General features: G+C 47.8%; 55 protein-coding genes and 1 pseudogene (1 of these 56 running past the window's edge). 37 read left to right on the top strand and 19 right to left on the bottom strand.

Annotated elements, in window-relative coordinates; translation table 11 throughout:
- The 4 genes from ABEW32_RS05540 to ABEW32_RS05525 form a co-directional block, all read left to right on the top strand.
- Positions 1-490, top strand: the 3' portion of a protein-coding gene (locus tag ABEW32_RS05540; RefSeq protein ID WP_430185471.1) for an SDR family NAD(P)-dependent oxidoreductase. The gene continues 290 nt to the left of window position 1, outside the view; only the last 490 of its 780 coding nucleotides appear in the window; its start codon lies beyond the left edge, outside the window; the stop codon is at positions 488-490.
- A gap of 121 nt (positions 491-611) precedes the next feature.
- Positions 612-2,003 (top strand): DEAD/DEAH box helicase, encoded by a 1,392-nt coding sequence (locus ABEW32_RS05535; protein ID WP_430185469.1) that lies wholly within the window; start codon positions 612-614, stop codon positions 2,001-2,003.
- 18 nt (positions 2,004-2,021) lie between these two features.
- Positions 2,022-2,768: an ABC transporter ATP-binding protein gene (locus ABEW32_RS05530; RefSeq protein ID WP_430185467.1), complete on the top strand. Its 747-nt coding sequence runs from the start codon at positions 2,022-2,024 to the stop codon at positions 2,766-2,768.
- A gap of 2 nt (positions 2,769-2,770) precedes the next feature.
- The gene (locus ABEW32_RS05525; RefSeq protein ID WP_430185733.1) at positions 2,771-3,994 is read left to right on the top strand and encodes an ABC transporter permease; all 1,224 of its coding nucleotides are present in this window, start codon (positions 2,771-2,773) and stop codon (positions 3,992-3,994) included.
- A gap of 121 nt (positions 3,995-4,115) precedes the next feature.
- On the opposite strand, the gene ABEW32_RS05520 is transcribed toward ABEW32_RS05525, so the two are convergent.
- Entirely contained in the window at positions 4,116-4,232 is a 117-nt protein-coding gene (locus ABEW32_RS05520; RefSeq protein ID WP_023990126.1) for a hypothetical protein, read from the bottom strand.
- Positions 4,233-4,438: 206 nt separating this feature from the next.
- On the opposite strand from ABEW32_RS05520, the gene ABEW32_RS05515 reads away from it, so the two are divergent.
- Positions 4,439-5,716 carry an ATP-binding protein gene (locus ABEW32_RS05515; RefSeq protein ID WP_430185730.1) on the top strand — a complete coding sequence of 426 codons (1,278 nt, stop codon included), beginning with the start codon at positions 4,439-4,441 and terminating at the stop codon, positions 5,714-5,716.
- 97 nt (positions 5,717-5,813) lie between these two features.
- Here the strand turns inward: ABEW32_RS05515 and ABEW32_RS05510 are convergent, their stop codons facing one another.
- Positions 5,814-7,112 carry an aminotransferase class I/II-fold pyridoxal phosphate-dependent enzyme gene (locus ABEW32_RS05510; RefSeq protein WP_430185465.1) on the bottom strand — a complete coding sequence of 433 codons (1,299 nt, stop codon included), beginning with the start codon at positions 7,110-7,112 and terminating at the stop codon, positions 5,814-5,816.
- Between the two features lie 179 nt (positions 7,113-7,291).
- Here ABEW32_RS05510 and ABEW32_RS05505 point away from each other — a divergent pair, with 179 nt between their 5' ends.
- Positions 7,292-8,077 (top strand): helix-turn-helix domain-containing protein, encoded by a 786-nt coding sequence (locus tag ABEW32_RS05505; RefSeq protein WP_430185463.1) that lies wholly within the window; start codon positions 7,292-7,294, stop codon positions 8,075-8,077.
- 134 nt (positions 8,078-8,211) lie between these two features.
- Here ABEW32_RS05505 and asd read toward each other — a convergent pair whose 3' ends face one another.
- Positions 8,212-9,012, bottom strand: coding sequence for an archaetidylserine decarboxylase (asd, locus tag ABEW32_RS05500; RefSeq protein WP_430185461.1), 801 nt, complete (start codon positions 9,010-9,012; stop codon positions 8,212-8,214).
- Between the two features lie 115 nt (positions 9,013-9,127).
- Positions 9,128-10,228, bottom strand: coding sequence for a YheC/YheD family endospore coat-associated protein (locus ABEW32_RS05495; protein WP_430185459.1), 1,101 nt, complete (start codon positions 10,226-10,228; stop codon positions 9,128-9,130).
- A 208-nt stretch (positions 10,229-10,436) separates the two neighbouring features.
- Here ABEW32_RS05495 and ABEW32_RS05490 point away from each other — a divergent pair, with 208 nt between their 5' ends.
- Positions 10,437-11,600 carry a glycosyltransferase family 4 protein gene (locus ABEW32_RS05490; RefSeq protein ID WP_430185457.1) on the top strand — a complete coding sequence of 388 codons (1,164 nt, stop codon included), beginning with the start codon at positions 10,437-10,439 and terminating at the stop codon, positions 11,598-11,600.
- A 114-nt stretch (positions 11,601-11,714) separates the two neighbouring features.
- A complete protein-coding gene (locus ABEW32_RS05485) occupies positions 11,715-12,491 on the top strand; it encodes a WIAG-tail domain (RefSeq protein WP_430185455.1) in 777 nt (258 codons plus the stop codon).
- Between the two features lie 134 nt (positions 12,492-12,625).
- Here ABEW32_RS05485 and ABEW32_RS05480 read toward each other — a convergent pair whose 3' ends face one another.
- Positions 12,626-14,428, bottom strand: coding sequence for a M4 family metallopeptidase (locus tag ABEW32_RS05480; protein ID WP_430185453.1), 1,803 nt, complete (start codon positions 14,426-14,428; stop codon positions 12,626-12,628).
- A gap of 463 nt (positions 14,429-14,891) precedes the next feature.
- On the bottom strand, positions 14,892-16,670 hold the full coding sequence (locus tag ABEW32_RS05475; protein ID WP_430185451.1) for a M4 family metallopeptidase: 1,779 nt from the start codon (positions 16,668-16,670) through the stop codon (positions 14,892-14,894).
- 554 nt (positions 16,671-17,224) lie between these two features.
- On the opposite strand from ABEW32_RS05475, the gene ABEW32_RS05470 reads away from it, so the two are divergent.
- From ABEW32_RS05470 to ABEW32_RS05385, 18 genes are all read left to right on the top strand, one after another.
- Positions 17,225-18,163, top strand: coding sequence for a glycosyltransferase family 2 protein (locus tag ABEW32_RS05470; RefSeq protein WP_430185449.1), 939 nt, complete (start codon positions 17,225-17,227; stop codon positions 18,161-18,163).
- Entirely contained in the window at positions 18,160-19,107 is a 948-nt protein-coding gene (locus ABEW32_RS05465; protein ID WP_430185447.1) for a glycosyltransferase family 2 protein, read from the top strand. The genes ABEW32_RS05470 and ABEW32_RS05465 overlap by 4 nt, the downstream gene beginning before the upstream one ends.
- The gene (locus ABEW32_RS05460; protein WP_430185445.1) at positions 19,104-19,904 is read left to right on the top strand and encodes a glycosyltransferase family 2 protein; all 801 of its coding nucleotides are present in this window, start codon (positions 19,104-19,106) and stop codon (positions 19,902-19,904) included. The genes ABEW32_RS05465 and ABEW32_RS05460 overlap by 4 nt, the downstream gene beginning before the upstream one ends.
- On the top strand, positions 19,901-20,632 hold the full coding sequence (locus ABEW32_RS05455; protein ID WP_430185442.1) for a sugar phosphate nucleotidyltransferase: 732 nt from the start codon (positions 19,901-19,903) through the stop codon (positions 20,630-20,632). Before ABEW32_RS05460 ends, ABEW32_RS05455 begins: the two co-directional genes overlap by 4 nt.
- Positions 20,633-20,704: 72 nt before the next feature.
- A complete protein-coding gene (locus ABEW32_RS05450) occupies positions 20,705-22,168 on the top strand; it encodes a glycosyltransferase family 2 protein (RefSeq protein ID WP_430185440.1) in 1,464 nt (487 codons plus the stop codon).
- Between the two features lie 118 nt (positions 22,169-22,286).
- Positions 22,287-22,574 (top strand): nucleoside-diphosphate sugar epimerase, encoded by a 288-nt coding sequence (locus ABEW32_RS05445; protein WP_107734686.1) that lies wholly within the window; start codon positions 22,287-22,289, stop codon positions 22,572-22,574.
- Positions 22,575-22,603: 29 nt separating this feature from the next.
- A complete protein-coding gene (locus ABEW32_RS05440) occupies positions 22,604-22,936 on the top strand; it encodes an alpha-helical endospore appendage domain-containing protein (RefSeq protein ID WP_430185437.1) in 333 nt (110 codons plus the stop codon).
- A 5-nt stretch (positions 22,937-22,941) separates the two neighbouring features.
- Positions 22,942-23,286 (top strand): hypothetical protein, encoded by a 345-nt coding sequence (locus ABEW32_RS05435; protein ID WP_430185435.1) that lies wholly within the window; start codon positions 22,942-22,944, stop codon positions 23,284-23,286.
- Positions 23,234-23,593, top strand: coding sequence for a FliH/SctL family protein (locus ABEW32_RS05430; RefSeq protein WP_430185433.1), 360 nt, complete (start codon positions 23,234-23,236; stop codon positions 23,591-23,593). The genes ABEW32_RS05435 and ABEW32_RS05430 overlap by 53 nt, the downstream gene beginning before the upstream one ends.
- A gap of 181 nt (positions 23,594-23,774) precedes the next feature.
- A complete protein-coding gene (locus tag ABEW32_RS05425) occupies positions 23,775-24,866 on the top strand; it encodes a CgeB family protein (protein ID WP_430185431.1) in 1,092 nt (363 codons plus the stop codon).
- 32 nt (positions 24,867-24,898) lie between these two features.
- Entirely contained in the window at positions 24,899-26,032 is a 1,134-nt protein-coding gene (locus tag ABEW32_RS05420) for a CgeB family protein (RefSeq protein ID WP_430185429.1), read from the top strand.
- 60 nt (positions 26,033-26,092) lie between these two features.
- Positions 26,093-27,742 (top strand): glycosyltransferase, encoded by a 1,650-nt coding sequence (locus tag ABEW32_RS05415; protein WP_430185427.1) that lies wholly within the window; start codon positions 26,093-26,095, stop codon positions 27,740-27,742.
- A gap of 122 nt (positions 27,743-27,864) precedes the next feature.
- Positions 27,865-28,956: a non-hydrolyzing UDP-N-acetylglucosamine 2-epimerase gene (wecB, locus tag ABEW32_RS05410; RefSeq protein WP_430185425.1), complete on the top strand. Its 1,092-nt coding sequence runs from the start codon at positions 27,865-27,867 to the stop codon at positions 28,954-28,956.
- Entirely contained in the window at positions 28,949-29,935 is a 987-nt protein-coding gene (locus tag ABEW32_RS05405) for a polysaccharide biosynthesis protein (protein ID WP_430185423.1), read from the top strand. The genes wecB and ABEW32_RS05405 overlap by 8 nt, the downstream gene beginning before the upstream one ends.
- A complete protein-coding gene (locus tag ABEW32_RS05400) occupies positions 29,932-30,786 on the top strand; it encodes a dTDP-4-dehydrorhamnose reductase family protein (protein ID WP_430185421.1) in 855 nt (284 codons plus the stop codon). Before ABEW32_RS05405 ends, ABEW32_RS05400 begins: the two co-directional genes overlap by 4 nt.
- A complete protein-coding gene (locus ABEW32_RS05395) occupies positions 30,747-31,745 on the top strand; it encodes an SDR family oxidoreductase (RefSeq protein ID WP_430185418.1) in 999 nt (332 codons plus the stop codon). Before ABEW32_RS05400 ends, ABEW32_RS05395 begins: the two co-directional genes overlap by 40 nt.
- Entirely contained in the window at positions 31,742-32,458 is a 717-nt protein-coding gene (locus ABEW32_RS05390; protein ID WP_430185416.1) for a glycosyltransferase, read from the top strand. The genes ABEW32_RS05395 and ABEW32_RS05390 overlap by 4 nt, the downstream gene beginning before the upstream one ends.
- A 27-nt stretch (positions 32,459-32,485) precedes the next feature.
- Positions 32,486-33,685, top strand: a complete 1,200-nt coding sequence (locus ABEW32_RS05385; RefSeq protein WP_430185414.1) for a glycosyltransferase — start codon at positions 32,486-32,488, stop codon at positions 33,683-33,685.
- On the opposite strand, the gene ABEW32_RS05380 is transcribed toward ABEW32_RS05385, so the two are convergent.
- Complete coding sequence (locus ABEW32_RS05380) at positions 33,682-34,068, bottom strand: hypothetical protein (protein WP_430185412.1); 387 nt, start codon at positions 34,066-34,068, stop codon at positions 33,682-33,684. The genes ABEW32_RS05385 and ABEW32_RS05380 overlap by 4 nt on opposite strands.
- Positions 34,069-34,143: 75 nt before the next feature.
- On the opposite strand from ABEW32_RS05380, the gene ABEW32_RS05375 reads away from it, so the two are divergent.
- Genes ABEW32_RS05375 through ABEW32_RS05360 form a run of 4 tightly spaced genes read left to right on the top strand, consistent with a single transcriptional unit; the run spans position 34,144 to position 38,148 of the window.
- On the top strand, positions 34,144-35,472 hold the full coding sequence (locus ABEW32_RS05375; protein WP_430185728.1) for a sialidase family protein: 1,329 nt from the start codon (positions 34,144-34,146) through the stop codon (positions 35,470-35,472).
- On the top strand, positions 35,472-36,698 hold the full coding sequence (locus ABEW32_RS05370) for a sialidase family protein (protein WP_430185409.1): 1,227 nt from the start codon (positions 35,472-35,474) through the stop codon (positions 36,696-36,698). The genes ABEW32_RS05375 and ABEW32_RS05370 overlap by 1 nt, the downstream gene beginning before the upstream one ends.
- A gap of 33 nt (positions 36,699-36,731) precedes the next feature.
- Positions 36,732-37,952: a glycosyltransferase family 4 protein gene (locus ABEW32_RS05365; protein WP_430185407.1), complete on the top strand. Its 1,221-nt coding sequence runs from the start codon at positions 36,732-36,734 to the stop codon at positions 37,950-37,952.
- Between the two features lie 22 nt (positions 37,953-37,974).
- Positions 37,975-38,148 carry a hypothetical protein gene (locus ABEW32_RS05360; protein ID WP_430185405.1) on the top strand — a complete coding sequence of 58 codons (174 nt, stop codon included), beginning with the start codon at positions 37,975-37,977 and terminating at the stop codon, positions 38,146-38,148.
- Positions 38,149-38,215: 67 nt separating this feature from the next.
- On the opposite strand, the gene ABEW32_RS05355 is transcribed toward ABEW32_RS05360, so the two are convergent.
- Together ABEW32_RS05355 and ABEW32_RS05350 are read right to left on the bottom strand one after the other, a co-directional pair.
- Positions 38,216-38,641 (bottom strand): hypothetical protein, encoded by a 426-nt coding sequence (locus tag ABEW32_RS05355; RefSeq protein ID WP_430185403.1) that lies wholly within the window; start codon positions 38,639-38,641, stop codon positions 38,216-38,218.
- A gap of 25 nt (positions 38,642-38,666) precedes the next feature.
- Complete coding sequence (locus ABEW32_RS05350; RefSeq protein ID WP_430185400.1) at positions 38,667-39,014, bottom strand: hypothetical protein; 348 nt, start codon at positions 39,012-39,014, stop codon at positions 38,667-38,669.
- A 228-nt stretch (positions 39,015-39,242) separates the two neighbouring features.
- On the opposite strand from ABEW32_RS05350, the gene ABEW32_RS05345 reads away from it, so the two are divergent.
- The 3 genes from ABEW32_RS05345 to ABEW32_RS05335 all read left to right on the top strand — a co-directional run bounded on the left by ABEW32_RS05345 (position 39,243) and on the right by ABEW32_RS05335 (position 41,566).
- Positions 39,243-39,890, top strand: coding sequence for a DUF1796 family putative cysteine peptidase (locus ABEW32_RS05345; protein ID WP_430185398.1), 648 nt, complete (start codon positions 39,243-39,245; stop codon positions 39,888-39,890).
- Positions 39,883-40,509: a DUF1796 family putative cysteine peptidase gene (locus ABEW32_RS05340; protein WP_430185395.1), complete on the top strand. Its 627-nt coding sequence runs from the start codon at positions 39,883-39,885 to the stop codon at positions 40,507-40,509. The genes ABEW32_RS05345 and ABEW32_RS05340 overlap by 8 nt, the downstream gene beginning before the upstream one ends.
- Positions 40,510-40,636: 127 nt before the next feature.
- Positions 40,637-41,566, top strand: coding sequence for an NAD-dependent epimerase/dehydratase family protein (locus ABEW32_RS05335; RefSeq protein WP_430185393.1), 930 nt, complete (start codon positions 40,637-40,639; stop codon positions 41,564-41,566).
- A 69-nt stretch (positions 41,567-41,635) separates the two neighbouring features.
- Here the strand turns inward: ABEW32_RS05335 and ABEW32_RS05330 are convergent, their stop codons facing one another.
- From ABEW32_RS05330 to ABEW32_RS05310, 5 genes are all read right to left on the bottom strand, one after another.
- Positions 41,636-41,962: a PTS sugar transporter subunit IIB gene (locus tag ABEW32_RS05330; RefSeq protein ID WP_430185391.1), complete on the bottom strand. Its 327-nt coding sequence runs from the start codon at positions 41,960-41,962 to the stop codon at positions 41,636-41,638.
- 31 nt (positions 41,963-41,993) lie between these two features.
- Complete coding sequence (locus ABEW32_RS05325) at positions 41,994-43,430, bottom strand: glycoside hydrolase family 1 protein (protein WP_430185388.1); 1,437 nt, start codon at positions 43,428-43,430, stop codon at positions 41,994-41,996.
- A 72-nt stretch (positions 43,431-43,502) separates the two neighbouring features.
- Positions 43,503-44,798, bottom strand: coding sequence for a PTS sugar transporter subunit IIC (locus ABEW32_RS05320; RefSeq protein ID WP_430185386.1), 1,296 nt, complete (start codon positions 44,796-44,798; stop codon positions 43,503-43,505).
- Positions 44,799-44,812: 14 nt separating this feature from the next.
- On the bottom strand, positions 44,813-45,181 hold the full coding sequence (locus tag ABEW32_RS05315) for a PTS lactose/cellobiose transporter subunit IIA (RefSeq protein ID WP_430185384.1): 369 nt from the start codon (positions 45,179-45,181) through the stop codon (positions 44,813-44,815).
- A 201-nt stretch (positions 45,182-45,382) separates the two neighbouring features.
- Positions 45,383-47,308, bottom strand: coding sequence for a BglG family transcription antiterminator (locus tag ABEW32_RS05310; RefSeq protein ID WP_430185382.1), 1,926 nt, complete (start codon positions 47,306-47,308; stop codon positions 45,383-45,385).
- Positions 47,309-47,465: 157 nt separating this feature from the next.
- Here ABEW32_RS05310 and ABEW32_RS05305 point away from each other — a divergent pair, with 157 nt between their 5' ends.
- Both ABEW32_RS05305 and ABEW32_RS05300 read left to right on the top strand, forming a co-directional pair.
- Positions 47,466-47,864 (top strand): Rrf2 family transcriptional regulator, encoded by a 399-nt coding sequence (locus ABEW32_RS05305; protein WP_430185379.1) that lies wholly within the window; start codon positions 47,466-47,468, stop codon positions 47,862-47,864.
- Between the two features lie 109 nt (positions 47,865-47,973).
- Positions 47,974-48,879: an NAD(P)/FAD-dependent oxidoreductase gene (locus ABEW32_RS05300; RefSeq protein WP_430185377.1), complete on the top strand. Its 906-nt coding sequence runs from the start codon at positions 47,974-47,976 to the stop codon at positions 48,877-48,879.
- A 345-nt stretch (positions 48,880-49,224) separates the two neighbouring features.
- Here ABEW32_RS05300 and ABEW32_RS05295 read toward each other — a convergent pair whose 3' ends face one another.
- Positions 49,225-50,256, bottom strand: a complete 1,032-nt coding sequence (locus tag ABEW32_RS05295) for a LacI family DNA-binding transcriptional regulator (RefSeq protein ID WP_430185375.1) — start codon at positions 50,254-50,256, stop codon at positions 49,225-49,227.
- Between the two features lie 215 nt (positions 50,257-50,471).
- Between ABEW32_RS05295 and ABEW32_RS05290 the strand changes: the two genes are divergently transcribed.
- On the top strand, positions 50,472-51,752 hold the full coding sequence (locus ABEW32_RS05290; RefSeq protein WP_430185373.1) for a glycoside hydrolase family 140 protein: 1,281 nt from the start codon (positions 50,472-50,474) through the stop codon (positions 51,750-51,752).
- 71 nt (positions 51,753-51,823) lie between these two features.
- Positions 51,824-53,677, top strand: coding sequence for a beta-glucoside-specific PTS transporter subunit IIABC (locus tag ABEW32_RS05285; protein ID WP_430185725.1), 1,854 nt, complete (start codon positions 51,824-51,826; stop codon positions 53,675-53,677).
- A 112-nt stretch (positions 53,678-53,789) separates the two neighbouring features.
- Here ABEW32_RS05285 and ABEW32_RS05280 read toward each other — a convergent pair whose 3' ends face one another.
- The 4 genes and pseudogenes from ABEW32_RS05280 to ABEW32_RS05265 form a co-directional block, all read right to left on the bottom strand.
- Complete coding sequence (locus tag ABEW32_RS05280; protein ID WP_430185371.1) at positions 53,790-54,884, bottom strand: glycosyltransferase family 4 protein; 1,095 nt, start codon at positions 54,882-54,884, stop codon at positions 53,790-53,792.
- A gap of 51 nt (positions 54,885-54,935) precedes the next feature.
- A complete protein-coding gene (locus ABEW32_RS05275) occupies positions 54,936-56,030 on the bottom strand; it encodes a tetratricopeptide repeat-containing glycosyltransferase (protein WP_430185369.1) in 1,095 nt (364 codons plus the stop codon).
- 58 nt (positions 56,031-56,088) lie between these two features.
- Positions 56,089-57,177, bottom strand: coding sequence for a glycosyltransferase family 2 protein (locus ABEW32_RS05270; RefSeq protein WP_430185367.1), 1,089 nt, complete (start codon positions 57,175-57,177; stop codon positions 56,089-56,091).
- A 192-nt stretch (positions 57,178-57,369) separates the two neighbouring features.
- Positions 57,370-57,671, bottom strand: a pseudogene (locus tag ABEW32_RS05265) (collagen-like protein); the annotation flags it as partial.

Raw genomic sequence — 57,671 nt, 5'->3', positions numbered from 1 at the left:
TGAAACCAACCTGACAGAGTTTGAGCAAATGATGGACGTGAACTATATGGGGGTTGTTCGCTGCATTAAGGCGTTTCTACCGCAAATGACAGCGCGGAACGATGGGCAGATTGTTAATGTGGCATCGATGGCCGGGAAAGTTGGGACAGCCAAATCGGCTTCTTATACGGCCACGAAGCATGCGTTGCTCGGTTTCAGCAATGCGCTCCGGCAAGAGTTGCGTGGAAGTGGAGTGACCGTGACGACGATTAATCCCGGGCCGATCGACACCCCGTTTTTTGAATTGGCAGATCCTTCGGGAGGTTATGTGCGGAATGTTAGCTGGTTTATGCTGAAACCTGATAAGGTAGCACAGCATATCGTAAGAGCGATGGAGCTTCGCAAGGAGGAGGTTAATCTGCCACAGTGGGTATCTCCTTTTCTCAAGCTGTATCAGTTAGCTCCCAGACTGATCGACAGGCTGGGGCATGGTGTGATGAATAAGAAATAATAGATGTCCCGTAGCCATCAGGTGTGGTGAGGGACATCTTTTATTTTTGTGATTTGGTAACAGGGCTATTTTCGCATATAATGGAGAGTAACGAATTTACGTATAGGGGTTGGACCTTTTCATGACATTGAATTTTGAAGCGCTCGGCGTCGAACAAGATCTGCTGGATAAATTGGCTGAGCATGAAATTACACAGCCTTCGCCGGTTCAGGCAGAGGCTATACCGGAAATAATGAAGGGAAAGCATGTATTGGCGCGCTCGCAAACCGGCACAGGCAAAACACTGGCTTATTTGCTACCGCTGCTGCAAGCGATTGACCCACAGAAAAAGGCTACGCAAAAGCTGGTACTGGCTCCAAGCCAGGAGTTGGCCATGCAAATTGTGCGTGAGGGTCAGCGCTACGGAGAGCATCGTGGAATCCGTGTACTGGGTCTGATTGGTGGGGCGGCCATCAAACGTCAAATTGAAAAGCTAAAGGATCATCCGCAGCTTGTGGTGGGTACACCAGGGCGTGTACGGGAACTTATCGCTTCGAAAAAGCTGAAGATGCACAATATTACAACTATTATCATTGATGAGGTGGATCAGATGTTCCAGCTCGGCGGAGCAGGCGATGTGACCAGTATATTGGGCTCCACCCAGCGTGATCGTCAATTGGTATTCCTGTCCGCAACGCTGAATAATGAAATTCAGTCGCTGGCACAACGGGAGATGCCTGATTACGTAGAAATCGGGATTGATCCTGATCGTAAGACGGCTAGTGGTCTGGAACACTACTATTTCATATCTGAAGAACGGGATAAGGTAGACATGCTGCGCCGTCTGGTACGTCATTTTAATCCGAGAAAAGCGCTGGTGTTCGTGAATACGACCAATGCCATCGGAGAAATTGAGGCCAAGCTCAAGCATATGGGTCTAACGACGGCGTCCTTGTATGGGGATGCAGATAAAGTTACGCGCAGCAACGTGTTGGCCCGATTCCGCGAGGACAAGCTCAAAGTGCTGGTCGCTTCGGATGTGGCAGCCCGCGGTCTGGATATTGAAGGGCTTGAAATGGTCATTCATTTTGACCCGGCTACGGATAGTCAAGCTTATGTTCACCGCGCAGGGCGGACAGGACGTATGGGACGCAAAGGATTAGTGGTGTCGGTGGTGACCGACCGCGAAACGTTTATCATGCGTAAGTTTTCTCGTGAACTGGGAATCGATATTGCAGAGCGTGCGTTGTACGGAGGTCGGGTTGTGGTGCCGCGTCCAGCGGATGCCAAGCGTGCCCCTGTAAGACCATCTGAGACCAGATCCAATTCTGCTGGAGCGTTAACGGAAAACCGCAAGACACCTGTTCGGAATGAAGGTGGACGTCCAGGCAGGAATTCTGTGAACGGTTCAGCTCCAGGCAAGAGCCAGGGAGCGGGCTTATCTAAAGCAGGAAAGGCACAGCGGGAGCGTGATCGTAAAAACAAGGGTGCGCCAAGATGGCTGAAGGAAAAAGGATCAAAACCGAACAAGTAAAGGAGAAGAGGGGGAGCCATGGAACAACAGCCTGTGTTGGAAATTAACGGACTGACCGGTGGTTATAGCGCCAAGCGTCCAGTGCTGCATCAGATTACGCTCGATGTGAAGCCAGGCGAAATGGTGGGACTGATCGGTCTGAACGGAGCCGGGAAAAGCACGACCATGAAGCATATTTTGGGTCTGATGACACCGCAGGCCGGAGAAATTCGCGTACGAGGGCATAAGCAGAGTGAGAATCCCGAGGCGTATCAGGGAGCCATTGCTTTTGTACCCGAAGCTCCTGAGCTGTATCCAGAAATGACAGTGATGGAGCATATGGAGTTTACGGCCAGAGCGTACGGGGTCAGCGAGGCAGATTTCCGCACGCGCAGTGATCAAATGCTGGACTTGTTCCGCATGCGGGATAAAAGCGGAAGTATGTCGATGCATCTCTCCAAAGGGATGCGCCAGAAAGTGATGATTATGTGCGCATTTTTAGCAGGGCCGCCGTTGTATGTCATAGATGAGCCTTTTTTGGGATTGGACCCGCTCGGCATTCGTTCCCTGCTTGACTTTATGTTGGAGATGAAGCGTTCGGGCTCGTCTATTTTGCTCAGTTCTCATATCTTGTCCACGATTGAAAATTATTGCGATCGTTTCATCGTGCTTCATCAGGGTGCCATCATCGCTCAGGGTACGCTGGACGAAGTAACAGCACAGGCGGGTAAGCCGGGCATGCCGCTGGAAGATGCATTTTATGAGCTGGTACAGGGCAGGGAATGAGCATGGATTTGCAACGATTGCATAGAGAAAGACGTGTAGCGTTCTGGGGACAGGTGCTTCCTTATCTGGGCTATGTCATTCAGAGTGGCCTAGCGGTGGTCTTCGGCTTTGCGCTAATTGCCTTTGCCGCATGGTACACGTCGCTGCTGATGCATATTCCGCCGGATTTGCCCATCCGCTGGATTATGCTTATTGTAGCTATTCCAATCGCTCATGCGAGCTTTCGAACGTATTTGAATGCGGCGGATATTGTCTTTCTTCGTCCCCAGGAGCACGCCATGCACCAGTATTTTAAGGCCAGCCGAATTCGAGGCGTGGTGTACAAAATATTTGGTCTGCTGCTGCTGTCCATTATTTTGTGGCCGTTGTATATCCGCAGTGATGCTGCGCCTAAGCCGCTGCTACTGACCCTGCTGCTGTTCATGCTGCTGAAGCTGCTATTTAGCTATGGCGGCTGGCAGGAGCTTCGCATGGTCTCGGTTGGCGGGAGTATAGGCTATCGTCTGCTGCGGTGGGTGCTGGCTGTGCTGATGGTAGCCGCATGGCTATGGCAACCTCCACTACACAGCTTGCCATTTATCATATTGGTCGGCGTGGTATATGTACTTGTTCTGCGTTTGCCGGTCAAACTGCTAGTGGCTTGGGAAAAGATGATCCGCATAGAAGGTATACAGGCTGCTCGTGTGATGCGTACATTGGGCTGGTTTGTCGATGTGCCTGCCCTTACACAGAGAGTGACGCCGCGCCGCTGGCTGTCCTGGCTGGGTGGTAACATCCCCTGGGACAGAAGGGGAGCGTATCGTTACCTGCTGTTTAAGACGTTTTTACGTACAGAGCCTGCGGGTATTGTTATTCGGTTAGGTATTCTGGGTCTGCTAATTGTATACATCACCCATGCTAGCTGGATTGGCATTGCCGTATATTTATTTTTTATATTCCTCATAGGGGTTCAGATTACTTCATTAAGACAGTACCACAAGGATTCGTTGTGGCTTCAGTTATATCCGATTCCTGCGCATAGTCGCCGTGCGTCTTTTCTTGACTTTGTTGTTCGGTTGACGTTGCCGGCTGCTGTGGTACTATGGCTTCCTTTTCTGGCAAAAGGAACGGAAGATCTACTGACTACATTGCTCACATTGGTTGGGGGAGTTCTGGTTGTGTTCCTCATTCGAGGTGCTCAAGCCAAAAAATGGCGTATGGACGGACAGGATGAGGAAGAAGTGTGATCCATATCTGGATGAACAAAGTAAAGGCTAATTCGCGAGCAGCACAAGCTGTGCTGTCTGCGAATTAGCCTTTTTTGTATATTTGCTGCTATGGTAGTCGTGGGTGCAGATATTCGTTTACTTAAATGAAGATCGTTTTGCTGATGATAACTAACAAAATGAACAGTACCAAAATGGTCCCTGTGCTTGTGAATGCGCCGTAACCACCGTAACCGCCTCTTGTTTCTTCTGCTCCCATGCTCATTCTCCTCTCGGTCATTGTGATAAAGGATACATCGTATCTTATGATATGGATTTTCGGATTGCGTGGGCCAATGCTCAGGTGTGTTGTCAAATCGCCCTATATTTTTCATCAGATACAGGAGGTGAGAGAGGAAAAGGTACGTATTATCGAGAATAGAAGAAGTATGTAATCATTATCACTTGGAAAGTGGGAAAGACGAGATGCTGGTAGATAAGCTGCTCGTAAACATATTTCTTGTGTTTATACCGTTACTCGTATATAGTGCTTTGTCGGATCATCGGCATAACAAGCATACCCCGTTGCTAATGGGAGGGGTGCTGGGTATTTCTTCAGTGCTTTGCCTTATGTTTACCTACATTCGGTATGGATTATATTGGGATCTCCGGTATGTTCCTTTGATCCTTTCCGTTTTGTATTTTGGTCCTAAGGCAGGGCTAATGAATGTGACGCTAATGGTAATGGCTCGTATGTATGTAGGCCCTGAGTCGATGGTGGTTGGGCTTCCGAGCATGATGTTGTGTTATTTGGGACCTCTCTTGGTAAGAAACAAATTTATGCAGCTCAAAAGTATGTTGCTTCGAGTGGGCATGAACATGGTAATGAGCATATGGGTTGCTGGGGTCATGCTGATTTTTCTTTTAATACATTCTTGGATAAATGGCAGACTGGAGAAGGATGAAATTGAACTGATCCGCTCAATTCTCTGGTTCGGTGTAATTCAATTTATAAGTATTGGTGCCTCTTCTTTCTGGATGGAGTTTAGTTTGGAGCGGGAAGAAATGAGAAGAAAAATCAAATATGCCGAGCGTCTGAATACACTGGGTGAACTCGCAGCCTCTATGGCTCATGAAGTACGAAATCCTTTAACTGTGGTAAAAGGGTTTCTACAAATGGTTCAGTCAGGATTGGAAGGGAAAAATCGTAGATATGTTGCTTTGGCATTAGCAGAGGTGGATCGGGCTGAAAGAATTATCAGCGACTATCTGAACTTATCCAGACCGCAGATTGGAAATACAGAACGGATGGATCTATCTGGCATGGTTCAACAGATCGTTTTGCTTCTGAAGCCAATGGCGACCAAGCAAGGCGTAAGGCTGTATACAGAGCTAAGGAATGAAATTTACGTACATACAGATCGTAACCAACTGCTACAGGCGTTAATACATGTGACGAAAAATTCGATCGAAGCTGCAGAAGATGGAGGCAGAGTATACATAAAGCTGGCGATTCAGGAAGAGAAGGCATGTCTAAGTATCAGGGATACTGGAAAAGGCATGAGTCAGGAGCACCTCGAACGAGTGGGTACTTTGTTTTTTTCAACCAAAGAGGTAGGAACAGGACTGGGAACGGTCGTTTCCTTTCGAATCATTGAAGCCATGAACGGGAGTATACGCTATGAAAGTGAGCCTGGAGTCGGAACGGAGGTAGTCATCCTACTGCCAATGGCGCAGGAATCTCTGCTTGCTGCGGAAGGATAATTTGTCTGGACGTGTGGTGAATATGGTTCAGCGGACCAAAAAGCGGTATGCCCTAATATCCGGCATACCGCTAATTATGCTATAAACCTGATGCAGATTAGGCGTTCAACAAATCTTGTGCGCCACGATACACAATGTCATACAGATCTTCCAGATACTCTTCTTCGATACATGAGAACGCGATGCGGAGATCGTATTCACCCAGTGCAATCGTTCCTACCCCATATTGTTCCAGCAAATGTGTACGTAGTCGTTCAGCAGACAATCCGTTCAGCTTAAGACACATAAAATAGCCTGAATTAAAAGGATAGTAGCTCCACACATCTCCGTATTTTCCACTATCGAGGAGTGCTTTGACTTTATTAGCCCGCCCCTTCATAACTTGGAACTTCTCATTCTTCTGTTGTTCAAATTCTGGTGATTTGAGAGCATCCAATACGAAGGTTTGAGATGGGTGAGGGCCGCTCGAAATCGTCGCCCGGATAATCCCTAGTGTTTTTTGTTCCAGTGCGCTCAGTACATTCTGATCCTCCGAAGCAAAGGTAATAAATCCGACACGGAAGCCCCAGACGAATTCCTCTTTGGTAGCTCCGTCAATTTTGATTGGTAAAATTCTCGGATGAAGTCCAGCTAACTGACCGAATAGTGATTCATGCAGGGAGTCCTCGAAGAACAGACCGAAATAAGCGTCATCTGTTACAACTACGACATTGATGCCTGCTTCCGCCGCTTCCTGAATGGCAGTGACAATTGCTTTACCCTCTTCAATGCCCGGTGTGTAGCCTGTCGGGTTGTTCGGGAAGTTCAGTACAACGATCGCTTTGCCGTATTCTTTCTGCGCCAGTAGCGCTTCGCGTAAGCCCTCACTATTAAAACGGTGATCCTCTGTGAATAACGGGAAATTCACCAAACGTCCATGACGGCGAATACCGAAAGTCAATTCATAGTTCTCCCAGTTTTTATCTGGATAAATGACAGCATCGCCCTCATCCGTAAACAGGTCGGCGACGATGCTCAAACCATGGGTCAGCGCGTTCGTAACTACAGGGAGGCCGTAGCCTTTTCCAGCCAGCGAAGGATTTTCTTTCAGCATTTTGTCACGCCATACACTACGAAGTTCAGGCTTGCCCGCCGGGGGAGCGTAAGGATATAAATCCTTGGGGCTATAAGCAGACAGCTTTTCCTGAATAACCTCCAAATGCATGGGACCATTGCCTTCAGTGGCGATCCCGATCGTAGCATTATATTTTTTGGCAAGTTTTCCTGCCTCAGCGGATTGACTCAAAATCCCTTCCTTTGGAAAATAAATCTCTTTACCTAAAAGAGAAAGCATTTGATATACATGCTCGTTGCCTGTCTGAATGTTTTGATTTAACTGCGCTGCCAGTGGATTCATTCCCGTTTCATCCTTCCAAGTCATTTTGATTACATATTATAGCATTACACACGGTAAGCGTCACGCACAAGCATTAGGGGCTATAATGGCGTATTTTTTGCTTAATTGTGGCACTGCGTATTATTATAAAATAACGGGATAACAGGACAACCAGAGATGAACAAAAGGAGGTGCAGATTTTGCTGGATACATCTGCGTCAGCGTTTATCCTGCTGTCGGCCTTTGCCAAAATTGTGTGCGAGCCGGGTTGGAAATGGCAGGTACGCGAGAAGCCGATGCCAAACTATGATTTATTTTATGTATGGAGCGGAGAAGGGACAGTTGTACTGAATGGGGAAGCCTATCCGGTGAGTAAGGGCAGTTGTTTTTTGTTCAAGCCGGGAGACGATACTCGTGCCACACATAATCCGCAAAAGCCGCTCATACTTACTTATATTCATTTTGATCTTACGGAGCAACCCAAGCAAATTCCAGCCAGCTACCGCATGCTTAAGGAAACGTTTGAGGTGGAGCATATGCTTGCCAGATATGTGCGTCTGCGCCTGGAGCGTGCTTATGGGGCTGACGAGGAAGGTCAGTTGATCTTGAAGCAACTGATGATTCATCTGCTGCGTGCAGACCGCAAGGAACCGCAGGAGCAACAGGCCAGTAACCAACTCACCGAGGTCATTCGGGAAACAGCTAACTACGTGCGTCAGCACCCGGGACTCCCTCACCGTGTCGAGGATTTGGCAGCACGAGCAGGGCTGTCACCACGTTATTTTTCAATAAAATTTAAGGAGCTGCTAGGTGTTTCCGTGCAATCTCATATTATCAGTATGCGGATTGAGCGCGCACAGCATCTATTACTACATGCCGGAATGAACGTGACCGAAGTGGCGGAGGCTTTGGGGTACCGTGATATCTTTTTCTTCAGCCGCCAGTTCAAGCAGTATACGGGGAAAAGTCCGTCTGAGATTCGATAAGGCTATTAATGCATGACCGAATATAAAGGAGCAATCAAAAAGGACCCGAACGGTTACGTGGGTCCTTTTTCATATGAACAATTAGAATCATTTGATCCCAGTGCTTATGTGTGGTTATTTTTTGTTGTGATCCTTCATTTATGCTTTGGATGGTGTCGAAAGCTACCAAGACGTTGTCCCATTCTCACCATATCCCCTAGCTTCAATGCGGGGTCTGGCTCAAATGTGCCGTTTTCAGTTAGCAAAACGACGGTAGAGCCAAATTCGAAATAGGCGAGATCTTCACCTTTTGTCCATGAAGTCGCTTGTTCATCCGTATATTTAATGCTGCTCACATTCATTGCGCCAACCTTGACGACCGCCACCTCACCATATTCGTGGGCCATGTACGTAATCTGTCGTTCATTGCGGCTAAGAACTGCCCTCATATGCTGCAAGCCGAAGTCATTCACTGGGTATACTTTGCCACGCAGATGTTCCTTTTCTACCAGTGTACCGGATACCGGTGCATGAATGCGATGGTAATCTGTCGGGCTGAGATAGAGCACAAAAGCATAGCCATGTGTGTATTTCTCAAGCCGCGGTGAGCGATTAAGAAGCTCTTCCAGCGTATAGTCTTGCCCCTTGACATTCAAAAGAGTGCCAGACGTAATTGGACCGGTAAAAGTAATCCGCGCATCCACCGGACTGGTCATCACCTCGGCGTTCGTATCAATCGGGCGCATGCCCGCTTTTAATTTGCGTGTAAAATAGGCGTTCAGGGAACGGTATTCTTTCCAATCCTGTTCCGCCTCATGCGTCTGGATTTGGTACGTACGTATAAAGGTGGGGATAAAAAGTCGGCTTGCACCGCTTTGCGCGAAGGAGCCCACAATCCGGCACACCCACTTGCGCGATGATAGCTCCGTCATAAGCCGCAGCCACTGTTTTGCCATTATAGATCCCCCTTGTTCATTTCCGAGCCGTCTTGGCCGGAACCTGTCCGGCCGCTCTGAACTATATTGACACAGAATGTGGCGTAAATCAATACAGTGGACGGCCTGGTGAACGTTAGGTGCCTGACGAAGATGTTCGTTCGAGAAGCCAACGAGCGTAAGCCATCGGCTGAGTATACGTTTCTTTCCAGACATTATTCATGCCTGCCTGGCTAAAGCCATAGCGCTGATCACGACCGTTGCATTCGATAAAAACAATTTTGCCTTCATGGGTAATGCCGAGATCCAGCCCGACATCGGCAAGATGGGGCAGGTGTTGTGCCAATCGGTGGACGATTTGCAAGGAGAGTCGCTCTAGCTCATTCATCAGCCTAGCGATATTTGAGTTTTGAACTGTCTCTGTTCGTGATAACACCTCTGCTAGGGAGCGTGCCTGACCGCCTTGAGCTACATTGGAGACGAAAGTGTGGGATGGAGCAATTTTGGCAAACATGCCTGTCACTCCCCAGATTCCACCATATCCGCGCTGAACCGTCACACGGATGTCAAATGGACGATTGTCGCACAAAGCAAGCGGAATGGTTTGCTGCACGATATGAGGCGTGTGCATTAGTCGCTTATGCAGAAATAAAGGGAGTTCTCCGACATTTAAACGTAGGGTGGACCAACGTTCAGGTATAGTTGGATGAGCGCATTGCAATGTCCAGCCTCCGCTGGAATGTCTTAGCCGCATAATTCCTCTACCTACGCTACCACTGCTAGGTTTAATTACAACATCCCCGGTTTGCTCCATTAAGGTACGGATAGAGGAGAGGTTGCCTTGCAATGTTTTGGGAAGGTGGGGGTGTAGCAGAGGGTCTTCCTGTAGAATTGCATGTATATGATCTTTGCCAAAACGGTTTTGTTCATTAAAAATATAAAATCCCTTGTGCACCAGCCTGTTGATCTCGCTGGCATTTTCATTTCGCCGGTAGAGAGTTCGATTGTGGATGACTGGCGGCAACGGAAGCGTCATCTGCCGATACTCGTTGCCGTATTTAACAAAAGCCCGGCATGTTCCGGTCGATATATGAATATCTTCCAGACGAAGAAAGCAGGGCATTAGCTCGTAGCTTAACGCAGCTTCCTCGTAATTGGCGATGGATTCATATCGCGTCCTCATGGCGGGAATGCCCCGGTAAGTTACCGGGTTGAGCATGACGCCGACATGCAACATGAGTATGTCCGCCCTCCTTATCGTCATTCCAACTGACCATACTGTGATTCTAGTCCATCATATGTATCAAAGATCGGCCAGGCATGGACGCTAGCCTTTTGCGATATGCCCAAAGTGATAAGTCAGGCACCTTACAGCGCAGGAAACGATATGATACAAGATGAGTGTTGAAGGGTGAAGGAATAAGGTGAGGGAAGTAGGTGAGGTGATGCAGAGACTGAAGGTAGCAGTCATTACACCAGGTTCGTTTGTTATACCTTCCGCCCGCAGCAGTTCAGTGGAGCGGGTAATTGCTTGCATGGTACCGCTGGCCAGCCATAAGCTTCAGGCACGAATCTATGGCATAAGAGGGGCAGAAACACCGGATCACGGCGATATTGATGGAATCCCCTGTATACGCTATAGGCGAGGAGCAGGTTATATTCCCGAGGTGATTGCTGATCTAAAGAGATGGTTACCTGCGGTAATAGATGTACACAACCGCCCCGCCGTTGCATGTGCCATTCGCGAGGCTTTGCCTGATCGCAAAGTTGTGCTGACTTTGCATTCCACCACGTTCATTCGGGAGCCTTACCTCAAACGGAAGGACATGGGTAGGCTGCTGTCGGCAGTGGATCGCATTATTGTAAACAGTGCATATTTGGGAGCGATCGTGGCCTCTGACATTCCCGATGCGGTTCGAGAACGCATAGTCATCAACAAGCTGGGGATTCATCCCGGCGATTTCCTGCCACGGTGGACCCCTACAGCAGAAGCGCTCAGGTCGGCGCGATTAGACGATTTGGGCTGGTCGGGCCGCCGAATCGTTTTATATACAGGCAGACTGATGCCAGGGAAGGGAGTTCATCGGCTGCTGAAGGCTCTGCCACGTATCGTCCAGATGTGTCCGGACGTGCTGCTGCTCATAGCTGGCAGCGCCTACTATGGTCACGACCGCCTCACACCGTACACAGCGGCATTGCATCGGCAGATACGTAAACTAAGGGTAGAGAGGCATGCACATTTCCTGGGCTATGTCCCGCATCCGGCATTGGCCTCGCTATATCAGCTAGCCGATGTAACTGTTGTTCCTTCGGTGGAAGCTGAAGCCTTTGGCTTGGTCAATCTGGAAGCCATGGCGGCGGGAGTGCCTGTGGTAGCCTCACGAATCGGTGGTATCCCCGAGGTTATACAACACGGCAAGACAGGCTGGCTTGTTTATCCGTCACACGGTGAGCAGGAAATGGCTGATGCCATCGTCAGACTGCTCCAGCAGCCTGACTTGCGGCGACGGATGGGAGAAGCCGGACTGGACGAGGTGCGGAGCCAATTTTTATGGCAGCACTCCGCACAACGCTGGGCTCAAATTGTAACTGACTGCGCAATAGAGTGACGTGGCCATGGTTACGTGCATAGGCTATCGCATAGGCATTAGGCCATGATTCCCAGCCGGGTGAATGAAGCGGAGCGACCGCTGGTTCACTCCTGTGTCAAAGGAGCGCTCATCATGAACCATCGCACGAACCATAGCCCTAAGGATAAAAAAATAGCACGGCGTAACCATTCCAATGCTGTCTCCTCTCCTCGTGTAAACAAGGAGAAAACAGCTTCGCCTGCTGGTAGTAAACCCATTCAGCGTGGAACGGCAAGTGTACCTGTCCCTGTAGAGAAGGATACCTCGGTTCAAGCTATAGAAGAAGCGGCATGGAAAAAGCATAAGCTTCCCAAAACGCTGGAGGAAGCGATGCAGTTGAATCGAGCATCTGTGCTTTTGTTGTCTGTGCCTGAGTCAGATACCGAATACGGAACGGATAACGACAAAGCGTCTATGAAGGCGGAAGGTCAGAATGAGCAAGATCCGTTATTGGATTGCTCCATAACCAGTATTCATGTTGCAGAAGGAAGACAGCGTACACAGCAGCGAATATGCTCGCCTGAGCAACATGCCGATTTAGCTTTTTATACCGAGAAGGAACTAGGCTTGAATGCCATTCATGATGTCTCAGCGACTGGCGATGAGGCTTCTCACGGTGAAGTGAGTTCGCTTCAATATGGTAACATTTCTTTTTATCTTCCTGCCCAAGCGGTTACAGGTGAAGTGAACGTTGTGTTTGAGAAGCCTTTTATAGACACACAATATGCAATCACCGCCAATGCGAGCGTACCGGGAGTGATGGTATCCATCACACAACGTCAGAGGCATTCGGCAGTGCTTACAGTGGAACGCAGACAATCGGGGCCGACATGTGAAGGAGTGGTTCACTGGATTGCCATGGGAAAATGATTAAGAAGCCGGGTATGTAACTGGAGTTGCATATCAACGTCATAACTGAAATAGGCGTCCCATCGCGGGACGCCGTATATACCGGCAAGAAGAGGGTAAACTTGTGATAATAGGAAGGTGGATGTGATTTGGTTTTATTTCACACCTACAGCATCAAAAGATTTAATAGCAGAGGTTACTGCTATTGAATTCTCACCATAGCTATCTTTGGCTGCTTGGATAACGGCAGCACGCGCAGTGGAGAAGTTAGACGTTGAAGTCAAATAGTTTGTGAAGGCATTGTAGTAAATATATACAGCTGCGTCACGTCCAATTCCATCTACCCTTACCCCATGGAAGGTACCTCCTTGTGCCAGTAAATAGTAGGCTTTATTAATAATACCGCTATTAATATGGGCTCCACCGTAATCCTCGTTGTTAGGATCGGGATAAAGATTGCTGTAGTGATCGACTTGACCATATTTGACAGGGTCGGAAAGGGAGCGAATGGCGTCACCCTGAATGTTAGGTGTATATGCGGCTTTGCCAAAATCCCAATTGGTACGATCAATGTCGTTACCTATAATATCTGAGATGGCTTCACTTAGTGCCCCTGATTCGGCGAAATACACGAGACCGGATGAATGCTCAGTCACACCGTGTGTGAGCTCATGGGCGACAATCTCAAGATCGCTGCTGAAAGGGGCAAATAACGTGCCGTCTCCATCTCCGTATAGCATATGAGTGCCGCCCCAGTGAGCATTATTGTAGTTCTTTGCACCGTAATGGACTGCTGAAGCTATAGCCATGCCGTGTCCATCAATGCTGTCGCGTCCAAATCGATCCTTGTAATAATCGTAGGTACGGATAGCGTAAGCATGGGCATCCACCGCAGCTGGATCCTCCCATACGTTGTCGGAATCTGTATACAGGGTGCCAGGAAGCGTCTCAGTATTATGAACGTTATAAGTTAGGATGCCTTTGCCCCGAGTCGTATCCTTCAGTTGGTACTTTTTCCCGGATGCTGTGGTCTCAAATGTTTTAATATCACCGAATACGCCACGTCCTGTCCCGATAACCTCGTTGAGAATATCATACTTGAATACAATTTTTCCGTCGTTAGCGTCGATAAAATAACGTGTGCGCAGTAGAGTAGGCTGCAAAATATTAACTTCAGTTACATAGACTAGCCGTGTTGTGTCTCCATCAGGATAGAAATACAGTTCGGCTTTGGGTTCTACGCTTGGTTCCAGATTGGCGATCTTGGCAATAGAGGATTCAGGATCGATCACTTCCAATGTGCTGTTCTTCAGTTCAGCTTCTTTATCGAGATCCAAGGAATCCTTATCGATAGAAATTGCTAATTCATTGTTAGTTGATTTTGTATAGGTGTCTGTACTTACACTACTTATGGTTTCGGAAGCTTCAGGTGCGATATGAACGGAGGAGGAAAGTGTGTGAATCCGTGCAGCTGCATCTTCATAAGCAGTATATACGGCCTCAGTAGCGCTGATTGCTGGAGTTGTGTTTTCTTTAGCATCGGCTTGCTGATCTTCTGAAATGACAGCTCCCAAATAAGAGGTAATCTGACCGGATTTGTTCACATGAATAGTCTGTTCGGCTCCAAATACGGGAATTCCGTCCACGTACTGTTTGAGTCGATAATGTGTTGTACCAAATTTGTCGGTGGTGCGATCCATGATGCGGAATTGCTTGCGGACATTACTGCTATTATTGATATTGTCCAGGCTCATTAGCGTTTTCTGTTGCCGATTCAAAAAACTCCAGACCAGCTCGTCACCAGTCATCACTGCTGAAGGTGACTTCCAGCCAACCGTTTGGAATATTGGCTTAAACTGAGTCGGATCGGGAACAGAATTTTCAGCTGCGAAGGCCCCGGGTGCTACAGATCCTAGCAACATAGCCCCTCCAAGAAGTGAAACCCATACTTTTTTCAATTTTTACTCACTCTCCCTAATTCATGTCGGGGTAGAATACCCCTTGTTTGATGAAGCGTTGCGTCCTATATGTAAGTCTTGTTGCTCCTTTGAAACGAGAAAATGATGGATAAAGATGATCTTTTGTAAAATGCTAAGGTTTATTTTTTTGCAATTTCATCGTCTCGGCTCTGATATTAGCACAGAGACTGTCGAACGAGAAGATTAGTTTTACAAAAAACTCCAAAATGAATCTTTAGTCCCTGATTTTCTTTTTATTTGTCTTATTAAGTCGAAAATGATCGAGGAAATCCATCAACAAGAAAAGGGCGCCCTTTTGAGGGGCGCCTTAAATAAGGGGGGAAGGGGTGCAGACTTGTACACTGCACCCCTATTATTCGTCCATGGTATGGCAGGGCCAAGTGACAGCTGCGCAACGGCAAAGGTCTATGGACGAGTATATGAGGAGGATAATTTATGTGATTTAGTTTACACCTACAGCGTCATAAGACTTGGCAGCTGCAGTTGCTTCAGCTGAGTTCGCACCGTACAGGTCTTTTGCGGCTTGAATCACAGCAGCACGTGCGTTGGAGAAGTCGGAAGAAGAAGTCAGGTAGTTCGTAAAGGCACTGTAATAAATTTGCACCGCTGCATCACGGCCGATTCCGTTTACAGTGACGCCATGGAAAGTACCACCTTGTGCCAACAAGTAATAGGCTTTATTGATAATACCGCTGTTTGTATGAACGCCTCCGTTATCGGAGCTGCCTTTATACAGGTTGGAATAGTGATCCGGTTGATCGTACAGAGTAGGATTGGACATGGAGCGAAGAGCATCGCCTGCAATGTTTGGCGTATAAATATCATCGCCTACAAGCCAATTTTTACGTTGAATATCATTACCGATAACATCCGAGAAAGCTTCATTAAGTGCGCCGGACTCTCCGTAATATTCCAAATTCGAAGTATACTCTGTGACACCGTGTGTAAGTTCATGCCCTACTACATCGGGGTCCCCACTGAAGGCGATAAATGTAGTACCGTCTCCATCTCCATAGGTCATTTGGGAGCCGTTCCAGAAGGCGTTGTTGTAGCTGCTGCCGTAATGGACCGTCGAACGAAGTTGCAGACCGCGTCCATCAATGCTGTTGCGTCCAAATTTGGATTTATAGTAATCATAGGTTTTGGCAGCATATGCATGGGCATCTACACCGGCTGGATCATTCCATACATTATCAGCATCTGTCAAAAGGGTACCTGGGATGCTTTGACGGTTAGAGGCCGTGTAAGTCACGATACCGTTACCGCGTGTTGTATCCTTTAACTGGTAGCTACTGCCGGAAGCGGTAGTAGTGAACGATTTGGTATCACCAAGTACACCTTTACCTGTGCCTGTGGCTTCATTAATGATGTCATACTGGAATACGATGCTGCCGTCATTGGCATCAATAATGTAGCGGGTGCGCAGTGGGGCAGGTTCCAAAACATTAACTTCTGTTACATAAACCAGCAGCAGGTCATCTCCTTTAGGGTAGTAGTAGAGTTCTGCTTTAGGATCTACTTCAGGCTGCAGATTAGCGATTTTGGCAATGGAACTTTTTTCTGCCTGCACTGCTTCGATTTTGCTATCTTTCAGGGCAGATGCTTGATCAAGACTCAGCGTGTCCTTATCAACGGAAAGCGTTTTGTCGTTGTTAGCTGCTTCCGCGTAAGTATCTTTACTTACACTGCTTGGCTCCTCAGCATCTTTAGAAATGGTATCGTCGGAGGTAGGGAGGGCTTCAATCCGTGCAGCTGCTTCTTTATATGCGGTGTAGACCGCTTCAGAAGCGCTGATTTTTGGAGTTGTACCTTGCGTAGCTTCTGACTGCTGATCCTCACTAATCACCGCTCCTAAGTAAGAGGTGACCTCACCAGATTTGCCCACATGAATAGTTTGCTCAGCTCCATATACGGGAATTCCGTTTACATACTGCTTCAGTCGATAATGGCTCACACCGGACTTGTCGCTTGTCCGATCAACGATTCGGAATTGTTCACGTACACTGGAGCTGTCCGCACCCAGCAACGATTTCTTTTGTCGATTCAAATAGCTCCATACAATGTCGTCCCCTGATACCGAGGAAGGGGCTTTCCATTGCTCGGCGTGGAAGGTTGGTGTAAGCTGAGCTGGTCCCGAAACGGAACTCTCCGCAGATGCACCAGACGCGACAGACCCTAATAACATAGCTCCTCCAAGAAGCGAAAACCATACTTTTTTCATAAAAATTCACTCTCCTCGATTAATGTTAGGATGAATCATCCTGTCTTGAATAAGGCATTACACCATTTATGTAGGTCGTGTTGTCGTCTGGAATAGAAGAATGGAACATGAAGAGAAATACCGAAGTGTTTTCATGAAGCGTGCGTGAAAAGAGGGTACAGCATTTGAAGCATGTAGCCTAAAAAGGTAACAAACTCCTCCCTTCCTGTCATATGCAAAGATAGTGGAATAAAAGTGGATAATGGAAAAAAGTTGCCTTATGCAAAAAAAACAAAAGTTGATTTTTCGAACTCCCATCATCTGGCTCTGATATTAGCACAGAGAATGACGAACGAGAAGATCTATGTAACAAATTTATCCAAAATGATTCTTTAGACCCTAAATACTCATTTATTTAATAGGAATAATAAGTTTTGTAAAATAAAGTCGAAAATTGCTGTGTCGAAAAGACTCCACGCTTGCCGTTACATACGGCTTTTGGACCGCATAGGTTATGTTGAACTGTCCTAATCATGCTGTTCATTTATAAGCAGCAAGGGAGGTGAGACGGGAGCATGAGGAAGCGTGGAAGAGCTGGATTCAAGATGAATCGGAGGCGGCATTCCGGGGCTTATTATCATTCTAAGATGTGGCTGCCGTACCGAATGCCGAACATGGATAGGAAGCCGATAGTCTCTGACAAGAGCGATGTATCCGAAACGGAGAGAGTGGCACAAATCGGCGAAGCGCGGCCATCTGCACCCTCATCAGCGGGAAAGGTTCTCGTATCTGTCATTATTCCGGCCATGAATGAGCAAAGAACCATCGGAGCTGTGATTCGTGAAGCACGCCATGTCCATCCCTATACAGAGGTTATCGTTGTTGAAAACGGATCACACGATAGAACGGCGAAGGTGGCTGCGGCGGCGGGAGCTCGCGTACTTTCTTTCCCGGAACCGCTCGGACATGATGTTGGTCGTCGTATTGGAGCGGAGGCGGCATCCGGGCAGATCCTGCTTTTTCTCGATGGCGATATCGTCATTCCCTATGTCCGACTCCGGCCGTTTATACAGGCCGTACGTGCAGGAGCGGATGTGGTGCTGAATGATTACCATGGACCTGTGAACCGCACACCCATTCATCCTGTAGTTGAGGCAAAGCATGTATTGAATATCTTGTCGAATCGTGCTGATTTAGGGGGAGCATCTATGACTGGTATTCCACATGCCATAAGTCAAAAGGCTTTAAAGAGAATAGGTCTAAAGTCCTTGGAAAAACCCCCGCTATTTCAGGTGATGTCCATTGTCTCCGGGTTACGTGTGGTGACTGTATATGGAATAGCTGTCGGTAAAATGAATGCAGCACGTAAAAAACAGAACGGTAAGGACCCGCTGGCAAGTGTAATTGTGCAGGATCACCTGGATGCCATTGCCTGGCTTACATCACGGCTGGGAGCGCGTGCGGGATATACGGATTTGGAGCGCAAACGGATCAGGGACGAGGTGAAAACGTGACTAGAGCGTATCGCAGAAGAAAGCGTGAAGACCCCGGCTGGAGGCTAAGACGTGTACAGCGAAAACGAGAAATGACAGCTTCGGCTTCAATGCATAGCCGCAGGGTGAGAAAGCTCTCACCTCGGGCAAAAGTAGCCCCCGAAGCCAATCCGCCCGAGGAACGTGAAGCCCCGAGACCGAGAGATATTGTCTTGCAGGGGACGGCAGCAGCCGTGGTCAGTGTCTGTAATGAAGAGGCTACGATTGACCAAGTACTGGGTGAGCTGGAGAAGCTTCCGCTGGCGGATATCATTGTCGTATTGAATGGCTGTACAGATGGTACGCGCACCGTCGTAGCTAAACGTCATCCTGGCGTGACTCTCGTCAATGTACCGGATCGCCTGGGGCATGATGTTGGCCGTGCGACAGGCGCACGTTTGTCGCAGGCTGATATCGTGCTGTTCGTGGATGGAGATTTGGCGATTCCAGCGTCTGATTTGCTGCCTTTTCTTCAAGCGGTCGATCAGGGAACGGATGTGGCGCTTAATGATTTGGGCAGACATTTGCCGCCTTATACCCAGCAGGACAGTGTAACACGGTGCAAAGGGTTTCTGAATCGCGTACTGCGCAGGTCAGATCTTGGAGCAAGCTCGCTGACCGCTGTACCGCATGCATTATCACGGCGTGTGCTGGATCAACTTGGGCCAGCCGTGCTTGCAGTACCGCCAAAGGCCCACGCCATGGCGATTCTGCATGGCATGGTCGTGGCAGCAGTACATGCTGTTGATGTGATTAAAACAAACCGCAAGCGTACCTTCAATGTCGGAAAAGGAAACGCTATGGAGCAGTTAATCATCGGTGATCATGCAGAGGCGTTGACGACGGTGTTTCAGGTAGCAGGGAATTCCCCATTCGGACCTGTTCCAACACGGGTAGACGTTGCCAAAAGGAGGAATGCACGATGAGTCTGACGAGCATCATTATTCCGACTTATAATGGCCTGCATTTATTAAAGCCGTGTATTGAGGCGATTCGAACACATACGACAGATGCACCGTATGAAATTATTGTTGTAGACAATGCTTCGAATGACGGAACGGATGATTTTTGCGCATCCGAGCGACTGATCAGTATACGTCTTCCTGAAAACAGGGGCTTTCCAGCAGCTTGTAATAGAGGGCTCCGTCTGGCTTCAGGTGAACAATTCGTTATTTTAAACAATGATGTGACGGTAACGCGGGGATGGTTATCGAATATGCTGGCTGCTTTGCACAGTGAAAGTACCGTGGGATTAGTGGGACCGGTGACGAATTACGTCAGCGGTATACAGCAGATTCACGGAATAGAAGGGGATTTGGCCAGCTGTCTGAGATATGCCGAGCAGAATAATGTGAGTAATCCCTCCAGATGGCAAGAGGTCAAGCGGTTGGTCGGATTTTGTCTGTTATTTCGTCGTGAGCTGATGGAACGGATCGGGTTGCTGGATGAACGGTTCAGCCCCGGACATTATGAGGATGACGACTATTGTCTGCGTGCACGTGTGCATGGCTACAAGCTGCTAATGTGCAACGACTGTTTTGTCTATCACCAGGGGAATGCGAGTTTTTCGCGCTCGGAAACTTCCTGGCTCGAAGAGCTGATCGAGCGGAACTATCGATTGTTTATAGAAAAATGGAGCATAGATCCGAGAATGTTTATCGAAACGGGAAACGTTGCGATTCCATACCATGAACATGCTGTCGAAGGAGGAAGGAAGATATGAAAGGGGTTATTCTCGCAGGAGGAACCGGGTCGCGCCTTCATCCGTTGACTACATTACTCAACAAGCATCTGCTTCCGGTCGGCAAGTATCCTATGATCGTATATGGTATCGAAAGGCTGCGACAAGCAGGAATTACCGACATCCTCATTATTATTGGTAAACAATCGGCCGGACTGTACACTGATTTTTTAGGCAGCGGCAGTAATTATGGTGTCCAATTGACCTACCGGATTCAAGAAAAAGCGGGTGGCATTGCGGAAGCACTCGAATTGGCAAGAAGCTACATGCAGTCAGAAGAGAAGTTCACTGTTTTACTAGGTGATAATTTGTTCAAGGAAGACTTGAAACCTGTCATCGAACGATTTAAACAACAGCCACCGGGGAGCGCCAGGGTCTTGCTGAAAAAGGTAGCAGACGCCCGTCGTTACGGAGTACCCGTATTTGATCCCGAACGTCCAGAGAGCATTACGCGGATTGAAGAAAAGCCGCAGCATCCCCAGTCCAAATACTGCGTTACAGGCATCTACATGTACGATACTGCCGTATTTGATAAGATCCGGGAAATAACACCTTCGGCACGCGGTGAGCTTGAGATTACCGATGTTAACAACTGTTATGCTGCCGAAGGCAAGCTGGAGTATGATATTTTACGGCGCTATTGGAGCGATGCGGGAACTTTTGATTCCCTTCAGGAAGCTGGAGTGAAAATGAAGGGACTTTTGCCTTGAATTTAATGAAACACCATCCAGCCGGGCCAGGCATATAGTATAGGCATAATGCCACCCGGAGGAGTGAACGGCATGAAGCGCCTGAGTACGCAAAGGAAATACAGCAAACGGCTCGGAAAGAAGGGCTATTGGTCAGGATATAACAGAGGTCAGGAGCAAGGCAGAAAGTTGGGGCAGGCTTCGTTCGGCAAGGTTTTTGAAGGCGTAAGTATTATCATTCCGTCCTGCAATCAGCTTCAACAGCTCCGTGCATGCATTCACCATATTGAGGAGAATACGAGCCATCCTCATGAAATTATTGTGGTGGACTGCGGCTCGACGGACGGGACACCTACCTATTTGCTCCGTAAAAGCATTGCTGTGCGTTATACGCTGTTAACAAAGGATGTTCAGATAACCGGCAGTTTGAATCAGGGATTGATGATGGCAAAAGGTACAATTATTGTTGTACTGGACCCACGCTCCATGGTGACTTCTGGCTGGCTGGATCGATTGACGGGCTGCTTGTACAGCGATCCGCGTTTTGGAGTCGTCGGACCTGTATCGAATGGTCCTTTCGGAGAACAGCAAGTTGAGGTTCCTGAGATGAACGAAAATGAAATACATTCATTTTCCAAGGCCTATAATAGCCCCAACCCGGTTGCATGGCGGGAGACTGAAAGCTTAGCCGCATTTTGTCTACTCCTGCGTAGAGAAACTTTGGTGAAGACGGGATACTGGGACGAAGGCTGCCATAGTATTGAGGAAGCCCATGCAGATTGGCTCCTGCGTGTACGTTTGTTGGGGATACGAATGGCAATTGCCGGAGATGCTTTTATCCATTTTGCAGAAAATGATCGGGATACGGTTAATGGTTTTCCGCAAATGGCCGAAGGAATCGGTTCATTGAAGGAAAAAGGCCGGAACCGATCATTTTTTGTCCAAAAGTGGGGTGACGTGGATAAGCTGCTCCACGACTCGGAATTCGGACTAGCAGAGCCGGACAGCCATGGGATACCCCATAAGGAAACACACTTATCTGCGGCAAGTTTTTATCCCGCTGGCGTGCTTGTTCAAGGACCGTCTGGTGAAGTATTTCGGATAGAGCCGGGAAGCAGACAGCTACTGCACGGAGTTAGCGCCGGGGGAGGTAAATTACTGCGCCCCGTTAGAGTATCTCAGCTTGATTTGTTGGCGCTTCCCTTGGTAGGGGAACCGGAGGTGGCAGTTTCCGGTGGTATTGACGCCCCCCCTGTAGAGGTAGCGCCCAAGGAACCCTTGCCTGTACTGGCAGCTCCTGAACTGGGGAACATGTCCATGCTGCCCACACTTCATATCCCGGCTCAACGCAAACGATGGATCGAGTTACTGTATGCTGAAGGCGGGCGACTGTACCAAATTGGAGACGACTGGAAAAGACCGTTTCTTACCCTATATGCTGCGCTGAGCTGGCAGGCCGGGGACTGTCCAATTCAGTGTTTATCCTCCGAAGATTTGTCAGCATTGACAGAGAAGCTGCCTATTATTGCACCACCTGTACTGCGAGGACATCTGTGATGATGGAATAGGCGCTTTTAGGCGGAACCGACTACTCCCTGCGGCATACGCTGTAGTAGCGGAAAGCCCGTAGGTATTTCGTGCGTTCCGCACGGCGGAGCACATAAAGGAGGGGCTTATGCATAACGAGTTAGATGATTTGCTCATCCATATTTCGCACTCACAGCAGCAGATGTCAAGGCTGCTGGATGCGGAACGGCAGGTGGTCGTGCGCATGGCACAGATCATACATGAACTGCCGGATGAGGAGCCGCGTTTTGATGGAATTCCGGGTATTATGGATAGCTCGGGACAAGTAAACAAAAGCATTGTTGCCTATTTGAACGGTATTGCCGACCTTCAGGAAGCCATGGCTGAAATGCTCGTTCGTGTCGTGAAGGAAACGGCATACTCGGAAGAGGAGTAGCGTAACAACCGAGGGCAGGGAGTGAACACATGAGTAGGGAAAAAGCAATGATTCACATGCTGGATGCAGCCTCTAAGATGCAGCGGAATGTGTCTATGATTTTGGAGGCCAAGGCGGTCGAAGCAGAAAAGATGCGTAATTGGACGCTGAACCATCTGGCGCCTCATGCATTTGAGACCGACGAAGAGCAGTTGGGACGGCCTTTGGAAGTTCACGAGCAGATGGTGGAAATGCTGGAGGGATTAACCCGGCTTCAAACCGGGCTGTGCAGCAATCTTAAAGCACTGCTGGATCAGGATGAGCAGCAGGGTGGCGGGATGGAAGGGATGATGGGAGGTATGGGCTCGGGGGATATGAACTAATGAGCATGAGGCGTGAACGTGAGATTAAGCTGGATATGATGGAGTCTATAGCTGCCAGCCAGCACGCCGTTGCCCGGATGCTGACCAGTCTTGCGGATTTGACGCCCCATGCGGATATGTCGGCTACCCGCCTGGAAGAGACCATCCGTATACTCAGCAACTATCAGGGGAAAATCACGCAAATGCTGGCGGACATTCCTTTAAGAAGGCAAGTATATGGGAAACCGACCAAGCCGTGGCTCCAGGTGCCTGTTCCAAAAAGTGAAACCAAGATGAGAAAGCAAAGGAGGAATGAAAATGAGTACAAGGTGGGAGCGCATCATGCGAGCCAAAGCTCGCAAAAGACGTAAAGATGCCCGCCGTTCCAGCATTCGTAAATTAAAACGGAGAAGAAGACGTCTGCTTGCTCTAAGACGACGTAAAAGAGGGCTTTATTCTGTACGTAGAAGACGCTCTCTTCTGCGGCGACGGAAAAAACCTCAAGCTAACCCGGTCGTAGCTCCTACAGCAGAGAATCCACAGCCCGCTTCTGTTGTGTTGGAGCATGATCCACAGGCATTCCAGCAGGGATATGATGCTGCGTACAATGAGGGTTTCAATTCAGGTTTTGCCAAAGGATATGAAGATGGCCACCAGGTCGCTTACAAGGCACAGTAAGTTATGCCAATCATCTATTACAGTTAACCCCCCGAAGCTGGCAGCTTCGGGGTTATTTGCGGTTGGGCAGCTGGACGGGCAAACGCCAATTTTGTCCGGGTAGTGGCAGTCGTCCATGATGCGTTTGACCCCTCCGCATATAGTTTAGGAGTGACAGAAGTTTATCCTACAACAGGACAGGGTGAAGGATGTGAATGATCAACGAAGCGGAAATGAACGCGAAGCATACCGATGCGGCTATCGGGAAGGACGCAGAATGGGCGGTTGCACGGCTGCTCTGTCACAGGTCGTGGCAATACAACCTGCTGTTCGCCAATTGAAAGTGTTGTATATTCCGCAAGGTTTCGCAGCTATAGACACAGGTGTGCAAGAAGCATTGAGCCAGATATGCAGCTCGTGCGTCGTCGGTACGCCTGCCACGATGCTGGCTGACGCTGAGGCTCACCGTCCAGACCTCGTACTGGTCATGAACGGGCTGCATGTTTTTCCGGCGGATCATCTGGTGCAGGTACAACAAATACGAGCCATGGGCATTCGGACGGCCATATGGTTTGTAGATGATCCCTACTTTACGGAGGATACGGCGTTGATCTGTCAATCCTACGATGTCGTTTTTACGCATGAAATCTCTTGTCTGCCATTTTATCGTGATCAGGGAGTAACGAGGGTTCACTATTTGCCGCTTGCTGCGTCGGCCCGTATCTTTTATCCCCGGCGGGTAGAGCGTGAGCATCAGCATGATATTTGCTTCATTGGAAATGCCTTCTGGAACCGTGTGAAGCTGTTTGATTACCTTGCTCCCTTCCTGGCAGACAAAAGAGTGCTGATCGTAGGTGGGCACTGGGATCGGCTGACCCGGCGGGATGTGCTGGAACGCTTTATCCGTCCGGGTTTTATGGAGCCGGAAGAGACCGCTCAATATTACAACGGCTCCAAAATTGTCATCAATATGCATCGCCCGACAGCCCCCGGACTGGATAATCGGAATACACACCAGTTGTCAGCGGAGTCCATCAATCCTCGGACATACGAAATCTCTGCTTGCGGGACGCTTCAAATCACGGATGTGCGGAAGGACCTGATCCGCTATTACCAACCAGGCTATGACATTGAAACCTTCTCGGGAGCAGAGGAACTGAAGGTGAAGCTGGACTACTATCTCAAGCATGACTGGGAACGCGAACGCATAGCCTGGCGCGCACTGCACACAACCATGCAAAAGCATCGGTATTCGAATCGTATGGAGGAATTGCTGGACAAGGCGATGGCCTAAGTAAACACCATAAACAGTGAGGAGTGAAAGTGATGACGATATCTACGACAGGACCGTATGACCCAGCTGTTCACCAGACGGCGGCGGCCTCCTGGGAGAAGGGGAGAACTGCGGGAATTCATGACGGATACGATGAAGGCTACCTACGCGGACGTGCTAACGCGATTGTGTCGCGAACGAAAGCAACGTTCCCTTTTCGACAGATCCATGTACTGTATGTCGTTTCGGGCAAAGGTCTTCCGTATTCTCCTCTGGATGAGGCGGTCATTACCACGTTGCAGAGCATGACGGCTCAGGTTACCGTGACAGACCCGCGCCAGCCGGTAGGAGATATTGCCGCTCAGCTCCGTCCGAATCTGATGCTGGCACTGGATGGGATGGATCTTCCGCTGGAGCAGGTGGCTGCGGTACGCCAGTTGGGCATCCCTACTGCCATCTGGCTGACGGACGATCCCTATTATACCGACACGACGACCAAAATGGTGACGAATTATGATTATGTGTTCACCTTAGAAATGAACTGTATAGAGCTGTACCGTCAGTTGGGTTGCACGTCGGTGCACTATTTGCCCTTTGGAGCATTTTTGACTCACTATTTTCCACTCAGCTCGCCTGCTTCAGTACGACGTGAGATTGGATTTACAGGCTCAGCTTACTGGAATCGCATCTATTTCTTTAATCCGATTATGCCGCAGCTCATGGCTCGTAATATTAAAATCAACGGGATCTGGTGGGATCGTCTCCCGGATTATCAGTCGTACGGTGACAAAATTGAACTGGGTCGCTGGATGTCTCCGGCCGAGACGAATGATTCGTATAATGGCAGCAAAATCGTAATTAATTTGCATCGTTCCCATCAGGATGATTCAGTGAACAACAACTCACTGAAAATTCCGGGGGTCTCGCCGAATCCCCGCACGTTTGAAATTTCCGCCAGTGGCACGCTGCAATTGACGGATACAAGAGATGATCTGGCTCGTTTTTACAAGCCGGGGGAAGAGATTGAAACTTACAGCTCCCAGCAGGAGCTGCTGGAGAAAATTGAGTTTTATTTGACGCACGAAAAGGAGCGCCGTGAGATTGCTCTGCGTGCTCTGGAACGAACCCTTCGGGAGCACACGTATGGTCATCGGATTGACCAACTGCTATCGGTCATATTCCCATAAGGCCATTCACACGGCCGATGGTTGCTATTTTAAAGGAGGTGAACTCCGATCAAGCCGAAAATGATGCTGTTCAGCCATGTTAGTAATGTACGCAGTATTACAGGGGCGGAAAAGCTGCTGCTGCAATTTTGCCTAGATGTTCGCACGTATTTTGATTGCATTCTGGTGACGCCTGGTGAAGGGCGGCTGACCTCAATGGCCCGCAAGCGTGGGATCACTGTTCAGATTCAGAGTCTGTTCATGCTGCATGGCATGTATACCCCTTATGAGGGATTGGCGCAGGATGCGGAAAATTTGCGGAGCCATGTGGCGTATGCACCGTTACTCCAGATGCTTGGGCAAACTCGGCCTGATGTGGTACTGATCAATACCTGCGTGAACGTCATGCCCGCAATAGCTGCTCAGGAGCTTAATATTCCAGTGATCTGGAAAATAACCGAGGTCATTAACCAGAATGCGCATACGCCAATTTCTGTCTCCATAATTGAGCGTTATAGCCAATGGGTCATCGGCATTTCACAAGCGGTTATGCGGCCTTTGCATGGCGGGGGGCTGACACGTCAGCATACGGTGTTGTCGCCATGCCGGGATATGGAAATGCCGTCTCCCAAAGAACATGTGCTGGAACGGAGAAGGAAACGTGAAAAGCTGGGACTGCGGGATTTTCATATCTGCATTGGTTATATTTCTTCCTTTATCTACGAAGCCAAAGGGCTGTTGCCTTTTGTCCAGATGGCTCTAAAGCTGTGCGAAACCAATTCGCGATGCCGTTTCTGGATCATCGGTAGTTCCGTGGATTCCGAATATTACGTAAAATGTGTCTCTTTGATTCGCCAGTCCCGTTACAGCCGTCGCTTCCAGTTCAGTTCATTCGAGGAATCCGTCTCAACGGCCTATAGCGCAATGGATATTGTTGTAATCCCTAGCATGGTGGAGGAAGGCTTTGGTATGACAGCCCTAGAGGGTCTGGTGTACGGCAAGCCCGTGGTAGCCTTTGCGCAGGGCGGACTTGTGGAATTGATGGAATCAACCGGAAATACAGATTTTTTGGTAGAGCCGGGAAACAGCGATATGCTGGCGCAAAAAGTAGGCTATCTGCTCGATCATCCGGAGGAAGCGGAACGAATTGGTGTGCGTAACAACAGTGCGGCTATGCGTGTATATGGACCTGATTCCTACCGAAGCAGTCTGCACGTCATGGTCAGTCAATGGGTATGTCATCATCCACATTGGTTCCCGTTGATTCAGCAGCCAGGTGGACCTGTATGGACGAGAGAAGGCGAAGGATTGCGTCAGGTCATTGCAATACCGGAGGCTTATACCCACACTGTTCGAGAATTTCCCGAATCGGTGGTTAATCAACTGCCGGTGCTGGGTCTGCCGCCAATCGAATATGCAGCTATTCAGGGCTTGCCACAACCAGCTCCCCCTTTGCCTGAGGCACCATCTGAGTTGCCTCGCCGCAAGCGTAGTATTCAGGCAAGATGGCCAAAGGGACGCAAGCATACCAGACTGCGGAATCGCAGGTACAAGAGAAGCGCTGGCAGAAGCCGTCTCAAGAAAATTCACGGGTCCCCGTTATATCGAAAATCCAAGTCCAGACAGAAGCTCAAGCGGAAATTGAGGCTCCTGTCACGGCGATCCAAAGCACACAAGCAGAAGCGAGCCACATTCAAGGCCAGACAAAATGCCAAACAACGGTCCGGGTGAACCTACGCCGGGCCGCTTGAGATGAACGATAAGCTGGAGCACAGCCAGTCTGCTGGATGGCTATTATTCAATGAACTCCACAGTTCAATGAAACAACGACAGCAAAGGTGGGTTCCAAAACCATGAAAATATTGACCGTGCTCGGCACAAGACCGGAGATTATACGGCTCAGCCTGATTATTCCAAAGCTGGACCACTATGCAGATGAACATGTGCTTGTGCATACGGGCCAAAATTATACGGAAAGCCTGAGCGGACAATTTTTCCGCGAGCTGGGATTGCGCGCCCCGGATTATGTACTTCAGGAGAAAGCGGGAACACTGGGCAAACAGCTGTCTGCCATGTACTCGCAGATGGAGGACATTTTAAATCAGGAACGTCCAGATCATGTACTATTGCTTGGTGATACGAACAGCGCCTTATGTGCCTTGCTTGCGGAACGTATGGGTTATCCCGTTGTGCATATGGAGGCAGGGAATCGCTGTTATGATCTGGATGTGCCGGAGGAGAAGAACCGGCGCGTCATAGACGCGATTTCTACTATTAATATGCCTTATACAGAGCAAAGCAAGCAGCACCTCCTACGCGAAGGCTTCCCAAGTCAACGAATTATACTGACTGGAAATCCGATCTATGAAGTGATGCAGCACTATGAGAAAAAGGTATCCGGCAGCGAAATTTTGAAAAAGTTGGGATTGTCGCCGGGGGAATATTTCCTGGTTACTGCCCACAGAGCTGAAAATGTCGACCACCCGCCGCATTTGCTGGCTATTTTGGATGGTCTTAACCGGGTAGCTCGGCAGTTTGGGCAGCGGGTCATTTGCAGTATTCATCCCCGCACCGCCGCCCGGATCGCAAGCCACCCGCCGATCCAGCTTGACCCGCTGGTAGAATTCCACGAGCCGTTTGGTTTCTTTGACTTCGTTCTGCTGGAGCGGCATGCCCGCTGCGCTTTGACGGACAGCGGTACCGTACAGGAAGAATGCTGTGTCATGGGGGTGCCGACGGTTACGATGCGTCGCACGACCGAACGGCCGGAAACGGTAGATTGCGGCAGCAATATCGTGTCCGGTCTTGATGGCGAGGTTATAGCAAACGCGGTAGCCTTAATGACCGGGATGAACCATAAGTGGCAATGTCCCACAGGCTATCTGGCGGATGATGTGTCGGATAAGGTAGTAAAATTTCTGCTTGGAGGGAAACGGCATGTTTGAAAACCAACGTATCTTGGTTACCGGAGGCACCGGCTCCTGGGGGCATGAGCTGGTTACCCAGTTATTGCCGCGTAACCCCAAAGAGGTCATCATCTTTTCACGTGGTGAGTCGAGTCAGGTTGCGATGAACAGGCAGTTTGAGGATGAGCGGCTCAGCTTCTGTATTGGGGATATTCGGGATAAGGATGCGCTGACCACCGCTTGTCAAGGAGTAGACTATATTTTTCATTTGGCAGCTCTCAAGCACGTGCCTGTCTGTGAGGATCAGCCTTATGAGGCGCTCAAAACCAATGTCGTAGGCACTCAAAATGTGATCGAGGCCGCTGTCGCCAATCAGGTAAAGAAAGTTATTTATATATCGACGGACAAAGCCGCCAACCCGTCCAATTTCTACGGCATGACGAAGGCGATTGGAGAAAAATTGATTGTTTACGCCAATTTGCTGAATAGCGATACACGTTTTGTAACGGTGCGCGGCGGTAATGTTTTGGGCACAAACGGAAGCGTCGTGCATTTGTTCCAAAGCCAGATTCGCCAAAAGGGCAAGGTTTTTATCACAGATATGAACATGACCCGCTTCTTCCTGACCTTGCGTGATGCTATCAGTCTGCTGTTCAAAGCTTCTGTAGAAAGTGTCGGCGGCGAAATCTTTATCATGACCATGCCAACCTGCCGTATTGTGGATTTGGCTGAGGTGCTTATTGAGGATTCAGGCGTGGAAAATGTAGAACTCATAGAAAAAGGCGTCCGTCCCGGTGAGAAAATTCACGAGATTTTGATGAGCGACTTTGAAAGCCTGACAACGGTAGTATATGACGAGCAATATTTGGTCATTCTCCCAACACTGAATATTCCCCAATTAAAGGACCGTTATAGCCAGTGCCCTCCGGTGTCGTTCAGCAGCTTTAGTTCAGAGTTTAATTTGATGTCAAAAGAGGAGATTCGAGCCATTCTCCAAAGCGGGGGGTTCATCAAATGAAGCTGCTTATTTTGGGTGGTAACGGCATGGCAGGCCATGTTCTGGTTAAGTATTTTCAAAACCAGAGCGGGTATAACGTGTTCTACACCACCCGTGATTCAGCAAATAAAGGCGGTCTCCTGCTGGATGTAAAGGACGGCTTTATGGTAGAGCAGCTCGTACGGAGTGTACAGCCAGACGTTATTATTAACGCGGTCGGTGTACTCAATCAGCATGCTGGGAAGGATCTGATTGCGGCATACCAAATCAATGGATTGCTGCCGCACCTTCTCCGGCAGACGGCAGACAGTATCGGCGCCCGATTAATTCATATCAGCACAGATTGCGTGTTCGAAGGAAAGCGGGTTCCCGGCTTATATGAAGAGACCGATCAACCTGATGGGACAAGTGCCTATGCTTTGACGAAAATACTCGGAGAAGTAAAGGCACCACGGCATTTGACCATCCGTACCTCGATTATCGGACCGGAGATCCGGCCGGGCGGTATTGGTTTGCTGCACTGGTTCTTGCAGCAGAGCGGAGACGTTGACGGATACCGCCGGGTCTTTTGGAACGGAGTCACAACGCTGGAATTAGCGAAAGCAATACAAGTGTTGATGAATGAGTCGCTGGATGGACTCATTCATCTGGTGCACCCTGAACCGATCAGCAAGCATGATTTGCTGCTTCTGTTCAAAGATATCTGGAAGAGAGAGGATATTCGGATCGTGCCGAAGGATGAGCCGGTGCAGGACCGGACGCTTCGTTCTACCCGGGCCGATCTGCTCTACGATGTTCCTCACTACAGCATCATGCTGAAGGAGCTGCTGGAATGGACAGAAGCACAGCGGAACAACGTCGGCCTGTCATAGTCATTACCGGAGCGGCGGGCTATACCGGGATGCATGCCTGCCGCTATTTTGCAGGACTTGGCTGGGAGGTGGCAGCGCTGACTCGCACTGCCGCTTCTGCTTCAGAAATATCCTTGCAGGCTGGGGAGGATGGGAACTTTACCTCGGAGACAGTCACACATGGCCGTATTACCCCTTATGTGTGTGACCTGCTCGACAAGAAACGTTTGGGCGAAGTGATTCAACAAATTGCTCCGGATTATGTGCTTCACCTGGGTGGCAAAAATTCCGTACCTGAATCTTGGCAGAGTCCATTGCTATACATGGAATCCAATGTACTGTCTACCCTGTATCTGCTCGATGTACTGCGACCTTTCCCCAAAGCCAGAATTGTTGTGGCGGGTTCCCGGCTAAAGACGGCCTTGCAAGCACCGTACCATCCAACGCATCCATACAGCCTTAGCAAAAGCATTCAAGAGGCAGTTGCGCTCTCATGGGGCGCACTATTCGAGCAATCCGTCATGCTGGCAGAGCCTTGCAACCTGATTGGTCCGGGTCCATCCACCGGTTTTTGTGCATTACTCGCAGGATATATCGTTCGATCGGAACGCATGAAAGAGCAATCCGTAACGGAAGCAGCTCCGTTTCGCGTGTCTTCCCGGCATGCGCAGCGCGATTTTCTTGACGTTCGCGATGCTGTTCGCGCCTATGGAGTGCTATTGGAAAAGGGCGTGCCAGGCCGAATTTACTCAGTCTGCACAGGCCGAATTGTGGAACTGGGGGATATCGTGGAACGTATGGTTGCGCTGGCGAAAATATCTATCCCCGTACAATGGGGGGATATGGCCGAGCCAGCGGCAACGAAGGCATATCGGGCGCAGGAGCTGGAGGAGATGGGCTGGAAGCCGACCATACAGCTGGGGCAGACGCTGAAGGATATGATTCAATACCGCCGAGCTGGAAAGGAAGGAACGATATGAGACCAAAAGTAACGATCGTCATTCCCTTTTATAACTGTGCATATGTGGATCAGGCTTTGCAAAGCGCATTGGAGCAAACCTATGGGCCGCTTGAGATAATTGTCGTCGATGACGGGTCCACCACACATGTTAATATGCTTCAGCCCTATCTTCCCTATATACATTATTTGGGCAAATCCAACGGTGGAACAGCCAGCGCTTTGAATCATGGTATTCGGCATGCCAGTGGCGAGTATATTGCGTGGCTCAGTTCCGACGACACCTACCATCGGGACAAAATTAATAATCAGGTTTCTTTTATGATCGAGCAGGGTGCATACATCTCTCATACGAATTTCAATTTCATCAATCAACACAGCCAAGTCACAGCCAGTCAGGCAGCCGCTGTATTTCCTTCCTTGACGGAGTTTTATCGTTTTTTCCAGCAGGGGAATCCGGTCAATGGATGTACGGTGATGTTTAAAAAGGAGCTGTTTGCACATATCGGTTTGTTCGATGAACTGCTGCCATACACCCATGACTTGGATATGTGGTACCGAGTGATGCTGGCAGGCTACCCATTTCCTTTTCTAAACGAGTCTTTGGTTAACTACCGTTGGCATGATGAAATGGGAACCAAAAAGCATTGGCCCGCTGTGGAACAGGAGTACACCATCACCCAAGCACGTTATCGAGATCGCTTCAGTCAGATGTTGAGCGGTTTATCCTCATAAAGCGAGAGTTTGTCAGGGGGGATTGATATGGTAGATACGGGGATTGTTATGCCGCTGTACAAACAGGATATCGGTTATCTGCAAGCTGCGATCTCATCCGTACTAGCCCAAAGCTACAGGGCATTTCGCTTCATCATTGTTATTGACGGGGCGCCGGAAATGGTAGAGCCGGCGCTTCACGCAGCAATGGGTGACCCGCGCGTTCAATTGGTTACACTTCCTCAAAACCAAGGAGTATCCCATGCCCTTAACCGGGGATTCGATGAATTGTTTAAAGATCCAACGATTAAGTATGTGACCTGGGTATCCAGCGACAATGTGTATCATTCATCCTTCATCGAACGATTACGGTTGGAACTTGTGCAGGGACCGGATTCGCTTGGTCTTGTGTTCTCCACCTTCCGTCAGATTGACGCTGCAGGTAATCCGTTGTATGACGAGCAGCATCAACAAGCGTTGATTCGGTACCAAAGTCAGCCGCATCATGAATTATTGAACGCCAGCATTGTTGGGGTGTCATTTATGTACAAAAGTCAATATGCCCGCCTGATTGGCGGCTATCGGCTGCAACCTGTGGAGGATTATGATTACTGGCTACGGCTGACCGAGACCTGCAGCATGAAATTCATCCCGGAGATTCTGATGGATTATCGGGTGGATTCTGCTTTTAGTGTATCGGCCAGCTTGCGCAGCCAAAAAGAGCATCGACGCTGGCGGCACGCATTTCAAATTGCCAAGTATGAGGCTCGTGCGCGCCGGGGTATCCCTCTTGAAATGACCATTTTAATGCCTATTACGGATATGGCTCAAGCTGAGTCGTTGCTCGATAATCTGCTGGAGCAGCATTACAGTAATTGCATCGTGCGGTTGCTGGATATTACGTCGGAACAGGGAGCTTCTTCCTTTCTGGAAATGATGCTTGACCCTCGGCTAATCGTAACGCCGAGACCGCATTATTCCGTCAAGGAAGCACTGATTCAGGCGATTGGTGAAACGACAACCCGCTTTGTTGTATGTTTCGGTGTCAAACCTTATATTGCCGTGACGGATTTGTTGTATCTTACGGATTTGCTGCGTCCTTTGCAGGCTACCCATGCCTTTTCCTACTATACAGATGACCACTCAACCATCGGCAGCGGCCGAGCGGTTCAGTCTGTACCGCCAGAATGGAATTACGTGTATTATACCCACAGATTGCATCAGGCACTGGAACAGGGTGGATTTTAAGTAACAGGGGACAGCGCTGGGATTGCGGTCAGCTCGGATTGGAGAACACGATGTTCCTGTACAACATTACCAAACTGATCTAGTCCAAAGTTGGAAAGCACAACATTGGCTGGAGCAGGGGAGACTACGTTGTATTGTACCTCATAGGCAAGAACCCCTTGTACAAAGAAAGTACGGCGTGCAATCGAGTTTGCAGGCAGATTAACCGATGTTACGTACAGTGGTGTCTTGGTATCCGGTACGAGTGAGAAAAAAATTTGGATGGTCACGGTTGCCGCGTTCACCGTGTCTTCATTGACCAAATTTACAACAACATTGGAGCAGGCCGTACCAAAATCCCTCGTGTTGGTCATATATCCGGTTGTAAAAGCCAATAGAATCATCCTCTCCAAACAGTGTGATGGAATCCCTTCGTAGGGATGCTTCTATACTATGAATCTATGGAGAGGAAAGCTTGGATGGTTGTCTGTAGGCTATACCGAAAAAAGTACATTTTGATAGAAGCAATTCAGGCACATCTATATATAATGAAGGGAATGCTCGCGATGCCTTTGAATTTTCAGATAACTCCCAGCGGTCTGCCCAAATTTGAGCCTAGTGTTGCTGTTAATTTATTGAATCCGAATATCGTTGTAGCAGTAGCTGTTGACTTTAGCAGCGGGCCTCCTTTAATTGGACTGTATCGCTCACTGGACGCCGGGGCGAACTGGGCTGATACTTTATTGCCACTCCCACCGGGATATACAGGAGCAGAGGCGGGAATGGTGGCCTATCTGTTCCCCAACATTTTTATCGTCTCCGCACATGCTTTTCCGGGAAATGAGAACGGGGCAGTCGTGATCTATCGTTCTACGGACGATGGAGCCACTTTTGGCCCTCCCGTGGTCATTAACCCGGGCTATGGAGATTACATTAATAATGACTGGACCAATATTACGACAGATAACGCAGGGGCAAGTCCCTATCTAGGGCATGTTTACGTTACGTATAACCGCCAATACAATGTAGAGTTTAATGCTCGGTCAGCGGCCTTCTACCAGCGCTCCACTGACGGAGGATTAACCTGGGAACGACCGTTGTTGCTTTCAAATATCCAGTCCTCCACGGAGCGACCTGAGCCCGCGGTCGACAAATATGGCAGTGTATATGTCAGTTGGATTCGTACGGGACCGCAAACACCGGCTTTCTTTATCCGGCGGTCCTTTGATGGAGGAGCCACCTTTAGCGGTGATATTCTTGTATCCAATATAACGCTGGTACCTAGCCCGTTGCCCGTCCCGGGTTATGAGTTTCGTGTATTGAATTCCCCCTGCTTGGCAGCGGACTGCTCGGGAGTACCTTCTACAACAAACACGCTATATGCCGTGTGGCAGGATTTTGGTCAGGGCTACAGCAATGTTTTGTTGTCCAAATCCAGCGATTTCGGCGGTACCTGGAGTGCCCCGGTCATTGTGACGGACAGCCCGCCGGGTTCCCAAAACTTTTTTCCAGCGATTTCAGTGTCGCCTAAGACGGGACTGGTTGTTGTCGTGTACTATACCAATCGCCTGGACGGCTTTAATCTGGATGTGTTCGCCGCTCAATCATCAGATGGAGGCAATACTTTTACGAACAGTCGTCTCACAACGACTTCCTTTAACCCGAATGTTGGTGGAGGCGAATCAGAACTGATTGGCGATTATATCGATGTGGCTATTTCGCCGCCCAATAACTATATTGCCGTCTGGACGGATACGCGCACAGGCAGCTTGACGATATTTGCTGGCGTACCGGGAGGTGGAGTCTGATGCCGAACGTACAGCTTACGCCTAACGGAAGGCTGGCACAGGAGCCGAGTGTGGCTTTCAACCTGCTCGATGGTACCATAGTGGCTGCTGCCATTGATTTTACGACCGGACCACCATTGACGGTGGTATACCGTTCAGATAACGGGGGCGTCTCCTTCACACAGCAGCTTTTACCGCTGCCAGCCGGCTATGTAGGAGCGGAATCCCATAGCGTCAGCTACGGTTTTCCCAACCTGTTCGTCATAGCCTGTCACGTATTTACCGCAGACGGTTTGAGCGGTACCATCGCTACCTACGTGTCCAGAGACAACGGCAATACATTTGATCCACCTGTGATTGCCCAGCGAGGGTATGGGACGTTTGTCAATAATGTGGAGGTCGGTGTAAAATTCGATACCTCTCAGGTCAGTTCCTATACTGGCAACATCTATTTATGTTATACGCATCAGTATAACCCCGATTTTTTCGGCGGCTCGGTCATGTTCTTCCAGCGTTCGCAGGATGGAGGAATCACATGGGATACCCCCGTGGTGCTTACCCCTGGCTCCAATCAGATTACGCGCGGAGAAATCACCGTGAGCATTACAGGGGTGATTTATGTCGGGTATATTGTGACGAATCCGGTTAATCAATATCAGGTCATTGTGTCCTTCAATGGGGGAACTTCGTTTAGTTCCTCGCTGCCAGTGTCCTCTGTCGTTCCCGTTCCGAGTCCGTTGCCCGTGACTGGCTTTGGCTTTAATGTTTTGCCAACGGCAAACATTGCCATAGATCGTTCCACCAGCCCGAATCAGGGTAGGCTTTATGCGGTTTGGCAGGATAATCGGGCAGGGTATGCGGATGTGCTGCTTGCCCGGTCCGTGGATGGCGGATTAAGCTGGACGGCGCCGCAATCAGTGACAGGAGCCAGTGCAGGGGCACAGCATTTTTTCCCGGCCATTGATGTTTCGCCTGTGACCGGTGTGATTCAGATTGTGTACTACTCCAATCAAGTCACAGCCTCTTTATTAGATGTATTTGTTGCAGAATCATCGGACGGAGGGAATACATTTTCGAACCTCAGAATAACAGACAGCTCCTTTAATCCGAACGGAATTAGTCCCGTTCCAGTTGTCACGATCGGCAATTTTATTGATGTCACAATTGTGCCGAATGACGGTTTTTTTGCAGTCTGGACAGATGCATTATCGGGTTTCCAGCAAATTTACGGAAGTAACGGAATGTAGCTTAACGTACGAGACAGAGGAGGTGGGGCTGTTTTGAAAATTTTGTTGGCTACGTACTGGCCGATTCCTCATTTGGGTGGTGTGTGGCCTTTTATGCTGCAAATTAAACGAAGGCTCGAACTGCTGGGTCATACGGTAGACCTGATGGGGAACGGGCCGGATACCCCTAAATACCATATTGTTTTTGAAGATAAGGAACTACTGAAGGATCAACTGCTGCCTCTGCTGCATACGAAGCTGAATGCGTCGGCAGTTCCTGTATTACATTTGGATTCCTGGGTGCAGACGGTGGAAAAGGATCGATACTGTATGGAGCTGGCGGCAGCGTATTTCGGGGTCGAGCAATATGACGTCATTCATACGCAAGATGTTATCGCTACGCGCGCGCTCAGTCGGGTCAAACGCAAAGACAGTGCGTTGGTAGCGAATATTCATGGCTCGCTGGCTCGTGAAGTCATGATGGCTCTGGAGCGGGATCATGAGGAGGGCTACCGCGATACACTGATGTGGAAATATTATTGGGCGCTGGAGCATTATGGTGCTATATCTGCTGATATTACCATTACATCTACAGAATGGATGAAACAGACGCTTGTACGTGAGTTTGAGGTGCCAGAGCAGCAGATTACCACTTTCCAATATGGCTTAGACACCGAGTACTTCTGGGAAGTTCATGCCAAGGGAACAGACATGACACGACCTGAGGGAAAAAAAGTTATGATCTGTCCTTCTCGGCTGGTCTATATTAAAGGGCTACATTATTTAATGAGCGCCCTGGGTCTGCTGAAAGCAAGGCGTACAGACTGGGTTTGCTGGATTGTCGGGGAGGGGGATAAAAGGGAAGAGCTTCAGACACAGGCGAAGGAGCTGGGACTGGAGGAAGACGTGGTTTTTCTGGGACATCGTGAAGATGTGCCTGCTCTTTTACAACTGGCAGACCTTTTTGTTCATCCGAGCATACAGGATAATCAGCCGTTTTCGGTCATGGAGGCGCAGATTATGGGGCTTCCGGCAGTAGTATCGGATGCGGGTGGACTGCCGGAAATGGTGAAGCATGAACACACCGGACTGGTTTCCCCAGTTGGCGATGTGGAGGCACTTGCAGCTCATTTGCAGCACTTGCTGGCTCAGGATGAAGTACGGATAGCGATGGGGAATCGCGCCAAAGCATGGGGAACCGCACACTGGTCTCTGGATGTTATGATTGAACGGCTCGTAAATATTTATGGGCAAGCACTTAATCAAGTGCGTTGATTCGAAATTTAGGAGGGGGAGCATGACTTTTCCTGTCGTTGGAGACTTGTACAACCGTATTTTTGAAATCCAGCAGTCACATCCAGATCTGGAGGTTGATTACACTATATGGACCCGAATTAACACCTCGTTGCCGGAAGATTATAAGCTGCCGGATGCTGACATTTTGGAACGGCTGAAACAATCTGCGCCATGAGGATGCAGATCATATAAAAAGGCAGGTCGGGTTCAACATCCCCACCTGCCTTTAGTTCATTTTCAGCTCATTGTCCATCCGGGTTGTCATCCATTTGATCTACATATACCGAGCCTCGGATCATAAGCGGTCCCGTAACAACAGCGCGGCGGTCAGCTGATTGCACGGTCAAGCAATATACATAAGGCTCGGCGTGTTTTCCTGTTTCCTCGTAGCTTAATTCGGCAAATCCCTCCTGATAACAGGAATCCTGCAACCAATCCAGCACAGGTCCCTGCTCATCGTTACGGCGCAATCGAATATCCAGTTCCCCAATATCCCAGTTGAGCAGCGGGTTCTCCCATGCCAAAGAGACTTCGATGACAATACGTCCTTCAGCTTCACTTGCAGGAATGATCAATGTAGAGAGCACGATTTCCTGTTCAGTGACCTGAAAAGGCAATGCATATGTGCCAGCTTCAGCTTTGTTTTGAACCGTATATTTCAACAACATACATTTATCCCCCTCTGCCTGTTCATTAAGGTGTTACGGTAAAATGACTGGCTGTCCGCTTAGCCACTATGTTCCCGTTTTCCATAAATTCTACTAGGATAAACAGCGTTTCCGGATTGTAAATATTCGTGACCACTCGTAGATAAAACGGATTTTGGGCTGCTTCTATATCCTTGAGTTCCATTACAGAGCCAGCTTCAGGAGAAGGGCTCAGTCGAAGAAGCTGCCGCCTGAAAACGCCACTGTCATTCCCCATTTCTAGCAACACATCGACGGCTCTCTTTTCACGATTGAAAAAGGTTACATGGCAGTTTTGTATATGGGCGCTGTAGTAAGCGAGATGATGATCGACAGTTAAAAGAAACACAGACATATCATGATGCCTCCTTGAATTCCGTTAGGTTACCAGCCCTATATGATATGAAAAATGACCGGGAGTGGACTGGATAGTTGTACGCCTCTTTGACAAAAAAGCGCACCAATGTCCAACCCTTTTTGCCATGCTATGCATGTAATGTAGAGTGGAAAATTCTACGGCTTGAGGCCCCTATTCGATTACAGAAGACGGGGGAAGGGGCGTATTAACAAAGGAGGCACGGCTATGAGACTCGCACAGCTGGCAGGGGAATATGAGGCGGTCTTCAGTCTGGGGCAAAACTGTACACCTGCCATTCAGTTGGAAAAAAACCGTTTACGGCCGTTTGCTGGGGTGCTGGATTGGATGATGTCTGACACACTCTCTGATGTGAACCGTTTGCTTGAGAATCGGTTTGCCGGCTTTATGGATTTGCCCAATTTAAGTGTCGTTGGTACGAGCCAACTCAATTATATGGTCAGAGATATTGCTTATAATGTGATCTCGGTACACGATTTTCCGCAGGAACGCAACACGTCCGCAGATCTGGTGACCTATCCAGAGTTCAGGGAAAAGATAGACCGTCGTATCGAGCGTTTTTTTGCAAAAACACAGATGGCCAAGCGCAGCTTGTTCGTCCGTATGCTGGGAACCTATGAAGAAGTAGAGGAACTGGAGCGGATTTTGAGGGGGATCGTAGCCAATGAATTTCGTTTGCTGGTGGTGAATTGTTCCGGCGTAACGGAGCTGACGGAGGTGGATTGGCAGCTTCCTCACGTATGCGCAGTAGAAATGCCTTTTGCCGATGTATGGAATTACAAGAGTGATCCACACTGGCGCACCCTTTTTGAAGGAATGTCCTTGTCTTCGAAAAGAGGAGGTCTTCGTGCTTGAGCGATTGCAGGGTGATTATGACGCAGTGTTTAGCCTGGGAGGGCATTGCTTGCCTTCGATTCAGCTGGATAAAAACGGACTGCGTCCGTACGCAGGTCCGCTGGACTGGATGATTTCCGGCAATTTGTCACAGATCAGCCGTTTACTGAATGAGCGTTTTGCCCGTTTTATGGATGTTGAAAGCCTGCGTATCACGGGGCGTGATTACGGGGGCCATAACTTCTTGGTTGAGGATGCGTCCTATGAGATTACAGCAGCACACCATTTTCCGGTTAGTCAGAATACATCAGAGCATCTGGCTTCCTATCCTGAGTTTAAAACGACACTTGACCGCCGCATCGCCCGTCTACTGGAGAAATTCACGCTGGCCTCTCGTCTGCTGCTGATTCGTCTCGGTGGCAGCAGGGAGCAAGCGGTAGAATTGCATGATGTGTTGTCACAGAGAATTACACATGATTTTCGCTTGTTGTACGTGGATTATACAGGGACTGAAGGTGTGACGGAACTGGATTGGAAACTGGAACGATTGGTTTCAGTAGCGCTGCCACCTGAGGAGATATGGAACGGTCAGGATGAAATGTGGCGTTATATGCTGGACAACGTCAGACTTCATGTCTGAGGCCGGACTATAGGAACACGTATAGATTGTCTTCTGTCTGTGCTTGCGCCTGCGCCAAGCTGTAGAGCATCGCATAACATGATGCGAAGGGAAGATACATGCTTCGGTTTAAAAGGAGGGTGCGCTAGTGAAGGCTTTGGTCACCGGAGGAGCCGGATTTATTGGTTCCCAGCTAGTACGTGCACTTGCTGACTCAGGCATCAGAGTACATGTGCTGGATAATCTGACAACCGGGAATGCTGCAAATGTGGACCCACGTGCGGTCATGCATGTTGCAGATATTCGCAGCTCTGAAGCCAAGACGCTGCTCGTTCGGGAACGCCCGGATATTGTGTTTCATTTGGCTGCACAGGCTGATGTGCAGCATTCCGTTCATCACCCCGATGAGGATGCGGATGTGAATGTGCTGGGGACGATTCATTTGTTGCAGGCTTGTCGTGAAGCGGGTGTGTCGAAAATCATATTTGCCTCCACATCTGGCGTATACGGAGAGCTGCAAAAGCAATGTATTCAGGAAGACGATCCCGTAGAGCCTATTTCAGGCTACGGACTGTCCAAGCTGACCGCAGAATCGTATATTCGGCTTTTCTATCGGTTGTACGGTTTGAACTACACGATTTTGCGTTACGGAAATGTGTATGGTCCCGGCCAGGCCGCGAAGGGAGAGGGCGGTGTCGTAGCTATTTTTATGGAGCGGCTGAAAAAAGGAAGCCCCTTGCTCATTCACGGCGACGGAACGCAAACCCGTGACTTTGTGTACGTCAAGGATATAGTCCGAGCCAATATGGCGGCTATACAGGCAGCGGACCAACGCACGGTGCATGTAAGCACGGGACGTACAACGTCCATCAATCGGCTGGCCTATGATTTACTAAAGCTGCACGGTTCGTCGGTGCGCCCTGTGTATTCTCCGGCGCGGGCGGGAGATATTCGCCATAGCTGTCTGAGCAACGCAGTCGCCAGACATTGGCTTCATTGGGAACCGCTATATGGCATCTCTGCCGGTCTAAAGGAAACGTACGTGAGCAGTATGGGCTCAGGTAAAGAAGGCATATAGGGCTAACGAGTAGATGGATCAAGAAAGAGACTGAGAAAACCTCTCAGCCTCTTTTTGGTTTGAACGAATTTATATGTTTTCGCCAGCCAGCTTGAAGGCCTGATCTAGGACAGCTGCACCGTTTCCTCTACCGTAAGCCAACGTGTCAATGACATCTACAGGGATGCCGTAGGGGGCTGCAATTTCGGTTACTGCCTTTTTGCGCATTCGTACCTGAGGTCCAAGTAAAATAGCAATCACAGGATCTGTCATGCCTTCCAGCTCTTCTTTAATGGTGCTTTCGGGGATGGCTTCGATGTTCAGCTCTATCGATCTTGCAGCGGCTTCTTTTTTCATCTTGGATACCAGAAGGGATGTCGACATCCCTGCAGAGCATGCCAGAATGATTTTTTTCATATCAACAGCGCCTCCAGAAATTCATGTTTAACTACTTATACTCTTCATCCAGATCAGCAACAAACAAACGTTCCTTAATAGCAGCTTGATACCAGTAGCCGGATTTCTTCAAATGCCGACTTCGATCATTCTCCAGATTAATTTCCACCAGTCCATAACGATTTTTAAAAGCGTTCATAGGAGAAACGTTGTCTGTGAAGGCCCACAGCATATAACCTGTACAGTTGGAGCCTGCTTCTACAGCTTGTAATGTGTAGTATAAATGCTCACTTATAAAGTCAATCCGATAGTCGTCCTGAATGATGTGTTCCTCATTTTTGAAAGCAGCTTCGTTTTCAATCCCCATGCCGTTTTCCGCGACAAACCATTCGATATTGTTATATTCGTTCTTGATACGCATCCCCATATCATAAATGATCTTGGGATAAATTTCCCAGCCCCGTGACTTATTCATTCTTTTACCTGGAAGTTCGAAATGCTCATAGTAGTATGAGGGGTGAAAAGGAATGTTTTCGTTCCATGCTTTACTCTGCGCTTTGACCCGGTGGGGATAATAGAGATTGATTCCAACGTAGTCAATGGTGTTTTCCTTAATCAAGGCCAGCTCTTCCGTTGTAGCCTCAAATGCAATATCATGCTTGCTCATAAGCTCGAACAATTCTTGCGGGTATTCGCCTTTAATAAGCGGGTCCAGAAATACTCGATTGTAAAATAAATCATATACATGTGCCGCATACTGGTCATGAGGGGCGCTGGATCGGGCATAAGTAACTTCGGGATTCAGAATAGCACCTATTTTTGCCCCGTTCTGACTATAATGTTTGGCTTTAAAAAGCTGTACGCATTTCGCGGTAGCCAGCGTTTTGTTGTAGTTCCATTGCATCCACTTCCGCGTATTTTGTTCATAGGGATAGCGAAGGGCATCCAGATAGACGCGAGTCTGTACAACAATGGGCTCATTAAACGTAAACCAGTGCTTGACCCGATCTCCATACCGTTCAAACACCTTTTCTGCATATTTCACAAACAACTCCACCACATGCTTGGAAGACCAGCCTTCATATTTGTCCAGCAAATAAGCAGGTAATTCATAGTGTTCCAGACAAATCATCGGCTCGACTCCACTTGCAATTAATTCGTCAATGACCCGGTCCATATAGTCCGCATAGGTTTCATCTACCACAATATTCTCATAATCCGTTAAGAAGCGGGACCAATTAATAGAGGTGCGATAATGAGTTAGTCCAATCTGCTTCATCAGCGCAACATCCTCGGCATAACGATTATAAAAATCGGTTGCACCCGCGGGTCCGTATCCATTGTGCCAGACATAGCGGTCATTTTTGTACCATAAGTCCAGATACGAATCCTGGCCTTCCTGTTTACCGCTCCAGCCCTCTGTCTGCCAGGCGGAAGCCGCTGCCCCCATCATGAAATTCGGTGGAATTTGTATTGTGTGTTTAGCCATGATATGCTTCTCCTTTTCATTCTATAGATTTCCCAAGGCGATCCTCTACGGGTATATCTCTACATTAGCGCATTATTCAGTCGTTCGCTTGTTGGCAATTTTGACGAACGGGAAATAGATGATAATGGCTACCATAATACAAACAATTTGTGTTACGACGGCGCCAATGCTTCCACCTGTAGACAGGTAGGCATTAATAATGGGTGGCGTAGTCCACGGAACCATAACAACAGCTTTACCTGCGAATCCAAACAGCGTTGAAAAGTAACCAATTGTTCCTGTGATGAGTGGAGTTATAATGAAAGGAATCGCCATCAATGGATTCAGCATAATCGGAAGTCCAAAAATGACTGGCTCATTAATATTAAACAGACCTGGCCCAAGCGAAAGCTTGGTTATTTCTTTCATATCCTCACGCTTGGAAGCGATCATAATACTAATCAATAGGGCCAGCGTAACTCCTGAACCCCCAATACTCATGTATACGTCCCAGAAAGGCATCGTAATAATGTTCGGAATGGGAAGTCCTTGGTCATATGCAGTCATGTTGACCGTAATCGCTCCAAGCAGCAAGGGTTCACGAATGGGCTTTACCATTTGGTTTCCGTGAATACCGATCACCCAGAAGATTTGCGCAACCAACATGAGTACCAGTATACCTGGCAGCCCTTGGACTATGGTCTCCAGAGGTTGCTGCACCACATTATAGACAGCATCGTACAGGTAGAGTCCTGTAAACTTATGAAAAAAGAATCCAAGCATTGAGAAAACAGTTACCGTAATAATGGTAGGGATGAGTGCGGAGAAAGAAACAGCTACATTGCTGGGGACACTTTCAGGCATTTTAATCTTTAGCTTATCGGACTTGCCCAGTTTGTTGTATAGCTCAACGGATAGGATACTTATGAAAATACCCAAAAACAAGCTTTTAGTATCCGTGAATTGACGGGCGATGACGTCCGTTACTTTTTGCATGTCTCCGTTAACCATCAGTTCGATCGTAGTTGGTGTCACAGAGATAAAACAGATGAGAGCAAGTAAACCGGGGAAAAGATTTTTTTCTCCGTTAATTTTCCCTAGCTCCAGACCAATCATAAAAATAGCTAGAATGGTGAGGATATTCAAGCTGGCATAATTAATGCTTGAGAAGATCGGTTTGTACTCTGCCAAAAATGAGAATGGCTTAAAATGGGCCAGACCATTGACTGGGTCCATGACCATATTGGAAATCAGTACAGCAAAGGCACCAACAATAATAACAGGCATTAATGTGATAAAAGCTGATTTGATCGCGATTATATATTTAAAATTGTTGATTGCATTTGCCACCGATGTGAGACCATCGACCAGTTTGTCTTTAAAAGCCATGGATAGCCCTCCCTCTACGATTTTAATACGAGCTGATCAATGCGTTCATACAAGTCTATAAACTCTGAGGCCATATCGTGAATGGTGATGGCATTCATCAAATGATCTTGTGCATGCACCATCATGACAGACATCTCTGTTTTTTCACCGGCTGCTTCCTTACGAATGATTCTGGTTTGAATTTTGTGGGAGGATACCAGTTCTTTTTTAGCTGAGGCCAATTCTTCTTTGGATTCACGAAATTTGCCCGCCTTTGCAAGTTCAATCGCTTCCATCGCCGAGCTGCGTGCATTCCCAGCGTATAATATAATTTGGAATACGATCTCTGTATCGTCCATGTCCTCCATGTTCACATCGTGTTCTGCTGATTCATCATTATTCATATGTTCTTGACTCCTTTCATTCATTTGCTCGTATTGCCATTATAATTTGGAATCGCTTTCAACATAACGCATATTATTTCCTCTTCTTAACGGAAATCCATCGTTCTTTCTAGTTGCTATCTCTATCACTAAATATAAAAAGAGAGAAACCCCAGCCATGTAGGCTTCGGATTTCTCCTTTGTTTTACATCCTGCTAATCTTCAACTATTTTTATGCAGCACCTCTACGAATTCCATGTACGTTTTGCAACGAATTAGCTGCTGGACTAGCTTTACATGATTTAAAATGTTAAGCAAAATATGATACATACTTTGTAAATCTTCTGATTTGGTACGCTGTATGCAGAGCATACAAATAAACTGTACCGGTTTGCCATCCCAGTCGATCGCTTTTTGTAATGTACAAATGGCCCAAAACGTAGAATCAGCAAAAGGTTCCATCGGATGCGGAATCGCGACAAAGTTGCCAAATGATGTGGGGGAAACAGCTTCACGCTCTATCACAGATTGCAACAATGGACCTTTTACCAGACCTGCTTCTTGTATCTTTTCGGCTATGAATTCAAGTGCTTGCCGTTTGTTATCAAACTTCTGCTGAAGAAAAACCAATTTTTTTCGTATATATTGTACAGCAGGGAGTTTTGACTCTGAGATGGCTTGTTCGATTTTAGTAATATCCGAGTTGCCCAAAAATGTATTCACATGGATCATGGGGATAGAAAGCGGTTCTGATATGGGGGTCGTGCTAATGATAAAGTCCAGGGCATCCAGCGGCAGTTGCTTCAGCTTATAAAATTCAGTGGTGCCCACGATATCCAGCCTGGAACCGAAAACGGATTGAAGCTTGTAATACAGCAGCTTTGCGCTGCCGAGTCCAGAAGCACATACGATCATACATCTTTTGGGTGTGCCCTCCATTTTCTTTCTCTCCATCGCGACTCCGATATGAATGGCTAAATACCCAATTTCATTGTCCTCGATGTGTATATGAAGTCGCTGTTTGATAACTTCCGCAGCAATGATGCCAGCTTCAAAAGCAAGCGGGTAATGGGCTTTGATTTCATCCAGCATGGGGTTACGCAAATTCATTCCGTATTGATAACGATTAATGACTGGTTTGAGGTGAAGGCAAAAGGCAATCAGCAATTCTTGATCATTTTGAATGTTCATGTTCAACTGCTGATCGATTCGGTCTAATATTTCGATAGTCAGTTCGTAGATATCTTGATCAATAATTTTTTTAATCTCTACTTCATCCATATGAACCCTGACAACGGTCCTTACACCCAGCAAGTGCACAGCAATGTACGCAACTTCAACAAGTGGAAAGGAGTGTTTCATGTTCTGCTCCAGAGTAGATACGATCTCAGCCGCGACCCTAAACTCTTTTTGTGCTTCGATTTTTTTCATCTCTTGAGGATAATACGATACATACCTCTCTTCACGAATACGCTTACATGCTATAGCGATATGAATAACCAGATTGTTTAGAGCAATGTCTGACAACTGAATATCATGATGCTCAATCCGCTCCAAAATCACTTCTCTTATGCATTCCAGCTCTTCATTAGAGATCAAAGAAGGGTGGGGCATCTGTTGCCCGCCTATTTCATCTGTCCTATTAAATATATAATCGGAAATGCAATAACGCAGCTTGGCCTCATTACCCTTAATTCGAATACCATGATACGGTCTGTTCTCCAGAGATAGTCCATAAGTTGACAGTAATTTGCGTACTTCTTTGAGGTCATTCTGTAAAGTAGATCGGCTAACATACAGCATCTCAGCTAAATCATCAAGTTTCACATAGGCAGGAGTAAGCAGCAGCTTTTTCATTAAAAAACGATGTCTGGCTTCTGAGGAACTCGCTAATAGATGGGGCACATTGCTTTCATAGTCCTTTAATTCCTTCAGCAACTGATGAAATGATTGTTCGTCTTGAACCTCTAGCTTGTAGCCTGTTCCTTTAAGGGGTTTGACTGTCGCCCCATGCCTTGACAACAATGCACTCAATTCCTTTACATCTGTTCGTATGGTTCGAGAGGATACCTTCAATGCATTCGCCAAATGTTCTCCATTAACCATCTGCTCAGCAACCAATATACGTAGAATATCAAAAATACGCAAAACGAGCCCCCTTCCTTAGCTGTTCTGATGAACAGTATACAATGCTTAGAGCGTAACCAAAAGAAGGACTGGCAACAGCGTGCATCATCCATGACTTGACACTCCAACATATTCAGAGATATTATAGATACAATAAGTCTGTGATTGGGGTGTAGTTATGAAATTTACTAAAGCAACCAATTATGCTCTGCATACCATGCTCATGCTCGTTACGGATTCATCCGTGAAGCCTGTAGGTGTTCAGCAATTGGCCGAATCCCAAAATGTCTCGCCCACGTATCTATCAAAAATTTTGACTAGGCTTGTGAAGGCGGGAATGATTGAATCCGTCTCTGGAGCTAATGGGGGCTATCGTTTATCCCGCAATAAAGACGACATTACCTTTTTGGACATTATCCATGCCATTGAAGGGACAAATTCTTTGTTTGAATGTGATTTTGTCCATGGATCAGAATGTCTGATTCAAGCCGTCATGAGGGAAGCGGAGGAGAAAATGGAGAGCCATCTTAAAAATACGAAATTGGTCGATTTGGCCCAAAGGCAAGCGCAAGTATAAAGGTAGTGGCTATATATAGAAAGAGGGTGGTTGCCAGTAATGTGAATTTTTTTGTTTTTATCACAGACATAAAGAGTCTTTAATATCTTTTAAAAAGGAGCTGGATGTTATGCTGTACGATTGCGCTATTATTGGGGGAGGACCCGCTGGATTGAATGCAGCCCTTGTACTGGGCAGGGCAAGGAGAAGTGTAGCTTTGTTCGATAATAACCGGCCCAGAAATGCGGTCACGCATGCATCGCACGGTTTCATTACAAGAGACGGCGTAACGCCAGCCGAATTCCGCCGCGTAGCCTATGAGGAAGTGCTGCGGTATCCGTCTGTGCAGCATCTGCAAGCCGAGGTTATTTCGGTTACGAAAAATGAATCTGGATTTGACATACTTGATTCGTCAGGTTTTCGCATTCAAGCACGAAAATTGATATTGGCTACGGGCGTAAAGGAGATATTCCCCGAGATCGAAGGTTTTTATGCGTTCTACGGGAAAAGTTTGTTTAATTGCCCTTATTGCGATGGCTGGGAGCTACGGGATCAACCGCTTGTCCTCGTCTCTGAGTCGCCAGCCATATATCACACAGCCAAACTGCTCCTGAACTGGAGCAAGGATTTGATCGTCTGCACGAACGGTCAGGCTTTCTTGTCGGACGAGCAAAAAGAACGACTTCAATCTAAAGGAGTCGCGGTAATGGAGCAGCCTGTTGCCTCGTTCATCGGTCACCATGGACAACTGGAGCATGTATGCTTTACAGATGGCACTCAGGTCCCGAGGGCCGGCGGTTTTGTGAACCCCCAATTCGTACAAAGTGCACCTTTTGGAGAACGTTTGGGCTGTGAAAGGACAGAGTCGGGCGGGATCCAAACGGATGGAGCGGGGAGAACCTCCATTCCTGGTGTATATGCTGCGGGGGATTCTTCATACTTCATGCCTTCTCAGTTGATTTTTGCTGCGGCCGACGGTAGCCGAACCGCTGCGAGTGTAAATCTGGATTTGACAGAGGAAGACTTTAACGAATGATGAGAAATTGAAGGTATCCATTTCATTGGCTGGACAATTAGTTACCATATATGCCTTACGATCATTGCTTTCTTCAGCTTTAATTTTACGCTGCTTATGCTTTCCCGTATTGTACTCGGTATGACCTTAGGTGCAGGATTAGGAGGAGTCATAATTGAGTATACATCCATCCAGAATTTAGGCTGGATTAGTGGATTAGTCGTACTCATAGCCCTTGTTGTTGCATCTTTTTCGTTTACACTAAGCAAAAAACAACACGCTTAAATCTATTTGCTATAAAGTCACAATTCAGGAGCATAGAAGCTGAAAGGCCGCCTATAAGGCGGCTTTTTTCTATTCGCTTGATTATAATTCTACGTCTATACAAGATCTTCTTTCGATAACCTCTGTATTCACAAGAACTTGAGTATGATGCTCCTGGTTGTGATTAAGCCTTTCCATCAGCAAGTTTACAGCCGTGCGGGCCAAAATATCCTTTTTCACATGAATGGTTGTAAGTTCCGGACTGATGACCTTGGCTTCATGAATATTATCAAACCCCATGACAGAAATTTGTTCAGGCACTCGGATGTTCATTTCCTGAAACGTTTTAATAGCACTGATCGCCATATAATCATTTTCACAAAATAGGGCCGAAGGCAGTTCATTCAATTCATGAATAGCTGTTTTAAATGCGTCCTGTGACATGACAAGCATCGGATGCATATCAAATGTAAGCCCATGACCTATGGCAAGATTGTGCTCCTCTAAAGCAGCCATAAATCCCTCTTTGCGTTTTGTAAAGTTAAGAATTCTGGTGCTGGATTGTACGTACCCTATATTTCTGTGGCCGGACCGGATTAAATATTGGCCTGCCTGGTACCCTCCAAGATAGTTATTAATCGATACAAAGCTGGCATCAACGTGTTCAAAGCAGGTATCTAAAATTACCATATTGGAATGAATAGATTGTAAAGAATGAATAATCTCGGACGTTAAATTGGTGCCCAGCAGAAGTATACCTGAAGAAGGCTGGTCCTTTTCCAGAGCAGATAATTCTTCTTCAAGGCTATGGCTGTCAAATGACGAGAAAATCAAAGTATTGCCATGTTCTCTCACCTGCTGGGTAATATGATGGATCAATTCATTGAAAAATGGAAGTGATTCATATTGCTCGGTCACGATGCCTGTATTTTTGCATGCAACAAAACGAATGACATGATGACTCTTCGTAAATTCCTTATTTGACTTCATGGTACGTGGTCTATATCCATGCTCGTGGGCAATTCTTAAAATATGCTCTTTGGTTTCTTCGCTAACACCGGGTTTGTTGTTAAATGCTAAAGAGACAGCTGATTTTGAAACACCGGCAAGCTTTGCAATATCATCTATTTTCAACACGGAACCTCCCATTGGACTAAACTATATAAATTATATCACGATTATATAATAAAGTTTAGTTTATAAATTAAACTAAACAAATGATGTGCAAAATGAGTTGACCTTTGCGAATAAATAGTGTTAATATTCAATTGTGAACGCTTTATTTAGTTTATTTTATCCAATATCATATAAAATTACACTTTAATTTAGTTTTGTTTATGGGTGAAGGGGTGATCTATTTGAGTTTAAGCATGGCTAAAAATCAAAGAAGTTTTGTGAAAAAGGGCAAGCCTTTCTTTTACTTGGCAGATACCGTCTGGAGTGTATTTACCAATGCAACTATTGAAGAGTGGGGCGATTACCTGGACTATCGAAAGATGCAGGGATTCAACGTTTTGCAAATCAACATGCTCCGTCAATGGGATGCAAGTGAAGCGGATTTGGATCTACAACCGTTTGCATTATTGGAAAATGGAGATTTCGATTATCACACATTAAACGAAGCCTATTTTGACCGAGCAGAAGTTATGATCCAGATGGCTGTAGAGCGTGGATTTGTTCCAGCCTTGGTACTACTGTGGTGTAACTATGTACCGGATACATGGGCTGAAATGTTCCAGAAGGGCAATAAAATGCCGCTGGATTGTGTTGAAGGCTATGTAACTTACGTTGTAAACCGCTATTCCCGGTTCGAGCCTGTTTATTTGATCAGCGGGGATACTGATTTTCCTACAGAACGTGCTAATGCGTACTATATGAAGGCGCTGGAAACGGTACAACAAGTAAGCCCGACCAGCCTAACTGCACTGCATATCCAAGGAAGATTGAGGGAAATTCCTGTAGCTTTTGAGCAACACCAGGGTCTTGGATTCTATATGTATCAATCAGGACATAATTCAGAGTTCCAGCATTTTGCCCATGAACTTGCCCAGCATTTGTATCACAAGCCGGAGATCCGTCCCGTCATTAATGGAGAACCTTGCTATGAGCAGATCAGTTACAGTCGCAATGTGTACGGCAGATACACTGCACTGGATGCCAGAAAAGCAGCATGGCAAAGTCTCCTTGCAGGCGGGGGAGCGGGAATCACCTATGGAGCGCATGGCATTTGGAGCTGGCATAAAAAAGGCAAGAAGTTCGGCATTGTTGAAGGAGAGGGCTTTGATAGTCCCTATGATTGGAGAACAGCATTACGATTTGAAGGCGCATGGGATTATTCCTTTATTAAATATTTGTTTGAAATGTACAACCTGATCGGCATAAAGCCGCTGGATATTGTTTTAAACAAGACAGAGGAAATCAGAGCTGCGGGGAATGAGAATACCATCGTCTTGTATATCCCGGTTAACACGAAGGTGCGGCTAAGTATCCATGTACAGGACTACAAGTTTACAACCATTGATTTAGTGGCGAAACGATTTGCCCAAACGGAGGTGGATATCCAGGCTGATCAATCCGTCATTAATATGCATAGTTTCGAAGGTGATGTTGTGATCATCGGAACGAAATAAAACAAGAGAAGACTATGAGTAAGCTAACAGGTGGAGTGGAGAAATAGAAAACGCATCCAGGAGTGATCATGATGGATTACCAAAAGACGGCTAGAGAAGTGCTTAGATCGGTGGGGGGGAACGAAAATGTGAGCAGTGTCATTCACTGTGTCACTCGTTTGAGATTTAAGCTGAAGGATAATCAATTGCCGGATAAAGAAAAAATCAAACAGATTGACGGTGTCATTACCGTCGTGGAAAGTGGCGGTCAATTCCAGGTAGTCATTGGGAATGAGGTTCCCAAAGTATACGAGGCTCTTTTGGATACGATGGGAGTCAAGCATGGAGACCAGACAACTGAGGACAATCAAAAAAATGAAAAAGCGAGCCTGTTCAGCCGATTTGTCGATGTGATCTCAGGCGTATTTATGCCCGTGGTTGGTGTGCTCGCCGCTGTAGGGATTCTAAAAGGGTTGCTGGCTTTATGCACATCTCTGGGCTGGATGACTGATCAGATGGGCACATACAAAATTTTATATGCAACAGCAGACGCTATGTTTTATTTCTTTCCAGTTATTCTAGGGTTTTCAGCAGGAAAAAAATTCGGAGGAAACCCGTACTTGTCTGCTGTTTTGGGAGCCGCCTTGGTGTATCCGACCATTACTTCGGCTTTTACGGATAAAACGGCGCTATCCTTTTTGACCATACCTGTCGTGCTGATTAATTATACTTCTTCTGTTATACCTATCATTATTGGGGCGTTCTTGGCAGCCAAGGTTGAAAAATTTATAAGTAAGTATGCACCTGCTTCTATTAAAATGTTCATTGTGCCTTTTCTGACCTTGGTCATTATATCACCCATTGTTTTTCTGGTTGTCGGGCCGATAGCCACTATAATCAGTGATGGATTAGCCAAAGGCTCCATGTGGATTTACCAGTTAAGTCCGGCTATAGCTGGTCTCGTTCTGGCCGGGTTCTGGCAGGGCATTATTATCTTTGGCTTGCATTGGGCGTTCATTCCGATTCTCCTGAATAATGTAGTTACGAACGGGTTTGATCCGATTAACGGTATGCTGTTCTGCACTACGTTTGCGCAGACAGGTGCGGCTTTTGCCATTGCTTTGAAATCACGTGACCCTAAATTAAAACCCATTGCGACTTCTGCTACCATCGCGGGCTTGATGGGGGTTACTGAACCAGCTATTTACGGGGTAACGCTACCTACTAAAAAACCGTTTATTTTAGCCTCGATTGCTGGGGGGATAGGAGGAGCTGTGGCGGGCTTACTGGGCTCAACAGCATATGGATTTGCCTCAGGCGGGATTTTTGGTATCCCTTTATTCATTAATCCAAAGGGGATAGATGCGGGCTTTATAGGCTTTATTATCTCTTTGGTTGTCGCTTTTGTGGTCGGATTTATACTGACCTATCTTTTCGGCTATAAGAATGCGAAACCTGCGCCTGAGATTAAGGTTGCAGATGAAAATAAAAAGGAAGAAAAAACAGTATTCAGTCCTTTGAACGGTGAATTGGTTCCTCTGATCACAGTGAAAGATGAAGCCTTCTCCAGTGGTGCAATGGGTCAGGGAGCCGCGATTATCCCGCAAGAAGGGGTAGCTTATGCACCGTTTAACGGAACTGTTGTTACCGTTTTCAAGACAAAACATGCGATTGGACTTATCTCTGAGGATGGGGTTGAACTACTCATTCACATTGGAATTAATACGGTCAGCTTGAAAGGAAAACACTTCACTTCTTTTGTGTCCGAAGGAGATACGATTCAAAAAGGGGACAAGCTGGTTGAATTTGATCCACAAGCTATAGTGGAGGAAGGATATGATCTCACTACTTCTGTTATTGTAACCAATACTGCGGTGTACACGGATATCTTAGCGGAAGACTCGAAGGATATTCATGCAGGAGATCGCTTATTGAAGATCAAATAGAATCCATATTCAAAAAAAGTTAAAGCTGACGATATCCCCTGTGTGTAAGGGCTGCCGTCAGCTTTTCTTAGATATTGAAACAGACTTTTGCAGCAAGTAGTACTATAGCAGACTACCGCACACCCAACGTATTCATCATTTGCCGGAAGGAGCGCACATATTTATCCGGCGCTAACAGGTTTACAATCCGTGTCCGCCCCTTCTCACGGATAGATTCGCGGTGTGGGACGTTGTTCATCAGTTCTAATCCTTGCAGCACCGCCTGTAAAATGTCTCCCTGCTGATAAAACTTACCGGTTTCATTGTGGTCAATAAATGCTCGTACTCCATCTGAATCAGAGCTTAGCACCGGGCAACGACAGGCCATGGCCTCAGCTACCGCATAACCGAATCCTTCCACCAGCGAAGTCGAAAGCAGATACCCACCTGAATCGCCAATCATGGAATAATACAAAGGCATTTTAGCATGAGGCACGCTTTTAAACCGCTCGATAATCGTAGACATGCCAAGCTGAGCAAGCATGTTCTCGAATTGCATCTTATCATCTGGCTGAGACAAGGTGTCATCATAGAACATCCAAATCCGAAGATCTGCACGATTTTGCAGCATCCAGTAAGAAATGTCGACAAAATGCCTCCAATTTTTATTGGGCTCTAACCGTCCAACCCATGCAATGACCGGATTAACCGGAGGAGTATTCAGCACATAATTAAATACGCTAGTATCCAGCACATTTGGGAATACAAAACGATGAAGCCATGGACACATGCTGGAAAATAGCTGTACGAGGTGAGTTGTATCTGGTAGAAGCACCGCGTCAGCATAGTTTTGAAGATACGGAACGGCATCTGCGACAACCCAAGCAGCTTCTTCATGAGTACCAAAGCCCTGTGATTCATAGATTAATATCCCTTGGTAGCCCAACATTCGCAGTCTGGGGAGCATAGGATAGTCCGAAGAGACGATAATTGCATCGTAGCGATGAGTCTCCACCAGTTTTCGAATTTCTTCTTCAGAGGAAGTCATGAATACCGGAATATCGCCGTGCAGATTTTGCATTCCTGTACCCTGCTGATAATAGAGAAGATGACATTCAATCCCGTCCTGAATGAGCGCTTTACAGCGTTGACGGTTCAAGGTTTCCACGCCACCGCTGGGTATATAAAAAGTAAATAGAACTTTGATCTTAATAACCTCCTTTGCCAACCACAAGCTCTTATACCAAGTTATTCAACCTACAGGACGGGGTGTGGGTTTCTATGGAAGCCTAGATTGAATTAGCACATAATTATGGCGAAGGCGAGAATCTTCCGGGGAGCGTTCTGTTGCTTCTTTCGCAAATTCACAGGCTTTGTGCATTAGACCCAACTCGTAGCAAGCGAGGGCTCCGAGATCATAGAGTGTAGCGTCCCAGCAAAAATCCTCTTGCATGTACGTTTCCGGCCGTGTTGTAATGCGCAGCGCTTCTTCGACCATATGATAGACAGCGGTCCAGTTCCTTGTATGATAGGCAAGCTGAGCCATTTCCGTATAAGGTTCACGTAAATAGGGCGCTTCGGCAATAGCTCGGTATAACCAACGTGCAGCCTCATGCCATTGCTCAGTTGCCCTATACGCTCTAGCGATAAAGCGCATTGAAGCGCTGCGTTCATCGGCCCAGCGCGCCTGTGGCATGGCAAGATGTTGTTGCAGCGTAGCGATGCACTCGTCCCAGCGACCATGATACATATATTCTCGCCCCAAGTAATGCATATTGCGGTCATCCTCGGGAAATTCACGCACAGACTGCTCCAGTAGCGGAAGGTATTGACTGCGGGACTTGTGCGGGTCTGGATCATGATACAAGCGGAGTTGCTCTGATCGGATGCTGTGTTCTTCGCCTTCCCCGATATATTCAAGCACTTCATGAACCGGGCGTACCCAGTGGTAGCCATGACGAGTGTGTATTTTTTCTTTCCAAAACCATGTATAAGCGATATCCTTCCCAGGCTGTCCATGTGTAAAGGCATACAGCATCCGAGTTGTTCCATCCTTCCAGTTGCTTTCCAGGCGCGACCGCCATCCCTCTTCCCAGACTTCATCCAGATCTGTACAGACACAAATATTTACATCGTCAGGGACCAACTGCAGGGACTCATTGCGAGCCTTGTCAAAACGCCAAGGGACTATCTGAATACGATGCACCTCTGCACCTGCCTCGCGCAGCAGGGCAACGGTGTCGTCTGTAGACCCAGTGTCGGCTACAATGACAACATCGGCTTCCCGCATGGAGTGCATCCAGCGCTTGGCGAAGCGAGCTTCATTTTTACTAATGGCATAGACTGCTATCTTGTACCGATTCTGTGGTTGCATGTATTTGCTTCTCCTTTCATCGAATTAAAGCATGATGGTTGCGATAGGAGGTACTCTATTAGGAAGAATTCAGAATTGAGCTGAAATATTGTCGATTATGCAGGACATGTGGGTCATTGGGAACGTACGTGGCTGCTTGCTCATTGTGCCAGTTCGCACGTGTATAGTCTTTTAGCCGAAAATGGCAAATACATAGCTGGATATGAGGAAACCACGTTCGGTACGCGTCTTGTACCAGACCCATCGTGTCAGGAGGGTTCAGAGTGGTAGCCATGTCATACCAGTAAACGGCTTTGGGGATCTCGTTTTTATGCAAAAAATAATGACCCATCCGACAGCAAAGGTCTGCCCTGGGCGTATCGAAGGTCAAGCTACGGAGAGCCGCAGTAATACTTTCTTCCAGCTTGCCAAGTTGTTGCAGACAGTCGGCCATTTTGCCGCATGCACTAATTGCGTCCTCTATCCAGCCTTGTTCGGTGTTTAGAAAATCCCGGTAAGCCTGCACGGCCTGTTCATGTCTTCCATTGTCTCTAAGCTCGTTAGCGTAATAGTAGAGATCGCGGGGAGAGAAGGCATGGCCCTGAGCGAGCAACTTCTCATAAATTCGTAGATTTCGGCCCGGGGAAAGTGTATGTGTTCTGGTGTGAGTTATGGCAATATCCGCATGTTGAATATTTCCATCTACGGCAAGGTACTCATGCACGGCTCCGTGCCAGCGGAATCCGGCCGATCGTCTGACCAAGCGATTTCGACGAAAATGCAGGGTGACATTACCGTGATCGTCAAAAGCGTAATGATATTTCATCGACACTGAATCAACGGTTGGTATGTTTGACGAATCAAGAGTATGCTTCAGCTCAAGCAGCCTGACAGCATCCTGCTCCTTCAAAATGTCATCGGCATCCAACCAGAGAATGTACCCCTGTGTAGCTTGCTCAAAAGAATAGTTACGTGCAAGGGCAAAATGATCCACCCAATCAAACGGAAAAATCCGATCTGTAAAGTTGCGGCATATGTCAATGGTCCGATCCTGTGAACCTGTATCCACGATGTTGATTTCATCTACAATATGATGGACCGATTCAAGACAAGGACCAATGGTATGTTGGTCATTTTTGACGATCATGCACAGGCTGATACTGATCAATTGAGTATCACTCCTTTGGGAACCATTTAAGGATTAAGGTCAAACCTAAAGTTGGAATTAAAAGAGATCTGATTATAGAAGCCCTGCCGCAATTGCGGCAGGGCAAGGATGGCAAAGCCGTAACTTGCTAGGCGGCTTTGTCGGTAGGGTATGATAGGTCGTTTAAGTCCATGATATGGTAATAATAGAAGATTAGAGTCCGGTCGGTCCAGTGGGTCCAGTAGGACCAGTTGGCCCCGTAGGTCCGATAGGTCCTGTAGGGCCAGTCGGTCCAATTGGACCAGTAAAGCCAAGACCAAATGGCCCGGTCGGTCCAGTAGGACCAGTCGGCCCCGTGTCGCCAATAGGCCCGATAGGTCCGATAGGTCCGGCAGGACCGGTAGAGCCCACGACGCCCGTAGCACCTGTCGGTCCAGCAGGACCGGTAGAGCCCGTGTCGCCTGTGGCACCTGTCGGTCCAGCAGGACCCGTAGCGCCCGTGTCGCCCGTGGCAC

The organism is Paenibacillus jamilae, from assembly GCF_050482105.1.
In the GTDB taxonomy this organism is placed as follows: Bacteria; Bacillota; Bacilli; order Paenibacillales; family Paenibacillaceae; genus Paenibacillus; species Paenibacillus jamilae_B.
The sequence above is the reverse complement of the archived record's forward strand: the minus strand, read 5'-3'. Positions and strand labels throughout refer to the sequence as shown.

Bases quoted from the DNA above. Each gene is read 5' to 3' on its own strand.
- ABEW32_RS05400 (WP_430185421.1), top strand. From the start codon at position 29,932: ATGAAGCTGCTTATTTTGGGTGGTAACGGCATGGCAGGCCATGTTCTG.
- ABEW32_RS05430 (WP_430185433.1), top strand. From the start codon at position 23,234: ATGAGTACAAGGTGGGAGCGCATCATGCGAGCCAAAGCTCGCAAAAGA.
- ABEW32_RS05315 (WP_430185384.1), bottom strand. From the start codon at position 45,181: ATGAATAATGATGAATCAGCAGAACACGATGTGAACATGGAGGACATG.
- ABEW32_RS05490 (WP_430185457.1), top strand. From the start codon at position 10,437: ATGCAGAGACTGAAGGTAGCAGTCATTACACCAGGTTCGTTTGTTATA.
- ABEW32_RS05460 (WP_430185445.1), top strand. From the start codon at position 19,104: ATGAGTCTGACGAGCATCATTATTCCGACTTATAATGGCCTGCATTTA.
- asd (WP_430185461.1), bottom strand. From the start codon at position 9,012: ATGGCAAAACAGTGGCTGCGGCTTATGACGGAGCTATCATCGCGCAAG.
- ABEW32_RS05330 (WP_430185391.1), bottom strand. From the start codon at position 41,962: ATGAAAAAAATCATTCTGGCATGCTCTGCAGGGATGTCGACATCCCTT.
- ABEW32_RS05440 (WP_430185437.1), top strand. From the start codon at position 22,604: ATGAGTAGGGAAAAAGCAATGATTCACATGCTGGATGCAGCCTCTAAG.
- ABEW32_RS05350 (WP_430185400.1), bottom strand. From the start codon at position 39,014: ATGTCTGTGTTTCTTTTAACTGTCGATCATCATCTCGCTTACTACAGC.
- ABEW32_RS05275 (WP_430185369.1), bottom strand. From the start codon at position 56,030: ATGCAACCACAGAATCGGTACAAGATAGCAGTCTATGCCATTAGTAAA.
- ABEW32_RS05455 (WP_430185442.1), top strand. From the start codon at position 19,901: ATGAAAGGGGTTATTCTCGCAGGAGGAACCGGGTCGCGCCTTCATCCG.
- ABEW32_RS05385 (WP_430185414.1), top strand. From the start codon at position 32,486: ATGGTAGATACGGGGATTGTTATGCCGCTGTACAAACAGGATATCGGT.
- ABEW32_RS05375 (WP_430185728.1), top strand. From the start codon at position 34,144: ATGGTTGTCTGTAGGCTATACCGAAAAAAGTACATTTTGATAGAAGCA.
- ABEW32_RS05300 (WP_430185377.1), top strand. From the start codon at position 47,974: ATGCTGTACGATTGCGCTATTATTGGGGGAGGACCCGCTGGATTGAAT.
- ABEW32_RS05285 (WP_430185725.1), top strand. From the start codon at position 51,824: ATGGATTACCAAAAGACGGCTAGAGAAGTGCTTAGATCGGTGGGGGGG.
- ABEW32_RS05510 (WP_430185465.1), bottom strand. From the start codon at position 7,112: ATGAATCCACTGGCAGCGCAGTTAAATCAAAACATTCAGACAGGCAAC.
- ABEW32_RS05415 (WP_430185427.1), top strand. From the start codon at position 26,093: ATGATGCTGTTCAGCCATGTTAGTAATGTACGCAGTATTACAGGGGCG.
- ABEW32_RS05390 (WP_430185416.1), top strand. From the start codon at position 31,742: ATGAGACCAAAAGTAACGATCGTCATTCCCTTTTATAACTGTGCATAT.
- ABEW32_RS05520 (WP_023990126.1), bottom strand. From the start codon at position 4,232: ATGGGAGCAGAAGAAACAAGAGGCGGTTACGGTGGTTACGGCGCATTC.
- ABEW32_RS05360 (WP_430185405.1), top strand. From the start codon at position 37,975: ATGACTTTTCCTGTCGTTGGAGACTTGTACAACCGTATTTTTGAAATC.
- ABEW32_RS05420 (WP_430185429.1), top strand. From the start codon at position 24,899: ATGACGATATCTACGACAGGACCGTATGACCCAGCTGTTCACCAGACG.
- ABEW32_RS05445 (WP_107734686.1), top strand. From the start codon at position 22,287: ATGCATAACGAGTTAGATGATTTGCTCATCCATATTTCGCACTCACAG.
- ABEW32_RS05305 (WP_430185379.1), top strand. From the start codon at position 47,466: ATGAAATTTACTAAAGCAACCAATTATGCTCTGCATACCATGCTCATG.
- ABEW32_RS05370 (WP_430185409.1), top strand. From the start codon at position 35,472: ATGCCGAACGTACAGCTTACGCCTAACGGAAGGCTGGCACAGGAGCCG.
- ABEW32_RS05405 (WP_430185423.1), top strand. From the start codon at position 28,949: ATGTTTGAAAACCAACGTATCTTGGTTACCGGAGGCACCGGCTCCTGG.
- wecB (WP_430185425.1), top strand. From the start codon at position 27,865: ATGAAAATATTGACCGTGCTCGGCACAAGACCGGAGATTATACGGCTC.
- ABEW32_RS05450 (WP_430185440.1), top strand. From the start codon at position 20,705: ATGAAGCGCCTGAGTACGCAAAGGAAATACAGCAAACGGCTCGGAAAG.
- ABEW32_RS05475 (WP_430185451.1), bottom strand. From the start codon at position 16,670: ATGAAAAAAGTATGGTTTTCGCTTCTTGGAGGAGCTATGTTATTAGGG.
- ABEW32_RS05535 (WP_430185469.1), top strand. From the start codon at position 612: ATGACATTGAATTTTGAAGCGCTCGGCGTCGAACAAGATCTGCTGGAT.
- ABEW32_RS05525 (WP_430185733.1), top strand. From the start codon at position 2,771: ATGGATTTGCAACGATTGCATAGAGAAAGACGTGTAGCGTTCTGGGGA.
- ABEW32_RS05395 (WP_430185418.1), top strand. From the start codon at position 30,747: ATGGACAGAAGCACAGCGGAACAACGTCGGCCTGTCATAGTCATTACC.
- ABEW32_RS05355 (WP_430185403.1), bottom strand. From the start codon at position 38,641: ATGTTGTTGAAATATACGGTTCAAAACAAAGCTGAAGCTGGCACATAT.
- ABEW32_RS05345 (WP_430185398.1), top strand. From the start codon at position 39,243: ATGAGACTCGCACAGCTGGCAGGGGAATATGAGGCGGTCTTCAGTCTG.
- ABEW32_RS05320 (WP_430185386.1), bottom strand. From the start codon at position 44,798: ATGGCTTTTAAAGACAAACTGGTCGATGGTCTCACATCGGTGGCAAAT.
- ABEW32_RS05515 (WP_430185730.1), top strand. From the start codon at position 4,439: ATGCTGGTAGATAAGCTGCTCGTAAACATATTTCTTGTGTTTATACCG.
- ABEW32_RS05485 (WP_430185455.1), top strand. From the start codon at position 11,715: ATGAACCATCGCACGAACCATAGCCCTAAGGATAAAAAAATAGCACGG.
- ABEW32_RS05530 (WP_430185467.1), top strand. From the start codon at position 2,022: ATGGAACAACAGCCTGTGTTGGAAATTAACGGACTGACCGGTGGTTAT.
- ABEW32_RS05495 (WP_430185459.1), bottom strand. From the start codon at position 10,228: ATGTTGCATGTCGGCGTCATGCTCAACCCGGTAACTTACCGGGGCATT.
- ABEW32_RS05380 (WP_430185412.1), bottom strand. From the start codon at position 34,068: ATGATTCTATTGGCTTTTACAACCGGATATATGACCAACACGAGGGAT.
- ABEW32_RS05325 (WP_430185388.1), bottom strand. From the start codon at position 43,430: ATGGCTAAACACACAATACAAATTCCACCGAATTTCATGATGGGGGCA.
- ABEW32_RS05470 (WP_430185449.1), top strand. From the start codon at position 17,225: ATGAGGAAGCGTGGAAGAGCTGGATTCAAGATGAATCGGAGGCGGCAT.
- ABEW32_RS05435 (WP_430185435.1), top strand. From the start codon at position 22,942: ATGAGGCGTGAACGTGAGATTAAGCTGGATATGATGGAGTCTATAGCT.